This is a genomic window from Dorea hominis (genome assembly GCF_014287705.1).
Classification (GTDB): Bacteria; Bacillota; Clostridia; order Lachnospirales; family Lachnospiraceae; genus Dorea_D; species Dorea_D hominis.
The window spans coordinates 173,014-230,684 of record NZ_JACOOY010000003.1 but is presented as its reverse complement, the minus strand read 5'-3'; the positions used below and the strand labels follow the sequence as shown (position 1 = coordinate 230,684).

Here is a 57,671-nt window from a genome sequence, read left to right as displayed (position 1 = left end):
ATCATATCCAGTTCTTCCAGAAAGTCCAGCCTGAGATCATTACCCAGAGTAATCTTATAGGAAATATTTTTAGATTCCGCAAGGAATTTCCTTTCGCACAGGATGCTGTTCAAGATCGGGTGTTCGCAATACACACCTTTTTGAAGGCTCTGAATCCGGACACCTAAATGTTCCATAATCTCCTTAACCTCTTGATTTTCTCCTTCTTCCATCAAACCGGCTACTGTACAAATGAATTTATTTATATCGTGTAAGAATGCCCTGTTATCCTCATTGACCTTATTCATATACTGTAAATTAGCAATCTCCGCCCTGCTTTTCTGGTAAAGCCGGTCCATCTTCTTCACTTCTTCTGATTTCTCTACAAACCGGTCAAACACTGAGAAAATGAAGATATTCGTCAATAGCAGCAGCGAAGCTCCTACCGGAACCATAACCCTGTTCATTCCTTCAAAAGAAATATTTGAATAAAACACACATCCTAATATAATGATCGTAGCGGTTGGCAGCATGAGCAGCACAGTAAAAGTTTTATTCTCAATCGTCAGATAATCCCTTTTTCTCGTTACCTGATTAATGCATTTAATAAACAGAAATGTCATGGTACTCATCAGTAGTAGCGCTAATGTTTTTTCTATTTCCGTCCCAAAACCCTCAGATGCACCAGTCACGCCATACGCATTCGTAAGCGTTGCAAAGAGAAATTCAGGAATAATTGCCAGCACATAATAGCAGCATACTATAACCAGCTTCTTCCATATATTTCCCCGGAACACAACCATTGACACAATCATATACGTTACCGGAATCATTACCATATTAAATATTGAGGATTCCAAGTGGTTGATTCCGAGCATTATCAGCGCTACGACAAAATATACGAGAAATTTTCCCCAAAAGTTTTCTCTTCTGTATGGAAGCATGTTCTTTTCCAGATCTTCCAACAGATACATCTGAAGAAGGCAGATCAAAAAATCTCTTACTATCATACCATGCCGTTCCTTTCCCCAAGAAACATGATCAGAGCGTCAGCAAACTGACCTTTTCTCGACCTTGAAACATTCAATTGGATTCCCATCTGTAGCAGCGCCACATTCTTTTCCAATCCTTCCACTTTCGCCAGATTTACAATATAACTGTTATGTGCATACTCAAATCCCCTTCCGGCCAGACGTTCATATAAATCGCCTAAAGATTCCTTACAATGTATCTCATCTATCTCCCCCTGCCTAGCAACGTATATAGAGCAACCCCTTTTCGCCAGACAGATATATAAAATGTCTTCCGTATAGATACGAATTACTCTTCCCGCTGATGTAACCGTCACGGAAGAATCTCCACAGTGCAATTTTACTTTTGATAAAATCGCAGGGATTTCCCTTTTCAGACTTCTGTCATGCAAGTCTTTCATAATATACCGGAACGGCTGCCCAATATTGATGCTGTCTGAAGTCGGCTCAAAGTATCCGGAGCAGAACACCAATATCGCTGCCCTATTGTATTCCCTCAGCTTCAGTACCGATTTATTCCCATCCAATCCGGGCATACGCATATCCATAAAGACCAAATCATGCAAAATATCAGCATTTTTCAGTAGTTCCTTTCCTGACTCGTATTCATAAAACCGTATCTCGCTCTTAGGAAGAATCCCTTCCGTTTCTATAACCTTCTCTATTTTTTCCCTGTAATTTTTATCATCATCGCAAATTGCTATTTTATACATCTATGTCCTCCTAAGTTAGTTTTTCCTAACCCTTTTTCATAAAAAATCCATCCTGCAGAATCTGAATCCTATGAACATTTACTCTTCCTATAGTTCGGGTTCCAAATCTGCAAAGATGGGATCAGCAAAAAATTCCTGTATTGTGACATCCAATCCATCGCATATCTTTTTTATTGTAACTACGCCAGCATTCTTACTCTGACCATACAAGATATTCTTTAATGTCGAAGGAGGAACGCCAGAACATACCGCCGCCTCATTCACTGTGATATCTTTCTGATTAATCAGATCGTTTAAACGATATATGACCGCTGTTTTTATATCCACGGTATCGACCACCTTTTTTTCTTCTATTTTATATAAATCGGCTTTAAAAGGTCGCCCATATATAGTCTTTTTGATCTATGTACGATATTTTTTTAACAGTTTTTCTTATTCTAGCAGAAATCCGCTAAATTTCTATATTTTATTAGATACATGAAACCCTGTGAGAACATTTCTGATCCTACGCAGGGTTTTCCACTTTGTTATAAAATTTTTATATTTTGCAGTATGCTGGATCGGAGTTATCATTCAACTTTCCTTCTGCTGCCGATTGTAAAAACATATTTTTACGAATAAATATTCAGCAGTTCTTCCGGAGAAAGCAATGTAATCCAAAAGGAAAGAAAATCCTTTTTATTCCTTGTCACAATCGCATCACACTGATTCGCCTTCGTACAAGTTGCAAGTAGGCAGTCTTCAAAATCAGATACTCTCTGCAAATAAGCAGGCAGCACATCTTCGTTCGTCACTGTCAGCACTTTTGCTATGTCCAAAACGGAGCCAAGTGCCTTTCTATAAATTTATACCGTTCTTACATCCCGATCAGCTCCTCTCTCCAGCTCATCTTTTCCCTGCTTTTCTTGGATTTTTCTCTTATTGATTTCCAGTCGTTCATGAATAGATGGCTTCTTTGCCTTCGTAGTTGCTTTATTCTTTTCTGTTTGCATACTCGAAACTACCTTTTTCACAGCTTTGTCATTATCCCCTTTTGTCACATTCGCTGCTCTTGACGCTTCTACTCTGCTGTCCTGCTTTTCTGCAACCTGCCGTTCCTGCTTTTCCTGCACATTTTTTTCTTCCAGACTGCAAAAGCTCTGCAAATATGGCAGCACATGGTTCTGCATATCGGTCAGATCTTCCATACACTTCTGAAACTCTTCATTTCCCTTGTTTTTCAGATAACCAATCCAGTTTTCATCCGTAAGTTTCAGTTCATTTTGGAGTTTCAGCTGACTTAAAATACCGCCATTTCCTGTTCCAATATCTATTTTCCCTTTGAAATGTTGCAGCATTTTATCGCCTTTTTCCGCATAATATATAGTAAAAAACATCTGGGCTGTTACCATCGGCTCATCCGTCCTCGGATTACGGTCTGCGTACCATTCCTTATCCTTCTGTGCAGTACGGGAATCCAGATCTGAGAGCTTCTGACAGCGTGGTTCCATCAGCTCTCGCTTTTCACAGTAATTCACATACACCATTGGCTCTGTTTCTTTGGATATATCTGGTTCGTAGGATTTCAGCCGTTCCAGCAAAACACCTGCCCACACGGACTGCTCACAGTCTTCTTCAATCACATCCTTCAGAAAGGAAATATAAGAACCAACATTTCCACTTTGCAGATCCAGCATGACTTCCTGTATGGTATCCTGCCCTGGCTCTACATGGTCCCGATAGTCATACGGATCGAAGTCTTCCGCAATCTCATCCAATGCTGCTGCCAGTTCTTCTGTTGTCATTTTTTTCGGATACATTGCCTCACGCACATCCTGAATCGGGATATATTTATAATCAGGCAATGCTTTATGAATCTTCTCCAAACCTTCACGCACCACCGGCTGATCTTTTAAAAACCGCACATTATCCAAGAAGTCGCCGTGTATCGTTGTTCCCATTACAATCAACAGTTCTGTTTCATCAAACAAGCTATCCTCCGGATCACGATAAATAATCCCCATTCCACTGCCTTTATAAGCGTTTTCCGGATCTTCTCTGTACTTCTCATAGATTGCTGCGATTTCTTTCACATCTGTGCTTTTCTCATAAGCTCCCATATCATGAATTTCATCACATTCTGCAGCATAATATTCCAGATAAGCTTCTTTCTTAGGCGGCATATTATTGAGTACATTATCAATCATGTTATAATTGGCCTCTTCCAGTTCCTCCACCTTTGCCAATGGCTTATATTCGCCCTGGCTTTTCTGAATCTCTGCCATTACAGCTTCATCCATTTCTTCTACTTTTTCCATCAACTGATCATAATCCCCACGGATGCGTTCTCCCGTCCAGCCTTCGTCTTCCAAAAGTTCCTCCGCCGCTTCTTCAATAGAAATTTCATCATTCTCATAAATGCCACCATCCATCAAGCGGAAATCTTCATCGTAAAAGGAATAATCATATCCTTCTTCTGTTCTCTGAATAGCAAAATATCGTTCTCCTACCTCATATGCCAGTTCACTAAGAACCTGTTCTTCCAGATTCAGGAAAGAATCCAGCTGTTCAAAACTGATACTGTCTACAAAATGAGCAGTTACCTTTTTCCCGTCATTCAGAACTATGATATCACTGACAGACAGGGAATGCCCACGGAAGTCTTCCGGTCTGTCAATGTTGAACTTTTCAAAAATATCATCCAGTGACATATTTCCTGATAATTCACCAACATAGACCAGCTTATAATCTTCTTTTTTTATCTGCATACCATGACTTTCAATAAAACTCATATTCATAAATGCATAGTTTTCTCCCGGTAAATCATCCCGAATCTGATAAATTCCAAATGTCCTTCTTGTTCCTAACAACAGATTTGCTTCTTTCAAAGATTGAATCTGTGGATATTTCTGCATTTCCCATTCCAGGTTACGGAAACGCTCCAGTTCTGTCATAGACATCTGATAATGCTCCGGTCCTCGTTCAATTTCCATGCGTTCTGTGACATACATAGGTGATGAAAAATTAGTGATCAGATAGATATCTGCTCCTGCATCGTATAATTTCAGTGCTTCTTCCTGCTCAATGACACTCATAGGCTCCTGAAATGCTCCTAAATTTTCTTCTGCATAATCTAGGTTGTTATCTTTTATCCGTTCCCACATCTGCGATTCCATTCCAAACAAACCGTCATGTGCCTGTATCATTTCTTTACTCGCATATTCACCTTTACTGCCAGCACTGCCAAGACGATAAATCTTAGAACCCATTCTGTGATAATCCAAAGCTGCTTCTTTTCTAAGTGGCACCATATCTTCTTCCATATATCCATAGTCACGTAGTTCCAGCTTACCTATGGTTGGATCTGGCAGTTCCTGAATATCCATTCTTGCGTCATCCAGCAAATCCTCTACACCTTCTGAATCTGCCTGGCTCACTGCATCTGCCAGATTTCTTACCAAAGCCCTAACTTTCTCTTTCTCGCCGATCAGATTCGCATATTCAAAAAGCTGTTCTTTTACATCTGTTGATATTTCTATACCTCTACTCTCTGCCTGATTGATCTGTTCCTGCGTATATTCCTGCATTTTCTGCGTTTCTCTACCTATTATCCTGTTTCTTGCCATATAAGTTCCTCCTGTATTCTGAAAAATGGCATAACCCACAGAACATACTTTCTGTCAGATTATGCCATCTTCCTTGTTTTCTTATTCCAGACCAAAGTCCCGTTTTCTGTTATCCTTGCCAGTTTCACTTTCCCGCTGACTCTTTTCTTTATAAATCTGCAGTTTTTCATGGATAGAACCACGTGCCGGTCTTTCTTCTTTCTCATCTGATTCAGATACCTCTGCTTCTGCATCTTCCCGTTCATCCATATTGAGCAATGCATTTAGCTCTGACAGTCGCTCCAGTTTCTGGTTCAACTCCTCTTCTTTTGGAAATGGCTTTCCCACTTCTTCTTTCGCATTTGCCATCTGTTCATACACTGTTTCCAATCTTTGTTGTGCTTCTGAAAGCTTCTCTGGATAACTGTCCAACAGATTGTTGATACGGGTAATATTTCCAAGTGCATCTGCTCCAAGATGAACTTTCGAGACAGCCTCATGTTTGACAGATAATATAAATTCTTTACTCCATCCATCAAACTGAATCCTCATATTGAATCCCTGATAGTTTCCGATATCCATCGCAGCATCTACAGTTTTAATATCTTTACATACCGCCAGAAGTGCTGCTCCTGCCTCTTTCTTTTCTGTGAACACTTTGCCACCAATCTCCATAGTAAACTGCTCTGGATCTGTGCTTTTATGCTCAGAATAATGAGCGATGTCTGCCTTGTAGCTGTCAATGATTTCTGTCAGTTTTGCAATCTGTTGTGGAAAATTCCTTGCAATATCATCTTCCAGGCGATACTGGTTATTCATGTGGTTGGCTTTTAAAAGTTTTAATTTTGCCACATCAACATCCAATGCCATCTTCTCTTTTACTGCTGGATTTCCGGTTGCAAGAGCTTTGACCTCTGCATAGGAAAGTGCCGCTTCGTCCACATCTTCACAGCTTCGCACAGGTGCTTTACTGGTCATAATCTGAGAAATGAATTTCTGCTTGTTCTCAATCAACTGCCACATGTAGCTGTCAAATGTGGATTCTGTTACATATCGGAAGATATGAACCTTTTTATTATGATTTCCCTGGCGGATAATACGCCCTTCTCTCTGTTCCAAGTCAGATGGTTTCCAACCAATATCCAGATGATGCAACGCAATCAGACGATCCTGCACATTGGTCCCGGCACCCATCTTTGCTGTTGAGCCAATCAAAAAACGAACCTGCCCGGATTTCACTTTTCCAAACAGCTCCGTCTTCTTTGCTTCTGTATTTGCATCATGAATAAAAGCAATCTCTTTTTCCGGTACACCTTTTTCCATCAATTTCTGCTTCAAGTCATCATAAACATTGAAGCTGCCATCGCCTTTCGGGGTACTCAAGTCACAGAAAATCAATTGTGCAGATTTCTGTGCTGCCGTGCCTTTCCAGATCTCATAACTTTTCTCTGCACAGACTGATATTTTGCTTTCTGGATTATCTGGCAATAATTCGTTCACCAAACGCTGATCCAATGCCAATTTTCTTCCATCATTGGTAATTTTCAGCATATTATCAACCGAAGCATCTACCCCTCCGTTTCTGACAACTTCTGCACGTTCCCCCAGACTTTCTACGATTTCTTTCTGCTGTTCCGTTGGTTTCAGCACCACTGTTTCATATTCCGCCTCTGGCACAGGAAGCTTTAACTGATCGGAAGTCTTGATATCTGCAATCTCCTTAAACATATTCATCAGTTCCGGAATATTATAAAATCTTGCAAATCTTGACTTTGCACGGTAGCCTGTTCCTTCTGGTGCAAGCTCAATGCTCGTGACTACCTCGCCAAAGGTGGAGGCCCAGGAATCAAACAGTCCAAGTCCCATATTTTGTAATTTGCTGTTCTGCAGATACCTCTGCATAACATATAATTCCGTCATGCTGTTGCTAATCGGTGTGCCCGTAGCAAAGGTAATGCCTTTTCCTCCGGTAATCTCATCTAGATACTGACATTTATTAAACATATCCGCCGACTTCTGTGCTTCATTCTGTGCAATCCCGGCTACATTTCTCATTTTTGTATAAAGAAATGCGTTTTTATAACTGTGTGCTTCATCTACATATAAATGATCCACTCCCAGTTCTTCAAACGTAACTACCTGATCTTTTTTCTCTTTCTGATTCAGTTTCTCCAGCCTTGTCTGCAATGTTTTTCTTGTCTTTTCAATCTGTTTGACGGTATAACGTCCACCATCCTGTTCATACCTTGCACTCTGGATTGCCATTTCCAGATCATCAATCTGCCTCTGAAGCATGGCTTCCTGTTTCTCATCAGAGATTGGAATACGCTCAAACTGGGAATGACCAATAATAACAGCATCGTAATTTCCCATAGCGATTCTGGCACAGAACTTCTTTCGATTTGCCGGTTCAAAATCCTTTTTCGTTGCTACCAGAATGTTCGCCCCTGGATATAACTGCAGGAATTCTGCTCCCCACTGCTCCGTCAAATGGTTTGGAACTACAAAGAGGTTTTTCTGAGATAATCCCAGACGTTTGCTCTCCATTGCCGCCGCTACCATTTCGTAAGTCTTCCCAGCTCCTACTACATGTGCCAGAAGCACATTATCACCGTATAGCTGATGTGCGACTGCATTTTTCTGATGCGATCGAAGTTCTATTTCCGGATTCATTCCTGGGAAAGTCAGATGACTTCCATCGTATTCACGGGGACGGATACTATTAAAACGTTCATTGTACACGCTTACCAGTCTTTCTCTCCTCTGCTGATCCTTAAAAATCCAATCTTGGAATGCAGCCTTCAAAGCATCCTGCTTTTGTGATGCCAACATAGTTTCTTTTTTATTCAAAACTCGCACTTCATCCCCATTGTCATTTACGACTTTATCATAGATTCTAACATCTTTTAGATTCAAGGTATCTTCCAGAATCCGGTAGGCATTTGCTCTCTCCGTTCCATACGTTGCATAGGCAAACGCATTTCTTGGACTGTCGGCGTTCTTTCCTGTAATCCTCCACTCACCATTTATCTCAGAGAATTTTACCTGTATTTCCTTCTGCGCAAGATACCTCGGCGTATGAAGCAGTTCCACCATAAACTCCTGATAATCCGAAGGTTCAATCCAGGTGGCTCCAATACGCACTTCAATCTCCGATGCTTCCAGATCTCTCGGCTGAACTGCCTCCAATGCACGGACATTCGGTGTGAATTCTGGATGATTCTCTGCAAAAGTTCTCGCTGTATTTAATTTATCCCTAACATTTCCGGACAGATATTCATCTCCACTTTCCCACTGGTCTGTCAGTGGATTTTTGAAGATAACTCCAACCAGCTCTTCTGTGATTTTCTCTTCGGTCTTTCCGGTCAACTGTGCCATATATGGGAGATCTACTTTAGCCTTTTCATTTAGGGACAGAGCAAGTGCTTCTGTAGCTGTCTCCACACTTGTCACAGCGACCGCCTTTTTAATGGTTCGTTTGGTAAACATGTCCGCTTTCCGCTTCAATGTTCCATCTTCATTCAAGTCTTCCAGGGAACACAGCAGACAATAAGAAGAGTCATCAGAAAATGCACGTTTGTTAGCATTACTTCCAATAACTCCATACTTTGCTGTGTAGGTATCATACACCTGATTCAGTTTTTTCTGCTGTTTCTGGATTTCTTCGTCTGTGACAAATTCTTCCATCTGCATGGCGATCAGTTCACGAACGGTATCACGGATTGCAACCATGCCTTTTACACGTTCTGCAGTGGCTGCAGGCATTTTCACCTGATTCATCAAAGAATTGACACGGTAATATACCTGATCATCTACCACCGTATAGCTGTAATTTCGAACATTCGGATCTGCCGGAATACTCTCTGGCATCTCATCCAGTTCTGCCTCTATATCTACTGCCGCTACCATGCTTCCCTTGATGTGTTTTACAGCTTCTTGTAACTGTAATTCCAGATCAGCTCCTTCCATTGGAGCACAGGTTGTTTCCATACCATACGGACCGGACACTTCTTTCATCTCACCAAGAATCAATCCCGGATGCTGAACAAAATACTTGTTAATGGTAATCCCATTTGCATCACTCTCCAAATTCACCCAGTCTGGCATCTCTTTTGTGAAACTCTCACGCTTCTGGAAAAACAAAATATCAGCACTGACTTCTGTTCCTGCATTTGCCTTAAAAGCTGTGTTCGGCAGTCGGATTGCCCCCAACAAGTCTGCACGCTCTGCCAAATATTTCCGGACTTCCGGTGATGCCTTGTCCATAGTTCCCTTTGTTGTGATCAACGCAGCTACACCACCTGGACGTAACTGATCTATAGTCTTGGCAAGAAAGTAATCATGAATCATAAAATTGTAGCGGTCATACTGACGGTCATTGACCTTATATGCACCGAATGGCACATTTCCGATTGCCACGTCAAAGAAATCATTGGGATAATCCGTCTTCTCAAAGCCTTTGATCTGGATATTGGCATCTGGATAGAGAAGTTTAGCAATTCTGCCACTGATGCTGTCCAGTTCCACTCCATAGAGTTTGGACTGGTTTAGATTCTCTGGAAGCTTTCCAAAGAAGTTCCCGACTCCCATAGATGGCTCCAGGATATTTCCCTTTGTAAATCCCAGATTCTCCAACACCTGATACATACTTTCAATCACAATCGGCTGTGTATAATGAGCATTTAATGTGGAAGCTCTGGCTGCAGCATATTCTTCCGGTGTAAGGACGGTCTTTAATTCCAGATATTCTGTCTCCCATGCAGATTTTGTCTCATCAAATGCATCTGCAAGACCTCCCCAGCCAACGTACCTGGATAAGATTTCCTGTTCTTCCGGTGTTGCATTGCGATTCTCATCCTCACATTTCTTTAACAACTGGATAGCCATGATATTGGCACGGAACTTTTCTTTTGCTGTACCCTGTCCAAGCTCATCATCTGTGATGCGGAAGTTCGTTGCTGGAATCGTTTCTGATATTCCGTTAATCTCTTCCAAAGATTCTTTTTCTTCCGATACCTCAACTTCTCCAGATAATTCTTTTTCTTTTTTATCATAATCTGTCCACACACGTTGAGAAATAGCAGTAAAATACAAGGACTCTTCCTCCATAATTTCTTCCCTAATTTCCCGTAATTCATCTAAAGTATCCGCATTTACAGTTTTATTGTGATAATGATAATAAAGTACTTCTTGTCCGAGTTTTACATCCAGACGTTCCAATTCTTGTGTTGACATTCGATTCCAAATATCATCTTTTTCCGTATGAATCGTGAAATCTTCTCCATCATCATGATATTCTAATGTGTATTGAAGTCGATTCGCTTCTCCCTTAACTTTGCAATCAAAATCGTGGATTTTTGTTCTGGTACCAGACATATATTCTGAATCAACTAATCGCAAATCAGTTATATCTTCCGCTGTCAAAGTATCCTGCTCCAGCTGTTCTCCTAACATCTGCTGTGCTTCTTCCAAATCTGCCAGTCTTTGTGCTTCCTGTCGTTCTTCGTACTTTTCCATTTCTTCCGGTGACAAATAATCATCTGTGCGGATTAACTGGCGAACACGTTCTGCAACCTTGTTCCACTTTAATAAAACTTCTACCTCTGGACTGCCAATTTTCCCTTTTGCAAGTTTTAATCCTTTTGCATCATGGGATGCGTCGGAAGCATCTGCTCCTGGTATTCCGGGTGAGGAACCACCTGTTCCATACTCATTTTTCAGGAACTCAGCTGCATCTTTCATATCATGATGTTCCATGAAATACTCATAGATTCGGTTACGTCCTCCTGCAGTAATGCCGCCTCTTCTTAACACTGCGTCAATTTCATCCTGTGTGATAAAGGATAGTGCCGGACGTTCGACCGTAAATTTCTGGTCTACCCAGGAACGCTCCCTCTGAAGATCCTGAAAGCGTTGGAAATATTCCGGATTATGCTGAATCTCCCAGCGGTGATAATCTCCCGGATTCTCATCCATATATTTCTGCAGCCATTCAAAACGATAGACAATCGCATCTGCTTCCTCTTGATCTGTCCATGCTCCACTCACTACATCCTGCCAGTCTGAATATGATTGTTTCTTTTCCCAGTTTCTGCAAGTATCCCGAAAATGAAGTGCAAGAAGATTGGTCATTTCTTCCTGCTCCTGTTCAATGGCATTATTGGAAATCAAATTATCCACGTAATTTCCATCCTCATACATATCCCGAATTCTGTTCGCTGCTTCTTCCCACGTAACCATGCGGTCAAAGTTTCTTCTGGCAGAGTCCCCTCGCCGGATACGGATACCATCATTGTCATACCAGATACTGATTTTCTGACCATCTATGGTAAATCCTTTGCCACCAGTTCCATATTCATCTTTCAGAAAACTCCGCATTTCTTCATTATCCAGACCTTCAATCAGTCTTGCTGTAATATGAAACAGTGTATTTTTCTGTCCGCTTCCCGTGCGGAGAATATCATTTACCACTTCATCGGAAATAAGAAAAGCGGCTGGCTGTTCCAATGCAGCTGCCGCTTTCCTTATTTCTCCTAACTGTTCCTCTTCTGTTGGGAACAGACTTAACTGTAAATAATCTCCTGAATCACCAGCTCCTCTGCCTGTGCCTTGATCTGGTTCATGTGTCTGGTCCATGCCATCCCGTCTGCCATTTTGTCCGGTGCCGGATCTTTCTCCAGAAGTTCGTTCATCAGGTCGTCTACTCTCTGTCTTGCCTGGCTGTCGATCTCCATCAGATGACTGTCCAGACGGTTCTGCAGTGTCAGAATGTTGAACCTGGCTACCTTGTGATTTCTCAGATACTCTTTCCGCATCATTCCGTACTTGCCGATGGTTCCTCTCGTCTCTTCCAGGCTGATATCTGGAATCTGATACTCTCCGTTCTGGCTGTAACTGATCTCTCTCATAGTCTGTTTCCTCCTTTTTTTCTTCTCTATCTTCTGTGTTATCTGTGTTACTTTCACGAATTAACGTGTTAAATTCATTATAAGCTACTTCTTTTTCTTTTGCAACCGTTTTCAGGTCATTTTCCAGATCATTCAGAACATATCGTCCAATCTGCATCAGAACTGGTCTGCTGATCTCGTTGACTGCACTTCCCAGATGTCCTAATACTTTCAGCTGATTGAAGTCCGTAATATGTCGAAAATCCTCTGCATCCAGATATTCCTGTACATCCAGTCCACACCTGTTTAGTAATACATACCAGACACTATTGGTCATCAGTTCCCGGAATTCTACTTCCTGATTCTGTTCGTCCAGTTCTTCCAAAAATGTCCCTGTCACATCCAGTCTCAGTTCTTCCAATGCATCTGGAAGCCATTCCTGCATACTCTCCTTCGCTGCCTGATGCAGACTTTCAGCAAGCCCTCCTTCTGTATCTTCCAGTGATAACTGCTCCTGCAGATAATCTGCAACCAGTTGTTCACCTTCCACCGGAAGATTCCATAACTGTGGATCTTTTCCCAGATTCCGCACTTTATAAGTGTCCTGCACATCAAATACATACCGAAGTTTTGTTTTTGGTCCGGAAGTATTGTCAATCAAGGCAATCCCCTTGGATCCCTTTTTGATCCAGCGGTACATCTTCTGATTCCAGATTTCCATGGATGCTACGGCAGTTGCTTCCGGTCGCTGTGCATAAATTAAAAGCTGTTCTGGAAAAGTGTATTTGTACAGTCTGGATGAAGTGTTTAGGAACCGCATCCATTCCTGCGGACTGGTAGCTACATCTTTTGCCACCTCTTCCGTCAGATGTTCCATTGCATATAATTTATTTGCCATGTGCTACTCCTTTTCATAAAATCAGGGACTGCTTAGTACAGTCCCCTTAAAATCATCGTTGTTTCTCTTTATAATGCTGCGGCAAGATCTTTTGACTTATTCTTTGGCACTTTGTCTGCCTCTTTTGCCTTGATCTCTGCCTTGGCTTTTTCCAGTCTTCCATGGATTCCACCTTTTACTTCCACTTTTTCGGCTGCTTTTTCTTTCTCCAAACGAGCTTCCCTACGCTCAGCATTTTCCATTACTGCGGTCTTTTTATCACAGAACTGAACCTTATCCGAAAGCTGTTCCTGTCTTTCCACCTGTGTCTCATTGACTTCCTGTACCATCGCATTTAATTCCGGAACCTGAAAAATGCCGTTATCAGGAAGAATCAGCACTTCATGAATGGAAGATGGGATGACAAAGTAATCACTTCCCAGGCATTCCCCAATCTGTTTACGAATATCTTCCTGCAGTAACAGGGAAGCTCCATTCATCTTAGCTTTGTTTGTCAGACAGAACATTGGGTTTTCCATGGCTTCCATATCCATTTTTTCATTCAGCAGGTTTTCTGGTTCTTCACCAAAAATCATAGATTTGATAATCTCATTCATATCCATAAGTGTGACACCACGTTTTCGGTCTGCCACCATCGCATTCGCTTGAATCTGTTCGGCAGATACTCCCCACTCGTTCATCAGAGAAACAGTTACCGGAATACTGCTGATCCCTTCTCCATTTTCCTCCAGATTTACTGCATAATAAGCTGCAAAATCTCCGTGTTCTGTGACTACTTTATCTGCAAGAAGATCGGTATTCCATTCCTTATCACAAATTCGCACCTGTAATTTGTCTTTCATCTTTTCATAATCCAGAATATCTGGAACTCCCATATCAAAAAATTCTGCTTTTCCCTGTGCCTCAATACGCATATCAGCTACATCACCAACACAAGAATCTACATCTTTTCCATGGATATATTCCTGGTAGAGGGAATCCAGATAGACTGTCGGTACGATTCTCTGATCTCCGTTTGGAATCGTAATCCCTGTCAGTTTCAAACCGTTGTTTTTTTCTACTTCCTGAAGTTTAATTTCTGCGTCCTTATAAGACTCTGGCAGATACTCCTTTACATTGTCTTTGACATATTCATAAAATTCTTTTCTGTTCATCATACGCTTTTACCCCTTTCTGATCATGTGATGGTTCATTCTTTTTCTGCTGACCATCTGCTCAGCTTTCTTCTGATAAGCCATCATTCTCTTTACTGTTTTCTCCTGGTTTTTTCGTGCTTCCTGTCTTTTTTCCATTGTTTTCATCATAGTTTTCTGTTCCTTTCTGTGTTTTTTTGTATGAAAAAGGGAGCCTCACATAGAAGCTCCCAATCATAACCATTGGTTTTAGTTTCCTTATTTGCTTTTCCTTTTCCTGCTGAAATAAAGTCCTGCCATACCTCCTGTGGAGATTACCAGAAGCAGGATCGGCAGCCATATATTCGTGCTGTCACCTGTTTTCGGTGCGTTTGATACCTTTGTCTCTTCATGGGACTGTGGTGTATCCGGTGTGTTCGGTGTTTCTGGAACTTCCGGTTTCTCATTTGTCAGATTAAAGGTAACTTCTACAACCGGTGTACTGTCATCTGCATAAGCAAATGTCACTTCATGCTGGGTCTGATCCAGTGTGTATCCGTCCAGTGTCTTTGTTTCCACCAGATAATACTTGATAGCGGTATCATATTTGCCGTTCTTAAATGTGGCAATCTCATACAGCTTACTCTCTGCATGACCGGCAGCATCTGTCTTTAAGGTTTCCAGAACCTTTCCTTTGCTGTCACGAAGTTCAAATTCTACCCCTTTTAGCGGTTCTCCTGATGATTTATCTGTCTTATTGAGAATCACTTTTCCCTTGGCAGTATCATCTTTCATAGCCACTTTCTGGATTTCTCCGGTATCTTTCACCTCAAATGTCACATCGGCTGTCAGGAGATATCCTTTCGGTGCTTGCTCTTCACGTAAGGTATATTTACCGATTGGCAGTTTTTCGATATAATGTGCTTCCTCTGTAGAAGTCCAGCTCTCTACTACCTGATCGTCCTTATCGAGAATCGTCAGTTTCGCACCCGGAATCTCAGTTTCTCCTGTGATATCCGTCTTACTGATCTGCACTTTTGTCACATCATCTTTCATTTCATGCTTCTGAATTTCTGCTGTATTTTCTACTGTAAAGGTAATACTTTCTGCAGTGACATATCCATCTGCCGGTTTTGTCTCTGTCATGGTGTATTCCTTACCAACAACCAGTTCTTTAATCACATGGGATTCTTCCGTAGAAGTCCATTCATCCACTGTATTGCCATCTGAATCCATCACTTTCAGGTGTGCACCTGGAAGTTCTTTGCCTGTTGTCAGGTCTGTTTTGGTCAGCTCCACTGTGGTTGGCTGATTTTCAAAAGTAAAGTCGTAGCTTACTTCTGCCTGGTCTTCTCCGGCATATTCAAAGGTAAATTCCTGTACTTCTTCTGTTGTAACAAATCCGTCCGGCGCAAAGATCTCTTTCACATAGTATTTTCCGTCTACCGGAAGATCTGCCGTAAAAGTAATCTGTCCTTTTTCATCCGTTACCCGCTGCTCGATCAGACTGTCTTTCTCAAGGAGTACCTCGCCCTTTGCATTTTTGATATCTTCACTGGTATAAAGACCGAAGACACCACCTGCAAGGACACGTTCTGTATCTTTTTCTTTCTTCAGAACCGTAACCTTTACTTTCTGACGGGCATTCTGCCATTTCTCATCATAAGTGATAACTGGTGTGTCCTGATCACGGTAGGAAAGATCAACATATCTCGGCTCTCCGTCCAGCACATAACCATGGGCAGTTTTTACTTCCTTCACATAGTACTTGCCAGCCGGTAGATCTCCCATCTGTGCAATACCATTGGAATCTGTGGTAATGGTTCCCACTTTTTCATCTGCTTTGAAATAATCTTCACTGACACCATCTGCCGCTTTGATATCTTCCGCAGCAAATACATCGAACGTCACATCTGAAAGGCTTCCGGTTACATATTCAAAGAGATGCTCCACAGTACCTTTTACCTGATCCAGAAGTGTTACCTTATCCAAAAACTCTCCATTTTTGTTGATGATTAGAAGTCCTGTTGGAACTTCATCTTTCATCTCTACTTTCTGAATCTCGGCAGTATCTTTCAGCGTGAACTTCACATCCGTTGCTTTCAGATATCCATAAGGTGCCATTTCCTCACGAAGAGTGTATTCCTCTCCAACTGTCAGTCGTTTGATCACATGTGGCTGATCTTTTACAGAAGTCCACTGATCCACAACATTTCCTTCTTTATCAAGAACGGTGAGTTTTGCCCCATCCAGTTCCACACCTGTTGTTACATCAGATTTTGTGATTTCAACTGTTGTCGGCTGGTTCTTTTTCACTGTTTTCAGTTTTACTGTCTTCACATCCTGTCCCTGGTAAGAAGCATCCAGATTCAGAACTTCATCAGAGGATACAAATCCCGCTGGTGCTTTTAACTCTTTCACATAATACTGTCCACGTGGCAGATCCAGCGTACATACTGCAAGACCATCATTATCAGAAGTCATTTTCTGTAAGAGTGTATCTGCTTTCACAATCACTTTTCCATCTGCCTTGATATCCTCTTTGTTATAGATACCAAAGACAGCCCCTGCTACGGTTGCACCATTCTCTGCATCCTGTTTTTCTACCTGGATTGCAACTTTCTGTCGGTCATCGCCAACAGTCACTTCCTGTTCAATCACAGGTGTATCCTGATCGGCATAGACAAATGAGACATCCGATCTGTCATGGTTCAGGACAAATCCTTCCGGTGCAGTCTTTTCTACCACATAGTAAGAACCAAGTGGCAGGTTATCAGCAACTACTTTTCCGTCTTCCCCGGTCGTTACCGTTGTTACCAGTGCATCTTTTGCATAGATCAGCTGTCTGTTTTCGTTTTCGTCTTTCTGATAATCCGGTGTATAGATATTTTCAGCTGCATAGACATTAAATTCTGCACCCTTCAGGTATCTTTCTTCATAAACAAAATCTTTCTTAAATCCGGTCAGCATCTCACCTTTTTTATAAATCGTCAGCTTTCCTTTTACCGGATGGTTCTCGTAATCTACCGTAATAATGGCATCTCCGCTCTCAGAATCCATCTGGTATGCTGTGTTTGCATCCACCGCAATCTCTACATAGTTCTTGTTGATTGTGTACCCTTCCGGTGCGTTGACTTCCTCAATCCGGTAATGTCCGATCTTCAGATTCTTCGGCATGATCAGATATCCCTGGCTGTCCGTAAAATAGGACTTGTGAGTGGTTGTCACTGGGTAAGTTGTTACCTGTTCCACATACTTTTTGTTGTCCAGGTCATATACCTTAAATTCTGTTCCGGCAATCAATACGGATTTCTTTGTTTCATCGTCTTTTTTCACGATTTTCAGTTTTGCCTTAAACTCTTCATCCAGAAGCACTCGCCAGATCTGCGGCTCATTTGGATGGTGCTCTGTGATATTCACTTCAAAATCATCGACTGGCTTATAATTGTGCGGTGTTGTAGTTTCACGCACGATATAGCTTCCAAATGGTAATGGAATACTACAGGCATACCCTTTTTCATCTGTGAAAATCTCAGTTGCTCCATTTTCTCCGCTCACTACTGGTTTGGCAGAATCAAAATCATAGCTTCCATCTGCTTTCTTTATAAGGGAAGATTTCAGATAAACTGTAAATCCAGCTCCGGATAACAGATCTGCATCGGTCTTTCCATTGTTGGCTGCTTTGATGATCTGGAATGGCTGCTTGATGACCTGCTCACTGGAAGTGCACTCTCTTTTCACTTCTGCTGTCATATCTCCTTCATAACTGCACACAAGATCATGCTCTTCTGTATCTGCCAGGTATCCGGTCGGCGGTGTGATCTCTTTGATATAATATTTGCCAAGATATAAGCCATTTACAGAAGACTGTCCTTTGTCATCTGTTGTAAGAGAAGCTACCTGTTCTCCTGCTTTATAAATAGTTCCAGTTGCTCCATCCGGATGCACGATATCTTCACGGGCATACAGACCATAAACTGCACCTTTCAGTGTGGCATCTCCCTGTGGTACTGCTTTTCCTGTTTCTTTATCAACTTTGAATAAATTGATCTTTGCTGTCACACGGTCATTGCTGAAGGTATGGGCAAATGATACGGTTGCTTCTTTATCATTGGTGTAAGAAAACTTGAACGTATACACATCTTCTGTATTTCTTACATAGCCTTCCGGCGCCTGATCTTCTTTTACAGAATAGGAATATCCAATCGGAAGATCTGCTGTAAATTTTGCAGTTCCGTCTGCGCCAGTAGTTACTTTCTCAATCAGCGTTCCTTTTTTCACAACAACGCTTCCGTCTGCATTTCTGATATCATCGGATGCATACAGAGCAAAAATACCGCCTTTCAGTGGTTTCTTGGTGTCTTTATCCTGTTTTACTACGGAAACATCTGCTTTCTGTCTCTCGTTGTTAAAAGTCACATCTGCAAATACAACTTCTTTGTTCTGACCAGCATAAGTTAGAGTCACTGACTTTTCTTCGCTGCCGTTATAGAAAGAGTCCGGTGCTTTTGTTTCTTTTACCACGTAGGTTCCAAGATGCAGGTTTTTCAGTGTGACAGAACCATTCTCACCTGTTGTCAGGTTTTCTTTTACAAGGTCACCTTTGCTGTACACTTTTGTGCCATAAGCTGTTACGATATCTGCCCCGGCATACACGTTATACACTGCATTTTTCTGTCTGCGGTTTTCATACTGAAATACCGTTCCATTTTCACTGACATCTGCTCCGGTCAGAACCTGTCCTTCTTTGTAAATGGTAAGCTCTGCCAGCTGTTCCTTATTTTCCACGGTTACAGCTGAGGTCTTACTTGCTACCAGTTTTACATTTGTTGCCGTTGCATTTACTACATATCCCTGTGGTGCTGTGATCTCTTTCAGATAAACAGTATCCTGTGTCTTGATGATCGTAACAGAAGATTTTCCATTCTTATCTGTTGCCGGCATCTGAGTGATCAGCTTTGTACAAGCCTCATCGCTGTATACACCGAATACTGCACCTGCAAGATTGACATCCGCTGTATCGTCTTTCTTTACGATTTCGATCGTAGCCTGTTCAATCCAGGACACCTTTAAGCTTACATATTTTTCATCAGCAACACCTTCTCCAAATACAAATGCCAGATCCTGAACACTTGCATTCGTAGTCAATTTATATGCTGAATAATCTTTTGTAATACTTCCCTTCATCTTTGTAGAAAAAGTAGCACTTACATCTTTTGTCTGTGTCAGAGGCGCTGAAAGATAAAACGTGGTTCCTCCTCCAATTGTTACGCTTGCACCTGCCGCACTTACATTTCCAGTAGATACATTATGGAGCTTTACTCCCTTTGGTAAGTCCATTGTAATTTTCTGCTGGGAAGATGCGTTGAACTGAATGTTCTCCGTTCTCTGAACATTTCCATCTACATAAGCTTTTACATTCGGTTTGGAAAATGACATCGCTACATCTGGTATTTCCGGCTTATTCACACAATAATTATAAAGCTCTTTTGCCAAAGCCTCGCCTGTAGCATTTGTTCCATAGAATGCATCACTGCTTCCATTGGCATAAGATGCAGCCATGTGAATAATGATGAATCTTTTTCCTTCTGAGAAATCCGTGTGTTTATTCGCAAAAAAGCTTTCGCTCCCTGCGGCATCTGTACCGTAATAACACACTTTTGCTAACGCCTGATTGTCCCCAATCTTTGTGATTGTATAATTTCCAGATCCTGGTCCAGGTTTTGCTGGCTGTACACAATACGCAGTTGCTCTGACGCTTCCGTAGCTGATATAGTACGGCTCTGTCAGATAGGTTCCAAGATTATAATCTGCATATCTATACAGAGGTCCTTTTTCGATTGTTACCTGCTGTGTACTTCTTGCTGAATAAGCCGAAACTGCTTCAAATGTTGCAATCTCTCCTTCTTCCATAGAATCAAGATCCACACCTTCGTCTCCTGCCTGTTCCAAAACATCATGAAGCTCTAACCCTGATTCTTCATCATAGGTATCCTGATTCTGTGCCTGCTCTACCAAATCATCAAATTCATCAGCGCCAATATCGGTAATCTCCGAGTCTGATTCTGACTCCTCCGCTTCTTCTGTCTGCTGTTCACTGCCAGCTGTTTCGGACTCAGTCACTGCTTCACTCCCTGCCGCCTCTGTCTGTACTTCTGTTTCTTTATCACGCACAATCAGTTTTCGGCTGATCTGGTACTTCGGATGCTCCTGATTTACCGGTTCCACATAATAGACCGCTTTGTAAGTGTCCACATGATCTGTCGTAAAATCCTCATTCTTGTCATTCTTTGCTTCCTCAAATGTGACTTTGACCTTGTTATCATCCTTGATTTCCAGTCCCGTGTAATCTGATTTCACATCAAAAACACTGCCTGTTTCAATTTCATAATCTTTGGCAGTCACCACCTCATCTTCATCCAGAAGGTCTTTCACTTCCTCATAAAGTGGAGGTTTTTCCTCTGGCTGGATCTCCGCTGCATATGCAGTCATCGGAGATAACACTGTACTAAGCATTGTCATGCCTGCCAGCAAGCCAGATACTACTTTTCTAAAATTACCTTTTTTCTTCATGCTAAGGTCCTCTCTTTCATAATATTTGTATTAAAACAGACAGTCCTTAGACTGCCTGCAATACACTGCTTATCGTTGCGGAAAACTCAGATTGAACTGCACATTTCCCTCGCCGGGATCAACCATTTCCACAGTTGCTTCATACTGTCTCCCTGTTTTTCTGGATACCAGATCCTTATAATGGATTTTTCCTTTAGACAGGAACTTCTTTGCTGTCGTCTTATCCATCTTTTTCCCCTGGCTTGCAAGGAATTTATCATTCTTCCACAAGGTAAAAGCACAATTCCGGTCAGAACAGTAAAAGTTTACTTTTCCTTCTCGGACATCAGCTCCACAACGGGGACATTTGCCAATGACTTCTCCTTTTGCTTTTCCCTGAAACTGATTTTTCTTCTCTTCTGAAATCCCCTGATATCTGGCAACCAGTTCCTGCATCAGCTCTGTAATCCCATTTAGGAATTCATCTGCTGTCTCTGTATTCTGGGCAATGTGATTCAATGCCATTTCCCACTCTGCTGTCATCTTCGGAGATTTAATCTCATCCGGCAGAACCGTAATCAGTACATTGCCATCATCTGTCGGTACCAGATTTTTCTTTTCTCTTTTCACAAAGCCAGACTGAATCAGTTTTTCAATGATTGCTGCCCTTGTTGCCGGAGTACCAAGTCCTTTCTTCTCTGTATCTTCGGTCAGTTCTTCATTTCCTGCACGTTCCATAGCAGAAAGCAGGGTATCTTCTGAAAGCTTTTGTCAAGGGGGTGCGTGGATATTTTTCATATTATTTACGCAGATTCTCTCTCTGCTTCTGCCTGAATAATGCGTTTCAATCTGTCCTCAGCAGTCAAACCGCTACTATGATCAAAAAACACTTTGACTTTATAATTTGTTTTGCCTTGCTTAATCACAAAAACTCCATCCGGTTTGTTTTTCTCCGAATGGTTATTTTGGGTGGGTAGTGTACTGTTCACAATATTTGTCATACGATATTCCTCCTAATTAAATGAAAAAAGCCCGACAAGGAAAGGTCTGACAACGAAGTTCCGACAACGGACATCAAAAAACCTTTTTTCTTTATCGGGCGATACTATCTTTTTACTATTTCCTTTTTCTTTATAATATTGGTTGTCATGGTTGTCAGAGAGGGAAAAGTGCCGCAATATCAAGGCTTTCGGGATTTTTGCCCGACAACCAGACCGACAACCGGCTCGACAACCGAAGCGACAACGGGCTTTTATTTTTGCTTCAACCATTCTTCTGGAAGTCCTAACTGTTCCATTTCCTCTGTCGGGATTTCTTGAAAACCATCCATGCTGTTGTCAGGCTCGTTGTCGTTCCTAATACGCTCCCAGCCTTTTTGTCGGCGGTAAGGCTCTGGAAAATACCTCGGATTGCTGAACGCCATCCAGCCTGTGACAGCGTTATTCATAATGTCATTGATCTCTCGCAGTTCCCATTGTTTCGGTTCGTCATAATCATGCCCCAGTGCTTCCTTATAAAGCTGTTTGGAACAGACCATGCTGCCGGAATAGCGTTCCAGATAGTCTAAAATCTGTCCTGCCTTTGTGTCCTCCGGCATAAAATCCTTTTGGTGGGCTTTCAGATAATCGTTCATAGCCGGACTGAATCTCAGACGGAAATTGCCGCTTCTGTAAATCTCCATAGCTTCTGCCCACATCTGATTGATATACTCTCTGGAAGCCTGTTCATCCGCCAAAATATGAACCTCAGCCCTTTCAGGATAGACCATAACCGGAACGAAGCGGCGGTTGCCTGTTCGGTCAAGGGGAAGAAAGTCAAGGGTATTAGAAGAACCTCCAAACACACATTGTCGTTTTCTGTCTGCCGGATGTGTTTCATACGGTATCTTATAGGTTTCCTTTTGGCGGCTCAGAAAGGACTTGATTTCTTCAATGCTCTTAGCGTTAGCGGTTGCAATCATTTCCGACATTTCAATAATCCAATGCCCCTGCATTTTGCGGTACACATTTTCATCATCCAGCTTTTTCAAGTCATCAGAGAACCAGTCATCATTGACCGCAAGCAAACGGAAGAAAGAGGACTTTCCAGCTCCCTGACCGCCCACAAGACAGAGCATAACCTCAAATTTGCACCCCGGCTTAAAGGCTCGTGAGATAGCACCCAACAGAAACAACTTCAATGCTTCATAGGTGTAATCATCTGTATCAGAACCGAGAAAGCGGTGCAGACAGAAGCGTATGCGTTCTGTTCCGTCCCATTGCAGGGCATTAAGAAAATCACAGACAGGGTGGTAACGGTTTTCGTTGGCAATAACCGCAACTGCGTCTATGATTTTCTTCTCTACGGTCAATCCATAGTTTTCTTCAAAATATAGGAGCAGATATTTCACATCCACATCCGTCAATGTCGGGCTGTCACGATACCAACCGAGGGGCTTCACAATGTCGATTCTTTCGGTCAGAAGATTTTTTCGGATAGCCCCTTTCAAAAGTGGATCATATTGCAGAACACGCTTATAATTTGCGGCAGTATTATAAACCTTACCTTTCTCGCTCTGCTCTAAGCTGTTTCGGATTTCTTCTACTGTGCATGGTTCTGTCTGCTGACAGTTCTGCAATTCGCTGTTCAAGTTTTAACACCTCCTTTCTCTGTTCTGCCACAAGTGCTTTTCGTTCCTCCAATGAACCATACAGAAGAATATCAAGCAGATATTCGATATAGTTCTTCTTATGCAGTGCTTCTGCAAACAGGGGATTCCATTCCTCATCCGGCTGTTTAGGAGCGTATTTCTTTTCCCATTCTCTAAGAAGATGAAAATAATCCGTCAGCACCTTGTAGCAATGATTTTCTCCTTTTTGATACTTCTGTTCCGGTGTCGGCTCACGAATACGAGGGCGGACACTGGGCTTTTGTCGGCTGTCATAGTTAAGACCAAAATCTTCAGCAAGTTTGACAGCAGCTTCCCTCAGCCCGATACCGAATAGCTTCGCTGTGAGATCAACAGCGTCTCCGGTTGCTCCGCAGCCAAAACAGTAATAGCGTTCATCCAGCTTCATACTGGGGGACTTATCTGAGTGAAACGGACAGCACGCCATACCTGTGCGACCCACTTTCAAGCCATAGGCTTCTGCGGCTTGTCGGGCAGTAACATTTTCTTTTACAACTTCAAATACATTCATGTGACTCCTTTCCTGAAACGAAAAAAGCACCTGTCATTTTCAAAACGAAAACAGCAAGTGCCTTAGAGTTCCATATTTAATTTTAGGTGCAAAAAAGCAGGAGACCTTTTCAGATTTCCTGCTTAGCAAAGCTGTGAAGATTTAATTGTGGTTGGGTTGCCAGTTATACAAACTGGAAATTTTCTTTTTAGAATGAATTATTTAATTTCTACAATAGCACCATATTTCGTATGCGGAAGATATTGTACCTTTAAATAAGTATTTTTATCAATATACCTTGAAAATACTGTGATTTCGATTTCATCATCTTTAACTTTATCATATAGAAAAATACTTCTTCTTTCAGAAGATATATCTGCACCACCATGAGATTGTTCAGTTACATATCCTTCTGCATAACTATACTGTTTGTTTATGATGTAAGGCATATCTAAAACAAAATCTTTCAAATATAAGATTAAAAGAATAGCTACTATAACAAGAATGGTATTAGCCAATCGAAGAAATATTATATCATTTTTTCCAGTATATTCTTTTTTTATCGCTTCTTTATCAAAAAATATCGAATAGATAAGTTTTCTTTTTTTAATTAGATAGATAATGCAAGCAATTAACGCTATAACAAATAATGAAACTCTTATAAACAATCTAAATATAGCAAAATCCATAATATCATCCCCTTAAACTTCAAGTTTGTTGCTTACATTATACTTCATCAACCTAAAGAATGGAAGATTTTTTCTTGCCTCCCAAAGCAAAAGCACCTGTCATTTTCAAAACGAAGACAGCAAGTGTCTTAGAGTTCCACATTCTATTTTGAGTGCAAAAAAGCAGGAGAACTTTTCAGATTTCCTGCTTAGTAAAGCTGTGAAGATTTAATTGTAGTCAGTTTTTCTTATACCATCCGAAATTTATACTTTAATGTTCTCTCATAACAAAAATCAATTTTGTCCTCCAACAAAAATACCGTTTGGGGGATTATCCCATATAAAATTATCCTCAGCCACTTCGCTCTCCAATGCAATTTCAATTTTATATATCCCCACATTTTGAGCATTTTCATCATCCTCACTATACATATAAAAATTCATACAATACCGTTCCTTCTCTGTCAATATGAGATACATACCATCCAATTCCGTTTTCCTTTTACCATAGTTGCTTTCACTTGATGATGCACAATCGCCCTCAAAACTTTGGATACTGCCCTCAATATAATCGAAAAAATCAGAGATTTCAGTGTCTAAATTCTCAATGTTCTTTTTGCTTTCTTCGGAAAATAGAGATTTGAGTTTCTCTGAATCCTGTTGCTTACATGCCTCGATAATTTGTTGACACATCTTATCCGTTTCATTTTGTTCAGAGCTAAACCAGTCATTGAAATATTTGTTAGAGCAGCCTGTTAAACCGAGTATAATAATCACACTGGAAAGCAACAATACTTTTTTCATATAATTACATCCTTTACTGAATAATTGCAAAATCACTTATTGGATTAAGGTCATTACAAAAAATTTCTTACTATCATTATACTTCATCAACCTAAAGAATGGAAGATATTTTCTTACTCCCTAAAGCAAAAGCACCTGTCATTTTCAAAGTGAAAACAGCAAGTGCTTTAGAGTTCCATATCCTGTTTTTTGCTTTTTGCCTGATCCGTCCGGCTGACTTCACGCTCTGCAATTTCTTTCTTTTTGCGGCTCAACTGCTCTATAATAGAATTTTTGGCTTTCTTCTTGATTTGCTCCGTTCCGGCTTTTTTGACCTCCGGTTTCATCAGCGTGGTTTGGATTTTCTGAATGGTTGATTTCATAGCGTTTGTGATTCTGGCAATCACGCCATCCAATCGTTTCACTGCATACTCAACTTCTTTCTTTGAAGCCTTACGCTCAGGGGAGAGAACCCACGCTTTAGACTGCTCCACCAGCTTAATATCCTCCTTGTGCGTTTCCAGTTTTACAGTATCAGCAACGACCTCAACCGCCTTGTCATAGGCAATATCGGCAACCTCGTCCACCAGAGCTTCCACATCTTCAATCTTCATCGTGAGTTCTTCCAACTTTTGCTCCTGTGCTGCCAGTTGCTCCTTTTGCTTGAAAAGAATATAGTCCTGTTTTTCCAGATAAGCACGACCACCATATTCCGGTTCTTCTTCCAGTTGTAAGCCATGCTTTTTCGCCACATCAAACAACAGCACTCGGCAGGCTGAATCGAAAGTCATCTTGCGGTTATTTTTTCTTCCGACAGGCTTCTCCGGTTCTGGCAGTTCAAACCCCAGTGCTTCCAAAGCCTTTTCCTGTTGTGGGGCAATCTCCCCATATTGATTTTCACAGTCGAACACATGACGCTCGTGAATATGAGGGGTGCTTTCATCCAAGTGCAGTGCCCAATTCAGGATATGGACATGAGAGCCGAAACGCTCATTTACGATTTCCATAAATTCTGTGACGATCTCAATGAGCAGTTCTGGTGGAACATGATTATCAAGCGTTCCAATCTGATAGACCGTTTCCTCTGGGCAGGTCTTTTTGCTTTTGAGCAAATCTCCGGTTTCCTTATTTCTTTCAGGGTGTCGGTTCTTCACATTTCTTTCGTTCTGTCCGGTCACAAAATCACGATACCGCTGACGATAAAAAAGCTGTTCCACATCTTCAAAAGTGGCAGACAGCTCATTTTCCTTTTCGGGATTTTTGAAATTGCGGAAGCCATTGTAACAGTCCCAATAGAGATTTTGTTTGGCTCGTTCTTCGTCAATGTGTTCGCTGTTGGCAATGTCAAAACTGCGGTCATTGTGCTTCGGATTATAAACGCCATTCTTTCCGGCTCGTCCATTGTGCCTTGTTAATTTCACATGAGTTCCTCCTTCTTTTTGATTTCCCCGACAGGGGAGAAGGGCAGCGAAGCTGATTCCTTGCGGCTTTCTGCGTCAAGTAATACCCAGTACTAAGTGGCGAAACGCCACTTAACTGGGCAAGGCTGCCGCCCTTGACCTGCACAGGGGTATTGCATTCCCTGTACCCATGCACAAAGGGTTGCACCCTCTGTACTCCCGCCCGAACAAACTGACTTCGCCCCGTCTCAAGCTCTGTCAGTTCCTTCGGTTTTACAAAACAGTCCACCGGACTATTTTGCAAAAAGAAAAACCGACGCATGATTGCTTTACGCTCAATACATCGGTTTCTTCATCTGACCTTGACGGTCATATTCAGTTGTCTAACATCGTACTGTTATAAAATCTATGTCATTTACGATTTTTCTTATGCTGATTTGCCCAGTAAGATTTTACAGGGATTCTTCTTCTTTTTATGTCCTCCATAAATTCTTCTTTGTCAATATTACTATCAATGGTAAATAATTTTTCTCCATTTACATATACACGCATAGAACCTTTCTTTCTCTCGCAATAGGTAATATCTTCAAAGTGAAAAGTTCTCTTTCTGCCAAAAGTTGAACGCCATGTGATTTCATCTCCGTTCACTTCCAGTTTCCACATAATCATATTCAATGAGCCGATTAAAGAAACAATAAAGAAAATGCTAAAAACGAGTGGTGGAAACAAATCATCTTGTTGAATAGCACTGGCTACCGTAGCTCCCCCAAAAAGAAACACCGCCAATACAAAAAACATAGTAAGTACTTTTTCGGTTTTTATTATATAATGCGTCCTTATTATTCCCTTTTTCTGTTCTTCCTCTCGTTCTTTAGCTCTCTTTTGTTGAAGATTTACAATATATGTCAAAAGAAGAAGTACAACTAAATAGGGACCTATTTGTGTAATTATATTCAAACACATTCGTAAAAAACCATTCATTTTTTGCCCTCCATAGTTCCAGATATGTAAAAATGATTGTTTAAATTCGAGTATTTAAAACCTCACTTTTTCATATCTCATTATACTTCATCAACTTAAAGAATGGAAGAAAAAATTTTGTATACAGAGTTCCTGTTCAAGCCTTGTAACGCACATTTCTGCAAAATCCATAGTCCCCGATACTTTCCTTGCAGACGATAGGCAACGGTCAAAACATCAGGTCTGCACCTGACATTTTAACCGCATATCAGCCCTGATTATCACATTATCCCTGCTGACTGTTCAGCCCATGCTTTTTCGCATATTCGCTGGCTTTCTGTCTGCGTTCCTCACTGTAAGGCGGCAGGAAACGGATAGACAAACGGGATTTTGCCAGCTCATAAGAAATACCGCCTTGAACATTGGATTTTTCCAGTCTGCAAAGGTCAGGGTACTTCTTAGCAAAAGCAGCCAACCTCTTTTTCAATCCGGCGTTGTGGGTGTAGATATTTGCCTTGTCCTCGCCCTCATTAAAGAGAACGATTGTTTCTTTCTCAATCTTCGTAAGTCTCGCCATAGCAGCCCTCCCTATGGTTTTTCAACACACGCAGCTTGCAGTAAAAGCAGCGATACCACCTTTCAACACCCTCAGCACTCAGCTTGACGGAAAGCATATAAAACAGCTTCTTCGTCGCCGGATCGGGTGCAAGGGCAGCCACCATACGCAAACGCTCGACAGTTGCTTTCAGGTTCGGACAGCCAAAGGCATAAATGGCTTTCATTTCATTCCGGTTCATCTTCATTGTGTTTTCCTCCTTAAAGTTTGATAAATGAAAATCGACAGACACTTCATAAGAAAATACCTGTCGCTTCGTTTACGATATAGATTTGTTGGTTTTGGACTTGATAAAATCAGCAGTAAATCATTTCCTGTCTGATGATTTCTTCGGCTCGGTTACGGATAGAGTTCATGGACTGTACCCACAACATCTGATTGTCTGCTTTCATGGTTTCGGTCACACCCTCGGCTTGTTTCATCTGCTCAATGACAAGGCTGCACCTTTCCGCTACCTGTTCGTTCAGGTCAGCAAGGTAAGTATGCAGTTTGCCGGATAAACAGAGGGCAGAGAACCTTGCAGGGCGGTACTGCTCCAAATATGTCCTGTGCAGTCTGCCCCACATACCGATAGGGCGGTGTTCCTCCGGCAGCTTCAAGTCCGGCACATAGTAATCGCCCACAAGAACATAGTCCAGACCGTTGCTTTCATCATGGATTCGTGGTTTCAATTCTGTCATGCTATTTTTTCTCCTCTCACTTTTTGCCGATTTGATTTGGTTACGGCGTTCTGTTCAGCACACACATTGCTATCAGAACTTTTTTCTTCTGCTATACGCTCATGCTCCGCAAATTCTTTTGATTTCTCACGAATTTTTTTCATATACTTACGATTGGATTCTCGTTTTCTGCGAAGTCGATCTGCTTCTTTTTCAGCAGCAATCCTTTCTTCCTCTGTTGGTTCATGCTGCTCCACAGGTACTTGAAATTGCCCGACATAGTTAAGATATATCTCCACCTCTGTGGTGCGGTCTGCACCTTTTCCCTGTGGCTCGTGAACCAGTATTTTGTCTATAAATTCATTTATCATGGCAGGAGTAAGCTCTGTAATGTTCTCATACTTTTTAACCAGCTTTAGAAAACGCTCCACATTATTTTGACCGCCTATAATCCGTTGCATATCAGCGGTGTCAGTTTCAATAATCTTGTTTAGCTCGTTCTGCTCATTTTCATAATCAGTAAGCATACTCTGAAAAAGCCTGTCCGGTAATCTTCCAATCACATTATCCTCATAGATTTTCCTGATAAGCATATCCAATTCGTGAAGTCGCTTCTGATTTCTTTCAATGCGTTTTTTTACAGTTTCAGAAACAGCAATATCTTTCATCGCCGATTCTTCTTGCAAAGAATAGACAAACTCCTGCTCATTCAAAGAAACATAGTGGCAAGTTTCCTGTATGGTTTTTAGAATGATGCTTTTAAGTGCTTTTGTTGAAATATGGTGGCAAGTACAATGCCGGTCATATTTCTGACGCCCCAGATTATATGTGGAACATTCATAACAATCTGCCGGATTGGAATAACTTGTCCTTTTTTCTCCTTTAGCAGTATAATATATTCTTTCTCGCCCTTTTCGTTCCCTGTGATTATACATCGGCGCACCACAGTCAGCACAGTAAATCTTTCCGGTCAGAACATTAGGTTCGCCCATAGGATCTGCTTTTCTTACATTCTGTCTTAACTTTTGAGCAAGCAGCCATGTTTCTTCATCGACAATAGGCTCTTGTGTATCATCAAAAACCACCCAATCTTCCTTATTTGTCCTTTTCACTTTTTTGTCCTTATAGGAATTTTTGAATGTCCTGAAGTTGACAGTCTTTCCGATATACTCTGGTCGGGCAATCAGAGTAGTAACCTGATTGCCTCGCCACATATACGGATTTTCTTTGTCATAGTTGCTTGCATGATTTCCAAGTCCCTTTTTTCCAAGATAATAAGAGGGTCTTTCAATTTTTTCTTCTGAAAGTTCTCTTGCTATCTGATAAGGTCCTTTTCCCTCAATAGTCATACGATAAATTCTGCGGACTACTTCAGCAGCTTCTTCATCAATAATCCAATGGTCGTGGTTTTCGGGGTCTTTCAAATAGCCGTATGGTGGGATATTACTTGTATGCGCATTGCCGGAAGAACCTCTGGATTTCAGTACAGCTTTAATTTTCTTACTTGTGTCCCTGACAAACCACTCATTCATGATATTCAGAAAAGGGGCAAACTCACTGGTTTCTTGACGGTCACTGTCAATACCATTATTGATTGCTATAAATCGAACTTCCTTTTCTCTAAACAGAATATCAGTGAAAAAACCTACTTGCAGATGATCTCTGCCGATTCTGGACATATCCTTGCAGATACAGACAGTGATTTCTCCGTTTTTAACACCTTCAACAAGTCTGTTCCATGAAGGTCTGTCAAAAGTCGCTCCACTCCAACCATCATCGGTAAAATGAACAAGATTCGTAAAGCCATGTTTTATAGCATAATCTTCAAGCATTCGCTTTTGATGAACTATACTGTTACTCTCTCCAGCATTATCGTCATCACGAGACAGTCTTTCATACAAAGCAGTAATGCCATTGCTTTTATCTTTTTTTCTTCTCATGCTGAACTCCTTTCTTCAATTCCTATCCACTCCTTACGCTCACAAAATATCACATCTGTGTACTGTTTCGGTGGCTGTGTAAAATGCTCCGATACAAAAGAATCACAAGGACCGTAATGCTTGCCAGCCCAGATATCCAGCTCCGGCTCTTCTTTCTCAATCTTTACGCCAAAGAACTGTTTCAATTTATTTTCGATTGCCTTGAATCCTTCCTGCTTTGTTTTCTTTGCCGTGAGATAAAACGTATGATAATTACAGGTAATCTGGCATTTATGGCTTTCATAAATATAAGGATCTGCGGTTGCTGTCAGTACCCTGGCACTGATCAGATACAAAATCTTGCAGTTTCGTTCTTTCAGTTTACCTATATCTGCCTTTGCTACTTCCATGGTCGGGATAATTGCATGGTGATCAGATACTTTCTTTGAATTTAATACCTTACTCACGTCCGGCTGATATTCCAGCCCTTCGGCATAGGGCATTTTCCCAAGCAACATCTGAATCAGAGTTTCTGTGCTTTCTCCCATCTCATCTGTCAGATACTGGCTGTCTGTTCTCGGATAAGTAACAAGCTTCTGCTCATACATCTCCTGCACGGCATCCAGCGTCTGCTGTGCGGTATAACCAAACATTCGGTTGGCTTCCCTCTGTAAGGTTGTCAGATCATAGAGCTTCGGTGGACGAACTGTTTTCTCCTTCACATCGTCCTTCTCTACTTCACACATACGCTCCGCACAATCCGCAGCCACTTTATCTGCATCCTCTTTTTTCTGAAAATGCTCCGTGACTGCATCCATATCATCAAACTTGATATGAGCCATATAATATTTTTCTTTGGTAAATTCCTTGATCTTCTGATTTCGATCCACGATCATGGCAAGTGTTGGTGTCTGTACTCTTCCAACTTTCAGATTCTGGTTATACAGAACAGAAAAAAGACGGCTCGCATTGATTCCCACCAGCCAGTCTGCCTTTGCCCTGCAAAGTGCTGACTGGTAGAGACTGTCATAACACGAACCGTCTTTTAATGACGCAAATCCATCTTTAATTGCCTGTTCTTCCATAGATGAGATCCAGAGCCGCTTCATCGGCTTTCTGCATCCTGCCTGCTCATACACCAAACGAAAGATTAACTCACCTTCACGTCCTGCATCAGTAGCACAGATCACCTCATCTACTTTGGAATCTCTCATCAGTTTCTTTAAGATTCCGAACTGCTTCTTTGTGCCCTCCAAAATCTTGTGTTTCCAACATTCCGGCACAATCGGCAGATCCTCATATCTCCATTTTTTATATTTTTCATCGTATTCCGATGCATCGCATAATCCCACCAGATGTCCTACGCACCAGGAAACGATATAACCGTTTCCCTCCACGTAGCCATCTTTTCTTGTTCTGGCTCCAAGCACGGAAGCCAGTGCCATCGCAACCGATGGCTTTTCTGCAATCACTAATGCTTTCATTCTATTTCTTCCTCGCTTTTCATTTCTATATCTGACTGTATTTCATTTCCCCAGACATCCCACCCCGGTGTTGCCTGTCGTGCAAACAATTCTATTCTTGGTACATCACCAATAAGCTCAACAATTCTATCCCTTGCCTCATCTGGTTTCTTGCTGTGTTTTTCAATATGAGATAATATAATCTGACGCACATAGGCTGACTTGCGTCGAATCGTTCCTCTAGTAGCAAGCAAACATATTTCAGCATTACTTCTTGTCCAGTGACCTAACCCCAGAAACAAAGTATCTGCTTTTTTATTCTGCTTTACCCACACAAACGCTACTGTCTTATACTGAAATCCCCATGCTTGAATCACGCTTAACCCTTCTCTCAGCTGCGGAAAAGTGACCCAGAGAAATAAAGCACAATTTTTATCCGCTAAGTTCCCTACTGGAAGATTGCAAATTTCCTGTAAACTCATGGTCGGGTAATGATCTGAAGCAATTCCCTGACCCGCTTTCCTTTTATACTGCCAAGGTGGATCGGCGTATATAATCTGATATTTCTTATTCTGCACTCAATCATCGCCCTTCCTCCTCTTCTTCATCTTCCAGCACATTATCGTCAAAATCTTCATCTCTCAGGATTTCCGGTTCTGTACTTTCTTCCTGCTCATCTGCATCATCTACTTCCCGTTTTTCTGACTCTGAATCTTCGGATTCATCTTCATCCTCTTCCATCTCATCCTCGTCATCATATTCATGTTTTGGTTTATAGACTTTGAAGTAATATCCTCCTGCCGCAGCTCCGACTGCAACCAGTGCAATCAAAAGATACATTCCAAATGGACTTTTATCTTCAGGCATCTGAATATCATCCTCTACCTTATCTTTCTCGGCTGACTCTGTCGTTTCCGGTTTTTCTTCCTCTGCTTTTTTCTCTGGTTCTGCATAAACCGTATCCACTTCCGGAAGTGTCACCGAATCAGAAAGTGTGAAATTCATCAGATCTTTTTCACTGACTTCTGTAAGAAAATACACATTATCCTGAGATTTTGAATTATCAATGATCAGATAGAAAATCTTACCACTCTTAGTTGAAATGGTATAAAACTCTTTTGTGCCTTCCGTAGCTGTTTTGGTAACAGAATCTGCTGTCTCGCCTTCTTTATTAAGCTGTTCCTCAATACCTGTTACTGTCCGATCATCCACGGTTCCTTTTGCATCTGTCGGCTCAGAAGCCTGTGCATCCTGTGGAAGTGGTGAAGTCGTTGTTTTCTCAGTCCCAGTTGCATCTGCACTGGTCGTAGTTGCCATTGCACCATTACTGTCACTGGAAGTTTTCTGTTTCTCTGCCTGCTTCTTTGCCCATTCATAATAAGGATTCTGCAGTACATACTTTTCCGAAGTATTTCCGGCACCGTCTGTTACCGTAATCTCAATCTGTTTTGTAGTAAAATCTTTCTGTGTCAATTGCACTCTCAGCATTCCATCCTTCAAGTCTGTATAAGTGGTGCCATTGACTGTTACTGCAGTAATCCCGGATACTGTATCATTCCCCTGAATCGTCAGCACACCATCTGTCAGGGAAGCAGAGAGTGTCGGCTTTTCCGTGTCATAACACTTAATAGAGCGATTCTGCTCATAGACCTTCCCCTCACCATCTGTCACACGCACGTACACTGTCTGGTTTCCAGTAATCGTGATACTTCCGCTTCCAGTTACATCCTGCCAGCTTCCATCTTTTCCTGCTTTTGCTTCAATTTTTGCTATCGAGAAACCTTCCGGCATATGGCTGGCATCTACCGTAACAGCAATGATTGTTTCTCCCTGTTTCCAGCCATCCGGTTTCTCAATCGTGATTGCAGGTGTGGTATTCTCAGCTGCATAAGCAGTCTGTGTCTGGAGCAAAGGTGTTGTCAGGCAAAGAAATGTCGTTGCTGCAAGCAATCCTTTTTTCACGCTATTTTTAGATTTCTTCTGTTTCATCTTCTCTAAATTCATCATCAGACCTTGTTTCCTCCTTCTGTATTTCTACCCTGCCGGGCAGTTCATTTTTCATTCTCTTTTTGAAAGCTTCCAGCTCTGGAATGCTCATATCCATCGCACGGATAATTTTTACAATTTCCAGATTTTCCGCTTCTGTTTTTGCAATCTCCGCAGCCTTGAATCGCTTTAAGTCTGCTTCATATCTGGCTTTGGATGCTTCCATTTTTTCCTTGGCTTTCTCATAATCTGCCGTTGCTTTTTCAAGACTTTTCATCTCTTCTCCTTTCCGGACGGCTGATGCAGCCGCCCTTTTTTCTTACCATCGTCCAAATCCATAGAAATGGCTCTGCCAGTATGGGGAATTGATGGACGTATACTGCACCGGATGTCCACAATGGATCATCTGACCATTGCCTACATAGATTCCGATATGCGTTACCGGCTCCCCTGCGTCGTAAGTTCCAGTAAAGAAAATCAGATCTCCCGGCTGCGCCTCCGACTGGGCTACTGGTGTACAAATGTTGTACAGTCCCTGTGCTGTTAGTCTTCCTGTATTCCTTACACCAGAGTTTGTCAGACAGTAGCTTACAAATCCAGAACAATCGAATCCACTTGGGGAATATCCACCCCATACATATGGTGTTCCAAGATATCTTGCTGCTTCATTTAACAAACGCTGTGCTGCTTCACTGGTATATTCATTGCCGCCAAAGCCTGCTCCTTCTCCAGTTTCCAGATAAAAGATCGGGTTTAACCGCTCTCCATTTTTCAGAAGTTCAATATGAAGATGGCTTCCTGTGGAATTACCAGTATTTCCTACAAGACCTATCTCATCACCTTTCGTGACGGATGCTCCTGCAGATACACTCCGGCTGCTTAAATGTGCATACCGCAGTTCATAACCTTTTCTGTCTTTGATAATGACGTAATTTCCATAGCTGTCGTTATAAGCAGAAGTTGTAACTGTTCCGGTCAGTCCTGCCATCACTTTTGTTCCCTCCGGTGCTCCGATATCCATACCATTATGAAGCTGATTTGCTCCTGATATTGGATGAATCCTGTATCCATAATAGCTGGTCACACTGGAATACCAGTTAAAATCAACCGGTGTCGCAAACATCTGCAAGTTGCCTTTTGTATCGTTGTAGGCACTGAACAGTTCTTTCTGGAAAAATCCCAGCCTGTCCTGACAGATTGACATCAGGTTTCCACTATTTAAGGTGACATTCAGCACATCTACATCCCTTGTCCTAGTCACTTCCACTTCCTGACTTCCGTTATCATCTGCCAGATAGCATTCCCATGTCTGATGTCCATGTGCAGATGCCGCCGCATGATTATCATAGTAGACGTCAAACTGTACCCCGTATCTTGCGAAAGCTCCGGTATCTTCTACCGTATATTCGACACCATTCATTACCACCTTTGTTCCCATTGGAACAAACGGATTGGAAGCATCTACCGCTAAGGTGTGATTGGCTGTTGGATATGCTCCACTGGCAGTTGGTCCTCCGCTCCAAATACCACAGCAGATTGGACAATTACAATATCCGCTTGTTACAACCTGTCCCAAAGATTCTCCAACTCTTACTGTTGCTGTCTCTGTCACAGTCTCATTGACCGCTTCTGTAGTCAGATGATATTGCTCTGCAAACAAAGCATCCAGCTCCGGCTTGACCTGTTCAAACGTAAACTCTTCATACTTTGCTGACAGATAACTGATCAGGATAAAGGGATCATGCTCAATAGGTCCAATGTTATATCGGTATTCCTCATGTCCCGGTTCTTCAGATTCCATGTTGTTGATCCGCTCCTGCAGATTAGCTTCTAGCTGTGTGTAATACAGTTCCGCTTCCCGGATTGCCTGATCCGATGACAGATAACTGGTTCCGGTATAAGTGATCACATTTTGTAAAAACACTGCAGAGCATGACGTGACATTCGTTATGATCAGAAACATCAATCCGATCAGAACTGCTACACTGATATACACCTTCCGGTTTTCTTTAAAGAAGTTGGTGACTTTGCCGCCAATCTTCTTGATATAATCAATTGTACTTTTTGTAGCTGTTCCTACTGTCTGTTCACTTCGCTTCGCTTTGGCATAATCCCGTTTGATCTGTTGCTTCTGAATCTGTTTTTTCAGTTTCTTCTGCTCCTGACGGGTTGCCGCCTGTGTCTGTTTCTCTTCCTGTCTTTCAAGTCTGCTTCTTTTTCTGGATGCCCTCTGTTTCCTGCGTCTGGCACTTCTCTGTTCCAGCCGGTAAACACCTTCGCCGCTTTCTTCTAACTTATGGGCACCTTCTACCGCCGCATTATCGTCTTCATTTTTGCTGATCTCACGGTGCAATGCTACGGAAGTTGCACTTCCTGCTTTCTTGACAACAGAAGCTTTTTCTGTTTTCATAGATTCCCCTTCACCAAACTTCAAACGGGATTTTTTCTTTCCAGGAGATTCTCCTTCATTTGCCTGATAGACCTGTGCTTTCTTGGAATGCTGCTTTGCTTCCTTTTTCTTTCTTGCCTCTTCATAAGAAAACTTTTTGGCTTTTTCTTTCTGTTTCTGATGGCGGAAATTGACTCCATCCGTATCCATCTGGTTCAATTTCTCCATATCTTTGTCATTTTTCACAGAAGCACCAGTTTCCTCATAAGCAAACTTCAAACGTTGTTTTTGTTTTGGCTTTTTGCTGCCACCGGTCTGATTTCTCCGGCTGTCTCCCCTGTTTTCTGATAGATCAGCACGTTTATCTTTCAGTCTCCCTAACTGTCCGACTTCGGATTTTTCTGCAAGTCTGGATTCTTTTCCGACTTCAGCACGGATTCTTTTTCTATTTTGCTGTTTACTACTCTGTCCAAAATCCTCACTTTGCTTCTCTGTCCGTATCAGTTCCGGTGCATCTCTGGATTTTTGCACAGAGGGACGAATATTTTTCCCACTCCGTTCAGACTGGCGGGGAGACTTATCCACAAGGTATTCTTCTTTTTCCCCCTGTTTTCTTCCCATCTGCACATCACTGGCACGGTTACTGACACGAACAGAAGATTTATCTGTCAGGTTTTCTTCCACCAGACCATCCTTGGTCATCTTTTGGACTTTCTTGTCCCTGACTTTCATTCTCTGTTCTGCCACTACTTACTCCTCCTTCTTCGGATACCCTTTCCCTGCCTGTAATAAGCAGAGAAAAGCGATGCCGAAAACAGCACCGCCACTAAAAGTTAATACATATGAAATTGCTCGTAACATTGTTTTCTCCTTTGATTTAACCTGCTTCGGAAGTCTCCTCTAAGCGGGTTGTCATGATTTTATAGAGGGAATTCTTCGGGAATCTGTCTACAAATGGGATAATGACATTTCCATAGAACAAAAGTCCTTCCCCCTCATTACTGTTGGTTACATAGGACAGCTGGGTTGGTGAGATATTCAGCTGTTTTGCCAGAATCTGCCTGTCTCCGGATGCCTGATTGAGCATATAAATAAAATCTGAATTTTCAAATATATTCTCTATCTCCCTGGAAGACAATAAATCCTTGATATTCTGGGTTATTCCAGTTGGAATACCACCCCATTTACGAAATCTCTTCCATATCTCCACACTATAAGCTGCGGTCTGCTCTTCCTTCAAAAGAAGATGGAACTCATCCACATAATATCTGGTGGACTTATGGGCAGAACGGTTCATCGTTACCCTGTTCCAGACCTGATCCTGGATTACAAGCATCCCGATTTTTTTCAGCTGCTTACCAAGTTCCTTGATGTCAAAGCATACAATGCGGTTATTGATATCCACGTTTGTCTGATGATTAAACACATTCAAAGAACCTGTAACATAAATCTCCAATGATGTGGCCAGTCGCTGTGCTTCCGGCTCTTCCTGTTTTCTCAGAAGATTATATAAATCCTCCAGGATTGGCATCTTCTCAGGTACTGGATCGGCAAGGTATTCCTGATATACTAACCGCACACAACGGTCAATAATGGTCTTTTCTACCGGCTCCAATCCATTCTTTCCTCCAACAATCAGTTCACACAAAGACAGAATAAAATCTGCTTTTAATGACAGTGGATTGTCTTCCTCGGAATAATTCAGATTCAGATCCATCGGATTGATATACTGGTCAGATACCGGTGAAACCCGAACCACCTGCCCATGCAGTGCCTGCACAAGTGCCGAATATTCGGCTTCTGGATCACAGACAATGATATCGTCTTCCGTGATCAGGAAACAGTTGGTAATCTCCCTTTTTGCAGAGAACGATTTACCGGAACCCGGTGTACCAAGAATCAGTCCATTCGGGTTCTTCAAACGTTTCCGATCAACCATGATCATGTTGTTGGATAATGCATTCAATCCATAATAAAGAGCTTCCCCTTCCTGAAACAGTTCCTGTGTCGTAAATGGCACGAAGATCGCTGTTGAAGATGTGGTAAGTCCTCTCTGGATTTCAATCCGATTGACTCCCAGTGGAATACAGGACATAAGTGCAGCTTCCTGCTGATAATCCAGCTGTTTTAAAGAACAGTTATATTTCTGTGCGATTCCCTGCACCTGGAAAATATTGTTATCCAACTTCTGACGCTTCTTTGCGGTATTCATTACCAGAACCGTTACAAGGAACATCCTCTCATTTCTGGACTGCAGATCTTCCAACAGGTTCTTCGCCTCTTCTCCATAAGTCACAAGGTCCGATGGAAGCACGTCCATATCATAACCGGAACGTACTGCCCGCTTTTGCTCTTCAATCTTCATCTTATCCAAATCTGAAATCTTGCTCTTGATCATTTTGATTGCTGAACTCTGATCAATGGACTGGATATGAATGTTGACATTGATGCTGTCATCCACATCCAGAAAGTCTGCTAGCATCCGGTCTGTCAGCTCCGGTGCAAGAATCTGCAGGTAACTCACACTTCCCATCGTTCTTCCCATCAAAAATGTCTGATTCTTGGAAAAGTTAAAGGAAGTCGGTGCAATAAAATCTTTGGTCTTTAATCCTGTTTCCGGAAGCATCTTATACTGGAACTTAAATGGTTCGATCCGATCCTGGTTGAACACATGATACAGAATCTCCAGCCTTTCCAGACCATTTAGTGAATGTGCCTGTGCACCCAGAATCTTAAAATTATTTAAGATATCTGTTTCAATTCTTTCAAGCCTCGGTCTTGCCACCTTCAGGCTTTCTGCTTCGATTCCAAAAGTGATATACTTTGTCTTCACCAGACCATTATTTCCTTTGGAAAGCTGATTTTTCAGCATAGTACGGTACTCTTCACGAATGGCATTGAAGTCATCGTTCTGATCCGGAATATCAATACTTTTCTCAAATTCTGCCACATCCACCTGCTGATTGATAAAGGACAGCTGCACACTGATGGAAGAATCAAAGTAATTTAAGAAATCACAGTAATTTTCAAATATCGTGGTCTTATCCTCATTTAAAGCAAGCTGATAGTTGATGTCATAAAACTGAATCGTCTTGGAGAAAAAGGTCTTTGTCACCTGGCAGATACCATCCTGCAGCATCCGAATATACGGAATACTCTGCTGTGCAGTTGTAGGAATATTTTTCTGTTTCCTACGATCCCGTTCCTGCTTCTTTCTACGCTTTTCCTGTTCTCTTTCTTTTCTGCTTTTTTTGTTTCTTCTTTCCTGACGGTTTCTTTTTTCCGCCAGGGACAGACGCTCCTGCTGAGCCTCCTGCTTTGTCTTTTTTGCCATCCGGCACACCCTCCTTTTTCACAAGGGTGGAAATCTCCTGATAAAAATTTTCTGTCTTATATGGTCTTACTGCCGGACAGATAAACTTCTGTCGAATGATATTTGCCACCACTTTTTCAAAGGGAAGACCGTCTTTTTCATACATTGCCATGAAGAAAAACGGAAGCATGATCGTTACCATCAGGATGGCTGCGATACTGGAACCGATTGGTTTTCTCATGACCAGATAAAACGGAATTCCCACAACTGCGGCAAGTGAAAAGAAAATCAGCTGCCGCTTTGTCAGATTTAACGCTACTTTTGTTTTGACCTTGGTAAGGTCTTTTGGTACTGGTACATACGCCATGGTATGCGCTCCTTTCCTGCCCGTTAATGGGCATTGAATATTGATTTGCTAAGGCTTCCGGTCTTGAATAATGAAAATGCAAGAATCACGGTATAAGCCGCTACTGAAAACATTGCTGCATGAAGGTCACTGGATATGGTCATTGCATTTACTAAAACTGCATAAATTCCCACACAGACCATCATGAAGAATCCCTGAAATGCCAGTGCGAACAAGCCTTTTAAATAGTTGTTTCCGATATTGCCCCATTCCTTATTGGTCATGGTGGCAAACGGAATTGGTGCTATGGAAGTATAAAGGTAAATTTCTATCATTCTTCCGTACAAAATTACCGTAATGATAATTGACAGAATGTGCATGGTAACACTGATCAACATCGTTTCCATGGATAGCAGGAACAAATCCCCTAACTCCATATCCTCCAGGGCATCCACAATCCGTGAAATTGCTTCTGTTGCATCCACCGCAGTGTTTCCTGATATCACCCCGGCGGCATTGTTGACCACATGTTGGCCAACGTCAAAGACCGCCATCGTGATATTGAACGTATTTGTCACCAGATAAATGGCTACATACGCTTTGAAGATCCAGAGGAAAATGTTATAAGTCTCAAATTCATGGAAATTGTTTTTTTGTGTTACCATCGTGATCAATTCATAGCACAGGACAAAGGTGATGATCAGTCCCGCAATGGGGACAATCACCGTTTGGGATATATTCTGAATCAGATTAAAAATCCCTGCATTCCATCCCTGCGGTGTCTGTCCCACCTGCCCGGCTATGGTTCCCACCTGCTCATTGACAGACGTGAACATGTTATCCAAACTTGACTTAATAAGCCCGATCAGGATATCCTTTATCGCTTCCGTAATTCTCTCAATGATGGTGTTCATCTACCACTCCTCTTAAGAGAACAATGTTGCCAGCTGTGGAATCAGGGTAGTTCCCAGCAGCATGATTCCGGCACCAGCCATCAGCTGTTTGATGCCCTGGCTCTTAGCACCGGGATTGTCATTTCCATATCCTTCCAGAAGGTTTACGACACCCCACACGCCAAGACCTGCGCCGATTGCGACTACAAGAGTTTTTAAAGTTGTAATTGCACTGCTAAAAAATGCCATATACATTCACCAAAACTGACTTTTTTCAGGTGTTTACGGGAATGAAAAAACACCGACTAAAAAGCCGGCGCACCCAATGTCAGTTATTCCTTTCCTCATTATTTTTCGTTCATTCCCAAGGTTACTCCGACAGTTCTACGTGAATCACTTCCACCTCTTCTTCGGGTTTCGGTGTGTACTGCGGATTTAACTCTTTCTCTACTTTGTATCGGTTTTTCTCGTTTTCATCTGCAAGATACCGATAATTTTTGTGTTTCGTGATATCATATTTGTCCGAAAAGAATGGTCTGGCACCACGAATCTGCAGGATACATTTTCCTCCATCCATGACTGCAATCTCATCTTCCGTCATCAGCTGTTTGCCAGTTTTCTGATAATTCAATCCAAAAGACTTCTGATTACTCCTCGTCTCCGAAGTGTTATACAGGTCAATGGTTTCCTTACCAAGAAGCTCACTCATTTCCTTTAAAGTAGTTTTCTCTTTTCCTCCAAGAAATAGTGTGGTATCACAGTTACCCAGAATAGTATCCGCACTATCCTTATACATTGCCTTTAGCTGACTCTGTGACTGCAAAATAATAGAAGCAGAGATTTCCCTGCTTCGGATGGTTGCGATTAGCTTGTCAAACTGTGGAATCTGCCCGATGTTGGCAAACTCATCAGCGATGACACGCACATGAACTGGCAGTCTTCCACCATACTCATCATCTGCCTTGTCGCAAAGCAGATTGAAAAGCTGTGACTGTAACATGGCAATCACAAAATTAAAGGTTGTATCTGTATCGGACATAATCAAAAACAAGGCTGTCTTCCTGTCCCCGATCTTATCCAGTTCCATTTCATCATAAGACATGATCTCACGAAGTTCTGCTATATCAAATGGTGCCAGCCTCGCACCACAGGAAATAAGAATACTTTTGGCAGTTTTGCCAGCCGCCATTTTGTATTTTTTATACTGTCTGACTGCAAAGTGCTGCGGATCTCTTTCTTCCAGTTCCTGGAACATCATATCCACTGGATTCTGGTAAGTTTCATCCTCTTCACGGGTTTCGCTTTCATTCAAAAGATCCAGAAGGGTATTCAGATTCTTTTCCTCTTCATCTCCTTCATACCAGATAAAAGCAATCAATGCCGTGTACAACAGCTTCTCTGCTTTTACCCAAAAATCTTCGGAAGCTTTTTCCCCTTCGCCTTTGGTATTAACAATGATTGTTGTGACCAGCTTCAGGATATCTTTTTCAGACCGTATATAAGCAAATGGATTGTAATGAAGCGATTTGGAAAAGTTGATAGTATTCAGAACCTTAATCACATATGGTTCGTGAACCACTTTTCCTGATTTATCTTTCATAATATTTCCATTCTTATCTTTCTTAGGTGGTCCCTTTGCTAACATCTTCCCGCACTCCTCGATCAGAGTGCCTTTCGGATCTGTAATGACCATGGAACAGTTCATCTGCATGACTGACGGCTTAACGAAAAATCGAGTTTTTCCGGAACCACTGCCGCCAATGACCACTATATTTTTATTTCTTGCATACTTTGGCTGTTTAGGTCTACTTTCCATAGTCAATGCTTCTGTTGCTGTCAATGGAATATTCATCCAGGGATCTTCCGACATATAAGGCTTGATATCCTCTGCGATTCCCCATCTGGCTGAACCATACTCGATGCCTTTCCGTAATTTCTTTGCGTCCGCCTGTTTCTGCCAGACCAACACTTTCAGAACGACTGCAACAACAATACCTGCTAGCAGATCTTTCCAGTTATTGCTTAACACAAAACCTGCAAAAATCCGGTCTGCGTGTTCCATTGCATATAATAGTTTGTTCCCCATATCTTCTCCCGGACTGTTCCGGTAAAGAAAAAATGCCCGGTCTGCATAGAAAGCAGCCAGAGCATAAGGGATATTTGTAAGAACCAGTTTCTTTTTATCCAGGGCGGACAGCTTACCCCCGATTTTAATCTTCCACTTCTGCATCAGAGTTTTGCCGCTTTTCTTTTTCATCGACTCTGCTCCTGATGCCGGTTCTTTACTTTGTCCTTCGTCTTCTTTGGCATCATTGCCCGGTAAGCTGCAAGACGCTTATGAATGGAAGGCTTATTCGCTTTTTGAATCTGTTTCTGGGAAAACTCACGGAAAGCAGCATTGAGGGCATCCTGATCACGTCCCTTGAAAAATACCAGATAAACCGGAGGATCTTTGCTCTTGTCTTTTTTCAGAGCATAATTGATCCCGTATTTTCTGGCATACCGTTCAAAGGACTTGATATTTTTGTCCGTGATCTCGATATTGACCATCCCGGCATTCTGTTTTGCCAGCTCTTTTACCGTGACCTTTCCCTGTTTCGGCTGATTTTTCTGTGCTTTCTTCTCTACTGATTTCTGCTTCTGATGTCGCAGATACGCAACAAGAACCTTTTTCAACAGGTCTGCTGTAATCTTAGTAGCCCGAATACAGAACGTGACCGTTTTCTGAGTTACCTCTTCCTGCATGACTTTTCCCTCCTTTCAGCGATTCAACTGCTGTCCAGATCTGTAATCATGGCAATCACCCCCTTTAATGAAAAAAGACAGATTAACCGGTAATCAGGTTCTGCACCTGTACGAGTTTTTCTGTCCCTTCTTCTTTTCTCTTATCTTCTCCACCACAATAGATGGGAACACACATTTCAAGTATTCTACTGTAAATACGCTGATGGGCAGTATCCAAATCTGTGGATTTCATTTCATTCAGTCCCAGATTCGTTGTTACGATCATCGGAAGCATTTTACAATATCGGCTGTCTATCACATTATAGACCTGCTCCAGGGCAAACTCGGAATTTCGTTCTATTCCCAAGTCATCAATAATCAGCAGCGGATAATCCACAAGATTTTGTATAATCTGGTTCCTATCTGCCTGATAGCTGGTCATTTCATTTAAGATTCTGGAAAAATTTGTCATCATGACACGTTCTCCCTGTTCCAAAAGTGCATTTGCAATACAGCCTGCAAAGAAACTTTTCCCGGTTCCAACTGGTCCCATCAAAAGCAATCCTACATTTTTTCTCTTCATATCTGTCCAGTTTTCTACATACTGCCTGGCAATTAGTATCTTCTGGTTGCTTCCGTTGTCATTTTCAAATTTCCATTCCCAGAATCTTCTTTCCCGAAGTCCGACGGATTTTCTCTGATAAAGCTGCCGCTGTGCTTCTTCCCACTGCATCTTCTCATCTAGTTCCTGCCTGGCTTTTACCTCGCATTCGCACAAACAGGACACTACATGCTCAAATCCCATCAGACTGACTTTCATCTGTTTTCTTTTTCCACAGGTGCCACAATGAAGACATCCCTCTTCGTCCAGATAATCTGCTGTTACTTTATTTTCCATCACAGGCTTTCTCCTTCCTGAAATTCATATTTATCCATTCCTGTCCTGGTTCCATCCCTTTCTGCCCAAAGACAGATTGTTGCAAAATGGTTCTGATACTCTTTTCCACTGGATTTCATATAAACAGAAAGATGATCAATCCGTTTCTGGTAATCCCATGGAAATAGCGTCATCAGCTCCTGCAGTTCAGCTTCCGACAGAACAACATTTTTAAATCTACCATACTGACTGAATTTTTCTTCCAAAGTGGGAGTATTGCCCTTACTCTTATCAGTATGATTCTTTTCAGTCTTATTTATCTTAGTATTACTTCCATCCAGATTCTTGCAGTCCGGACTTCTATTTTTTTGCGTTCCGGACTTCCAGTTTCTTGCAATCCGGATTTCCAATTCCTTGCAGTCCGGATTTCCAGTTTCTGGCGTTCCAGAAGCAAAGTATCTTACGGGCTTTCCTCTAATCCGTTTCACAAAATTTTTCACGTATATGACAGAGGGACGATTATTCCCCTGCCGATACCGTTCAATCAATCCAATCCCATGCACACTGTCAAGCTCATAAAGAAGCTTTGTCACTGTCGTATGCGACATTCGCAATAGTTCCTGCAATTCTGCGATCGTGTAAATGATATAGACATAACCATCACTATCAATCCATCCATTTTTCTTGGATAGGCTGATTCGATCAAGCAGAATTCCGTAAAGGAGCTTTGCGTCTGTGGACAGGCTTGCAAACTCTTTTTCTGTGAACAGAGCTTTTGGTATCCGAAAAAAAGAAAACTGGTCAGATTCTTCTGCTCTGAAATATTCAAAATCTGCCATAGCTTATTTCCTATTCTTCCTCATTATTAAAATCACACCCTGCTGCACTGCCTGTTCCATGACACATCTCATTAAACACAAAGTTGAAGCACATCATTAACTCACTCAGATAATAATTCCTTGCCTCTTTATTGCAGGCATACATATCCTCGATATAAACCTCCTCGTTTCCATTCATTCGTGCGATTGTTTCCAGAACTTTCATAAACTTCTTATTAGAGCAGCACTCATACTGCTCATTTACATATTTCTGAATTTCCAGCACACGTTCAGGCTTTCCTTCATAAACAGATAACACGCCAAATGCCAGATCCATGCCAAACTCATAGCCATCGGCTTCTACGGCATCAATATCAAGATTACCTTCTTCATCGTAATAGCCACGCTCTTCCATAGGAGTCAGTGGTGTCTCATATTCATCCAGATATCCCATATCTGCAATTGTTCCCAGAATATCTCTGGATGCTGCCACCATCTTATCCATGATAATTTCTCTTTCTTCCATCTGCATATTTGCCATAATTCTGTCTAATGTCATCATTGATTCTTCCTCCATCTCATTTTCATAAATATCATTGATATAAAAGTGGTTCGCCTTTCCATCGTTTTGAACAATACGCACCAGCTTTCCAATCTTAACAAGTTCCTGTACTGCCTGATCTACGCCATATCGAGTCGTATTCAGATCTTTCTTCATTTCGCTTTTTGGATAGATAACAAACAGATCCCCGTTATGATCTACCCAGCCATTCTGCACCGCAAATTTCAAACGATCCAGAAATAAGCTGTATAAAATTTTTGCTGTATTTGACAGATTTTTGTATTTTTCCATCTGGAACAGCACCTTCGGCACCTGCAGACAATCTACCGGCATATACTCCATCTTACTCATTGATTGTTTCCTCCTTCTGTTTGTACAGCACTTCGGCTGAATTAATATTGATTTCCAACATCCCTACAAATACCTGATAGTACAGAAGGCATATCTGTTCATCCTCTCTTGCCAGATACAATCCTTCCAGTTCATCGGACGGATGTTTCATTCCATATACTGCCTGACAAATATCATGGATTTTCTCACATTCCACACTTCTAAGATGCTGCTCCAAGGTGTGGTTAAATCTCTGCCAGTCCTCCAGTTTCTGATTTACTGACATCATGCACTGGAACAGTTCCGCTGCTTCACATGCTGCTGACAGCACTACATTTTTGTTATTGATACTTCCATCGGCATTTTTCATATGCCCTACCATATACGCCTGATCTACTGAAACCATCTTTTATCCTCCTCTATCTAAACGGAATTTCTTCTTCCATGCCCTCTGGGATCTCTAAGAACCCTTCCGCATCTTCTGGAAACGGTGGTCTGTCAACCATTTTTGCACCTGCGAATTCAATCCGGTTTGCATACACTTCGGTGGTATAAATCTTTTTCCCGGTATCCTTATCTTCATAATTACCTGTGACAATCTCGCCTTCCACCATGACCTTCGTGCCCTGCATCAGATAATCTCTGGCAAATTCTGCTTTCTTTGCAAAAGCCTTTACCGGAATGAAACTGACTTCATCGGAATAATTTCTTCTGACTGCCAGAACAAACTTGGCAATCTTATGAAGTCCTTTTTCATTCTCCACTTCGTTGTATCCGGGATTTCTTACCAATCGCCCGGAAATAACTGTTGTATTCATTGGCTTAACCCTCCTATGCTTTCATTGATTTGTAACAGATGCCGATACATGGTCCACATTTTCCATAGGCACATCCGTAACATTCATCTTTTTCCAACTCTTCTTGCTTCATTTCATCGGCAAACATTCCTAACAGTGTTGTATAAATCTTTTTCATTGCAAGGAACTTTTCTTCTGCTTTTTCCATCTTCTCTTTATAAAATGGGATCAGTTCACGAAGAACTGGATGGAAACGTTCATTTTCATCATCCCAGGCACAGGTTTTCATCATACAACGTGGCTGTTTCTCATAATTGCCCAGATAATACGGGCAGAACGTACAGCCTCTTTCTTTAACAATTTCCACCGGAATTACTGGCATCTGACTTTTGATTTCCTTAGTTACATGCTTACTTTCAATTCGCTCTCTCATATTAAAAATCCTCCAAGAATATATATTTGCAAAAGGGACTTCCCCTGAATTGCCTGGTTTTAAGCACAAAAAAAGAGGCAGACTTACGATTTTTGTTTTCGCAAGCCTGCCTCTTATCAATCTAATATTCTATTTTCCAATGGCATACCGTATAAACACGTATATCGCTCTAATCACATACACTGGAATCATGATACTTCCAATCAATGCTCCAATGATGACACTTAATGCAGCCATCCCAAGTGTTGCTGTGGTATCCATTCCTCTCGGAATCAGAATCAACCGCATTTTATGTATTCCAAATGGAAGTCCAGCAATAAATACCCACCAGAACCAATCCGTCTGTCCACTGACCTTCATAATTGTTTTTGTCATCCAAAACCAGAATACCATAAATGCCAGTGGCAGAATCGATTTTTTAATTACATCTTCAATCGTCATCTTTTTTCTCCCTCTGTCTGATTCCTTCCGCCACCTCCCGATTAAGGTTTGCCAATATTTCTCTAACCACAGGAGAATCCAATCGAAAGGTTTCCAGATCTTTCTCCGTAAGCTCCCTTCCGTTCGCATCATATCTTCGTACAATTTTCAAAGCCATACTTTCACTTCCTTCCTGCTGATAATCCTAATGTTTTCAACAAATGTTTAAACTTCTCTCTTTTTATCCGTTTAACACGTATCTTTTCTATCTTTTTCAGATAGACTTGTATTCTCCTTGCCATATCTTCATTGCTCATTCTTTACCCTCTCTTTCTGCCCACGATGCCAGAAGCATAAATATAATTTCTTCCATCTGAGTCTTTGTATATGTATCTGGAAAATATTGTTTCAATTTCTTCGCCGGAATCTGCACCTGAACTTTTTCAGTACTTTCATTCATGCAAATCTGGTCAATTTCTGAATACGTCAACATCCGCTCTTTTGAAATCTGCTTCAATTCCTTTGCCTGCTTCATGGAAGGTACCATATTGTGATTACTCATATACTGAAATAATATCTGCTGCTCTTCAGTTCTCAAATAAGAAAGTTCAACAGCTGTGTTAAAGGGAAGCTTCTTCTCGTCTGCCAATTCTAATAGCTCTGCTACTAACTCTGTCAGATGAATATATCGAAGAATCTGTCTGGAACTATCTCCTGTATTCTGACTGACTTCTTCTGCCGCCAACTTCTTGCCAACTTGGCAAGAAGTTAAATCAGATCGTTTTCCCTGACGCTTTAACGCCTCATATTTCATTTTATAAGCAAATGCCTTTTCGCTGATCAGCAGCTCTTCTCGTTGAATGTTGGAATCTACCATAATCACCGTCGCTTCATCATCTGTAAGATCTTTGATGATAACCGGCATTTTCTCTAGTCCAGCAAGTTCACATGCTCGTTTTCGCCGATGACCAGCTACCAGCTCATAACCACCAGACTCTCTCAACCGCACAATACCAGGAACCAACACGCCATATTGTGTAATGCTTTCTGATAATTCTTCCATTTTCTTATCATCTTTTACTTGAAACGGGTGATTTGGAAATGGATGAAGGCTTCCTATTTTTATCTCGCAAATTCCATTGTTTGTTTCTTCGTTTGTTCCAAACAACGCATCAAGTGGCTGTAAGGAAATGGGAGTTGCTCTTTTTTTAGATGGCATCTTTCAGCACCTCCTCCGTCACTCTCCGATAAGCTTCTGTAGCTTTGCCTTTCGGATCATAAGAGAAAATACTCTGTCCTTCTCTGACTGCTTCCTTCATTCTTACAGAAAATGGAATATAATTATCAAAGATATGAATTTGACTTCCATATACATTTCTGAGAAGTTCCATATTATTTCTGGCATCATTTGTATGCGCATCGACCATCGTGAACAGAATCCCACCGACTTGCAACTTCGGATTAATCTGCTTACGAACCTTACCGATCGTTTTTAACAACTGCTGCAAGCCTTTGATTGGCAGGTAGGACGCTTCAACTGGAATGAGGACTTCATCTGATGCAGCCAGCGCATTGATCGTAATCATTCCCAATGATGGCATACAGTCAATAATGACTGCATCATATTGATCCTTGATACCATATAAAATCTGTTTCAATACATATTCCCTGCTCATTGCATTTACCAACTGTACTTCCGTACCTGCCAGTCCAATGTTAGAACAGATAATGTCTATTCCCTCTGCCTGATGTCTGATATAACAGTCTGAAGGAATATCTTCATCTTTCATTACTGCATCCATAAGAGCTGTAAGTGTTTCATTACTGTCATCACAATCACGATATCCAAATCCTGCGGATACATCAGACTGTGGATCGGCATCTACAATCAACACTTTCATATTCTTTTGTGCTAATCCTACTGCTAAATTAGCTGTACATGCGGATTTTCCCGTTCCCCCTTTTTGGTTTACAATAGAAATAATTCTAGCCATTTTTCATCACCTTTCATCGTCGTCAATCAAAAAGAGGACTGAATTAGACAACCGGAATCTATATTCCGTGCGAGCTAATTCAGTCCTATAATTACAATAATTCTGTTGTTTTTACTCTTGTCTTACACAAATCCATTTCCAGTCTGGATCTGTAATAATTCATATTCTGGAATGACAGCGCTGCCTTATTTTTCCCTTTTTCAGGGAGTTAAAAATAAGGACTAAATTAGTGCAACCCCTTGTATTTACTGGAGTTTTCTAACTTGTCCTTATTATAACTCGACCATGACAGCTAAAATGAGGAAGTAACACATCAGGTTCATCACTGTGCAAAAACTGCTCATCATTGCAATCACGGATAATTCTTCGGATTGCTTTGTTGAGTGTGGCTTGGTGCTGTGCCTGACCAAAACGATTGATGAAAATAAAATCTGTATATCCGTCAATCGTGACCTCGCAATGAAGTCCTAAATCTTCCTGCTTCTGTTTCTCCTGTTCAAATGCTTCTCTCACAAAACCGAGCATTGGAACCTGCCTCATACTAGCCGGAGTCTTCGTTGTATTTACATTGAAATAACAGCCGCTTTTACTTCCCTCAGTTCTGTGGTCATAATATACAAGAGTATGATTAACATCAATCATTCCACTTTCCATATCAATATCACACCATCTCAATCCAGTTACTTCCCCCACACGAAGTCCAGTTCCTATCATTACTGCAAAGACCGGATACCAGTGTTCATATACAGGGTGGGTTTTCATGAAATTCAGAAATAGCTCCTGCTCAAGTTTCGTCAACGCTCTACGCTTTTCCGACTGAAAACAATGTGCTTTTTTCAATTCTCTCAACACATTATCTGACGGGTTATTTCTGATAAAGTCATCATCGACAGCAATCTGTAAAACCTGATGAAGAACCGTATGTATATTATCAATTGTTGAAGGCTTCAAATTTCTTTCATCAACAAGATAATTGTAGTATTTCTTAATATCTGATTTCTTCAGCGTTGATATTCTTTTACTTCCAATCACTGGTCGCACAAAGGTATTGTACATATATTTGTAATTTTCAAAGGTATTATTCTTCAGCCCTCTTTTCATATTTGCCCAAAGGTCAAATAATTCATCAATGGTTGTGTATCGTGCTTCGGTCTTAATACCATCACATTTATCTTTCTGAATACGCTTTTCTTTTTCTCTCAGGTCATCTAAAGTTCTTGCGTAAACAAATCTTCTTTTCATCTGGCTGTCCTGCCAGCTAAATTGATAAGTACCGTCTTTTCTCTGAACCTCTCCGGTTTTCAGAACAACCCTTGATTTATCTTTTCTTTTTGTCGCCATTGTGTCCTCCTAAATTCTAAACTGCTTATCTATATATTTGTCCAGTCGTTCCCTCACAATATGGATTTTATTGCCTATCCATATTGCAAAGGGACAACCTGCTTGATTAGATAACTCACGCAACTTCGTTCTTCCTATACCGGAATATGCTGCGGCTTCTTCGATTGTCAGCCACTTTCTTTCCCATATCGGTTCTTCAGCATTGCTTATGAGTTTTTCCTGATATGTTCTTACTTCGGCAAGTAAGCGTTCATCATCATTCAAGGAAAGTAAGTTTTTCAATGTATTCATCAAAAATCCTCCTCTTAATCATTCGACGATTTCCTATATGAAGAACAAATGGGCATTCTTCTTGGCTTGTTAGTTTTCTCAGTCTTTCTCTACCTATGCCAGAATATTCAACTGCTTCATCAATCGTCAAATTAGACTTATGCCATATCGGCACATCATATTTTTTTCGGATAATCTTTTCTGTATCTGCCATTACGGAAGCACCTCCTTGTTTTTTTCTGCCCTTATGATAATTAAAAAATGACGATGAGCCTATTATGCGAACCGACCCATCGCACATTTTACAAATCAGCTATATCGAATACGCATTATCAAGATATTCGTCCAGTTTTCTTCTTTTAATCAGTCGCTTACTTCCATTCCAAAGAACAAAAGGGCAAAACTCCGAGTCGGACATTTCTCTTAATTTTCTTGAGCCAATACCACAATAAGCTGCGGCTTCTTCTACTGTAAGATTGGACTTCTTCCAGATAGGAATAATGATTTTATTTTCTGTCATTGCTTCCCCTCTTTTCTTTCTTTGATGAATATCTGTCGGTAACAACATAATCCCAACCATCTGCATCACACTTATCACATCTGTCTTTTCGCTTTGCAAATGGGTCAAGTCGCCTTACAATATAGTCCGGATTGTGGATGTAATCATTCAGGCACTTCGGGCATAGACAACGAATATTTTCTTTCCCCTCCGGCTTGTAAACCCAAAGTCCAAAAGTCTTTTTCAAAGTTGCGTTTATCTGCCTGAAAAGTTTATCGTCATCTACCGTACCTATGTATTCACGCAAATCCTCTCTATTGACTGTCCGTATCTGCTCCAGAAGAACCATTGACGGTTTCTTCAGTCCAAACTCCTCGCCAAGAATAATGTGCGATGGCAAATATCTTTTCTTGATTACACTTGTAACCGCTGCAACAATAATCGTTGGAGCACTGCTTTTAACGACAGCTTCCCACTCGTGACCTTTTTTACATCTCCATATCACTTTCTTATGAGAACCAATAGAAACCTCTGTCGGTTTTATCTTATTCTTTTTTGACCACTGCTTTGCCAGTAACGGCTCTAATGTCGCCAAATCGTTAATACCTGCAATCACTCTCGCACCGGAACATATCGGACATTTTTCTCCATTAGAACGAGCCTTAACGCTTGTTTGCCATTCGTGTCCGCAAGTACCTTTCCACCATACTTTTTTATTTGAACCAAAGGTAATATCATCAGGTGTAAGCGGTAAATTCTTCTCCGACCATTCCGTAATAAGCTCTGGGTGTACTTCTGCTAAACTGTTGTTCATAGCCAAACCTCAACCTCCTTGTGCTTAGAGTATATGAAGTTTTGGCTTTATCTTGTAGTTTGCGAATATCCGTATAAATAGAAAAAGCCCTTTGAGAAAAGGATTTCTCCTCTCCCAAAGGGTAGTTTAACTTTTACTTAGAATTATCTTTTTTAATAACTAAGTTATAATTGCTATCATAATACAGTCCAAGTTCTCTACACATTCTATCGTTCACATTATCTAACGCTTTCTTATATTCTGCATACGTTGGAGACAGAACCATTAAATTAGGAATGAATATATCGTTATATCCTTTATTTTGTAACTCTTTCTGCATTTTTCTCTGTGCAATAAATGCTGGATGGTATTTCATTATACCGTTTTTCATTTTAGCACCTTTCCATACTTTTTCTTTTAGTCTTTCATATTCACTTTCACTCATATCACGATAATAGGCTATCATCTCATCTGCGGTTCTGGTTTCTTGTGCAATCCCACCTATCATCTTCGCACCTATTCCCATAATAAAAGGAACTTTCAATGTCGTTTCATCGCAATATTCTAATATATTATGTAGTGCCTGCTTCTGTTCCAGAGTCTTCAACCTTACATTAAGAAATGGTTTGAAATGACTTTTAAAATAATCTCCCCATTCTTTTCCCGGTAGCAAAGACTCAATTGCATTTTCAACGGTTTGATAATCAAGTGCCTCATTTGCTTTGTCTGCGTCACCATCATCTATAAATTGCTTCAAAGCTTCAAGTTCTGAGTCTTTTAAAACTTTTTCCTGCACTTTTTCTTGATAAATACGAAGAAGAATACTTTTGTCGCCAGTTTCCAAAAGGCTCTGTATGTCTTTAATACTAATACCGAGTTTTCTATATACTGAAATCTTTTTTAAAGTTTCAACATCTTGTGCAGTATAGTTACGATAACCATTGTTATCTTTATCCACTGACAGCAATCCTTTTTCTTCATAATACTTAACTGCACGCTTTGTCATTCCAACCTCATTTATAATTTCATTTAATAACATCCGATGCACCTCCTTATGATTTATGTTGATAGTATAAGCGTATACGCTGCGTGCAGGTCAAGAGTTTTTCGTCTTTCTTCTAAAAATGGGCAATCCCGATTTCAGGACTGCCCATTCATTCTGCCAATTATGCGATTTTTTCTTGCTTGCACCGATTTCTGCATCAATTGATGTAAGTTTGATGTAAATCGCTGTTTTTTTAGTTTTTTATCAAATGAAGTACGTCCCGTCTATTCGGTAAAACGGTACATCTTTACATCATCTTAATAGAGCTTTGCACCTGCTGGAATATGGTCATCAACCATCAGAAGATGGAGCTTTTCTTCGCCTTCTTCTTCGTGGATAGCACTGAGGAGCATACCGCAAGAGTCAATGCCCATCATCGCTCTCGGTGGAAGATTTGTGATAGCGATAAGCGTCTTTCCAACCAGTTCTTCAGGCTCATAATAAGCGTGAATACCGCTTAAAATGGTTCTGTCTGTGCCTGTTCCGTCATCAAGCGTAAACTGTAACAGTTTCTTTGACTTCGGTACTGCAACACACTCTTTAACCTTTACTGCACGGAAATCTGACTTACTGAATGTATCAAAATCAACAAATTCCTCAAATAAAGGCTCTACCTTTACCTTAGAAAAATCAATCTTTTCAGACTCAGTTTTTACATTTTTTTCAGGTGCTTCAGAAGCTGTATTATTTACATCATTTTTCTTATTTACACCATCTAAGGACTTCATTGTCGGGAACAATAATACGTCACGGATTGCTTCTGCTCCTGTAAGCAGCATACACATACGATCGATACCAAATCCAATACCACCTGTAGGCGGCATACCGATCTCCAGTGCGTTCAGGAAGTCTTCATCTGTTGTGTTTGCTTCCTCGTCACCCTGTGCAAGCAGTTCTTCCTGTGCTTTGAAACGCTCTCTCTGGTCGATTGGATCATTTAACTCAGAGTACGCATTTGCCATCTCCCATCCATTCATGAAGAACTCAAAACGTTCTACATAATTCGGGTCTTCCGGTTTCTTCTTTGTAAGTGGAGAAATCTCGATCGGATGATCCATAACAAATGTTGGCTGTAACAGGTATTTCTCAGCATACTCCTCAAAGAAGAGGCTTAAGATATCACCTTTCTTATGTCTTGCTTCGTATTCGATATGATGCTCGTCAGCTAACTTCTTCGCATCTTCTTCTGTCTCAACTTCATTCCAGTCGATACCTGCATATTTCTTAACAGCATCGATCATTGTAATTCTTTCAAACGGCTTACCAAGGTCGATCTCGATTCCTTTGTAAACAATCTTAGTTGTTCCGAGAACTTCCTGTGCAACATGACGATACAGGTTCTCTGTCAGATCCATCATTCCATTGTAATCTGTATATGCCTGGTATAACTCCATCAGCGTAAATTCCGGGTTATGTCTTGTGTCCAGGCCTTCATTACGGAATACACGTCCAATCTCATAAACTCTCTCCATACCACCGACAATCAGTCTCTTTAAGTACAGCTCCAGAGAAATACGAAGTTTCAGGTCTTCGTTCAGTGCATTGAAATGTGTCTCGAACGGTCTTGCTGCTGCACCACCGGCATTCTGTACCAGCATTGGTGTCTCAACTTCAAGGAATCCCTGGCCATTCAGATAATTTCTGATAGATGCGATAATTTTGGATCTCTTGATAAATGTGTCACGTACTTCCGGATTCATGATCAAATCCACATATCTCTGACGGTAACGTGTATCTGTATTGGTCAGTCCATGGAATTTTTCCGGAAGGATCTGAAGACTCTTAGATAACAGTTTTACAGCAGAGGCATGAATAGAAATCTCTCCTGTTTTTGTTTTGAAGACTTCACCTTCCAGTCCTACGATATCTCCGATATCCATCTTCTTGAAATCTTTGTATTCTTCTTCTCCAATGCTGTCTCTTGCAACATAAGACTGAATGTTTCCACTCTGATCCAGAATGTTACAGAAAGAAGCTTTTCCCATAACACGTTTCTGCATGATACGTCCCGCAAGTGTTACGTGTTTTCCTTCCATCTCTTCATAATTGTCTTTCACATCAGCAGCGTGACATGTCACATCATACTTTGTAATCTCAAATGGATTCTTTCCATTAGCCTGTAAATCGGCGAGTTTCTCTCTGCGGACTTTCTTTAACTGATTTAAATCCGGTTCCTGTGTCTTCTTCTGCTCTCCCATTCTTTTCTCCTTCCCTTTTATGCGACTAAACCCCTCAGTCTCTGAGGGGTTGGATTGTCATCTTCTAAATTAGTTTGAGCGACTGATATCCAGTACACGGTACTGCATAATTCCTGCCTGTGTCTCTACTTCTACGACATCGTTCACTGTCTTACCGATCAGAGCATGTCCTACCGGTGACTCATTGGAAATCTTACCTTCCAGACTGTTAGCCTCTGTAGAACCTACAATCTTGAATTCCATCTCTTCATCAAATGTAATATCAAATACTTTTACAGTACATCCAACGTTGATTTTATCATAATCTACTTCATCTTCTACAACAACTTCTGCATTCTTTAAAATGCCTTCCAACTCTTCGATTCTTGCTTCTATGTCTCTCTGCTCATCTTTTGCTGCATCATACTCTGCATTCTCAGACAGGTCTCCCTGCTCTCTTGCCTCTTTGATTTTTCCGGCAACTTCTTTACGTTTTACAACTTTCAGATTTTCAAGCTCGTCTTCCAGCGCCTTCAATCCTGCATAAGTAAGTAATCTCTTCTTTGCTTCCATTATGCTTTTACTCCTTTTCTTTTATACTTGCAACTTTGGTATACATATTCATAAATCTGTTATTTTTATTCATTATTCTGCCTATTCAGGCACAAATAAAGACACTTTCACAATTTCATTATTATATAGAAAGTTCCTGTTAATGTCAATATTTTTCTTTTCTAATTATATGCTCTTTATATTCAAATTAAAACAGGAATAAACATCCAGCCATGTTTAATATATCTCGTCAATAGGCTGTTGATAATTAATTGTTTCTTTTCTTTTTTCCGTATCTATACTAAGCCTTTCCTTTTCGTTCTGTATATTTCTTTTTCCTATATCCGAACATCACTCTACTTTTTATTATCACAACATTTTTGAATGGTTAATATAACTTTTTTCATATCCAATGGCTTTGCGAGATGTGCGTTCATTCCCGCTTCCATACTTCTTCTCGCATCTTCCGCAAATGCGTTTGCTGTCATCGCAATGATCGGAATCGTCTTAGCATCTTCCCGGTCTAACACACGAATCACACGAGTTGCAGACAGTCCGTCCATTACCGGCATCATAATATCCATTAGGATTGCATCAAATGTTCCTTCCGGTTTTTCTATGAATAAATCTACCGCCTGTTGTCCATCTCTGACAATTGTAACGTCTGCTCCTGCTTCTTTCAATTGTAATTCTGCAATTTCCGCATTTAATTCATTATCTTCAGCGAGTA

52 protein-coding genes and 1 pseudogene (2 of these 53 only partly in view) are annotated in these 57,671 nt (G+C 41.2%); all 53 read right to left on the bottom strand.

What is annotated here, in order from left to right; genetic code table 11:
• Positions 1 to 989, bottom strand: partial view of a sensor histidine kinase gene (locus H8S07_RS03690; protein ID WP_055057315.1) — the 5' portion only. Its footprint begins 307 nt before the window's first position; only the first 989 of its 1,296 coding nucleotides appear in the window; its start codon is at positions 987 to 989; the stop codon falls past the left edge of the window.
• Positions 986 to 1,723, bottom strand: a complete 738-nt coding sequence (locus H8S07_RS03685) for a LytR/AlgR family response regulator transcription factor (RefSeq protein ID WP_173738629.1) — start codon at positions 1,721 to 1,723, stop codon at positions 986 to 988. The genes H8S07_RS03690 and H8S07_RS03685 overlap by 4 nt, the downstream gene beginning before the upstream one ends.
• An 87-nt stretch (positions 1,724 to 1,810) precedes the next feature.
• Positions 1,811 to 2,050, bottom strand: coding sequence for a helix-turn-helix domain-containing protein (locus H8S07_RS03680; RefSeq protein ID WP_054337273.1), 240 nt, complete (start codon positions 2,048 to 2,050; stop codon positions 1,811 to 1,813).
• Between the two features lie 284 nt (positions 2,051 to 2,334).
• Entirely contained in the window at positions 2,335 to 2,541 is a 207-nt protein-coding gene (locus H8S07_RS03675) for a PIN domain-containing protein (protein ID WP_055059678.1), read from the bottom strand.
• Between the two features lie 27 nt (positions 2,542 to 2,568).
• Positions 2,569 to 5,328, bottom strand: coding sequence for a YodL domain-containing protein (locus H8S07_RS03670; RefSeq protein ID WP_186855425.1), 2,760 nt, complete (start codon positions 5,326 to 5,328; stop codon positions 2,569 to 2,571).
• Positions 5,329 to 5,409: 81 nt separating this feature from the next.
• Positions 5,410 to 13,092, bottom strand: coding sequence for a DEAD/DEAH box helicase family protein (locus H8S07_RS03665; protein ID WP_186855424.1), 7,683 nt, complete (start codon positions 13,090 to 13,092; stop codon positions 5,410 to 5,412).
• 68 nt (positions 13,093 to 13,160) lie between these two features.
• The gene (locus H8S07_RS03660; protein ID WP_186855423.1) at positions 13,161 to 14,249 is read right to left on the bottom strand and encodes a DUF5688 family protein; all 1,089 of its coding nucleotides are present in this window, start codon (positions 14,247 to 14,249) and stop codon (positions 13,161 to 13,163) included.
• A gap of 6 nt (positions 14,250 to 14,255) precedes the next feature.
• Complete coding sequence (locus H8S07_RS03655) at positions 14,256 to 14,396, bottom strand: hypothetical protein (protein WP_172679303.1); 141 nt, start codon at positions 14,394 to 14,396, stop codon at positions 14,256 to 14,258.
• Between the two features lie 87 nt (positions 14,397 to 14,483).
• Positions 14,484 to 20,777, bottom strand: a complete 6,294-nt coding sequence (locus H8S07_RS03650) for a SpaA isopeptide-forming pilin-related protein (protein WP_186855422.1) — start codon at positions 20,775 to 20,777, stop codon at positions 14,484 to 14,486.
• Positions 20,778 to 20,846: 69 nt separating this feature from the next.
• The gene (locus H8S07_RS03645; RefSeq protein ID WP_242859953.1) at positions 20,847 to 21,494 is read right to left on the bottom strand and encodes a DNA topoisomerase; all 648 of its coding nucleotides are present in this window, start codon (positions 21,492 to 21,494) and stop codon (positions 20,847 to 20,849) included.
• Positions 21,495 to 21,559: 65 nt separating this feature from the next.
• On the bottom strand, positions 21,560 to 21,757 hold the full coding sequence (locus tag H8S07_RS03640; protein WP_003864557.1) for a hypothetical protein: 198 nt from the start codon (positions 21,755 to 21,757) through the stop codon (positions 21,560 to 21,562).
• A 251-nt stretch (positions 21,758 to 22,008) separates the two neighbouring features.
• Entirely contained in the window at positions 22,009 to 23,385 is a 1,377-nt protein-coding gene (locus H8S07_RS03635; RefSeq protein WP_009255106.1) for a virulence-associated E family protein, read from the bottom strand.
• Complete coding sequence (locus H8S07_RS03630; protein WP_003864559.1) at positions 23,297 to 23,935, bottom strand: CHC2 zinc finger domain-containing protein; 639 nt, start codon at positions 23,933 to 23,935, stop codon at positions 23,297 to 23,299. The genes H8S07_RS03635 and H8S07_RS03630 overlap by 89 nt, the downstream gene beginning before the upstream one ends.
• Before the next feature lie 197 nt (positions 23,936 to 24,132).
• Positions 24,133 to 24,603: a hypothetical protein gene (locus H8S07_RS03625; RefSeq protein ID WP_003864560.1), complete on the bottom strand. Its 471-nt coding sequence runs from the start codon at positions 24,601 to 24,603 to the stop codon at positions 24,133 to 24,135.
• Between the two features lie 273 nt (positions 24,604 to 24,876).
• Positions 24,877 to 25,386, bottom strand: coding sequence for a DUF5104 domain-containing protein (locus tag H8S07_RS03620; protein ID WP_009255107.1), 510 nt, complete (start codon positions 25,384 to 25,386; stop codon positions 24,877 to 24,879).
• A 167-nt stretch (positions 25,387 to 25,553) separates the two neighbouring features.
• Positions 25,554 to 26,786, bottom strand: coding sequence for a hypothetical protein (locus tag H8S07_RS03615; protein ID WP_009255108.1), 1,233 nt, complete (start codon positions 26,784 to 26,786; stop codon positions 25,554 to 25,556).
• A gap of 390 nt (positions 26,787 to 27,176) precedes the next feature.
• A complete protein-coding gene (locus H8S07_RS03610; RefSeq protein WP_117578212.1) occupies positions 27,177 to 27,746 on the bottom strand; it encodes a DUF6560 family protein in 570 nt (189 codons plus the stop codon).
• A 265-nt stretch (positions 27,747 to 28,011) separates the two neighbouring features.
• On the bottom strand, positions 28,012 to 28,302 hold the full coding sequence (locus H8S07_RS03605) for a molecular chaperone (RefSeq protein WP_117578210.1): 291 nt from the start codon (positions 28,300 to 28,302) through the stop codon (positions 28,012 to 28,014).
• Complete coding sequence (locus tag H8S07_RS03600; protein WP_117468933.1) at positions 28,280 to 28,528, bottom strand: ferredoxin; 249 nt, start codon at positions 28,526 to 28,528, stop codon at positions 28,280 to 28,282. Before H8S07_RS03600 ends, H8S07_RS03605 begins: the two co-directional genes overlap by 23 nt.
• Before the next feature lie 109 nt (positions 28,529 to 28,637).
• Entirely contained in the window at positions 28,638 to 29,021 is a 384-nt protein-coding gene (locus H8S07_RS03595) for a TnpV protein (RefSeq protein ID WP_117578208.1), read from the bottom strand.
• Entirely contained in the window at positions 29,018 to 30,940 is a 1,923-nt protein-coding gene (locus H8S07_RS03590) for a recombinase family protein (protein ID WP_117468932.1), read from the bottom strand. Before H8S07_RS03590 ends, H8S07_RS03595 begins: the two co-directional genes overlap by 4 nt.
• An 11-nt stretch (positions 30,941 to 30,951) precedes the next feature.
• Positions 30,952 to 32,403, bottom strand: a pseudogene (locus tag H8S07_RS03585) (DNA topoisomerase); the annotation flags it as partial.
• Positions 32,400 to 32,960 carry an MT-A70 family methyltransferase gene (locus H8S07_RS03580; protein ID WP_055060305.1) on the bottom strand — a complete coding sequence of 187 codons (561 nt, stop codon included), beginning with the start codon at positions 32,958 to 32,960 and terminating at the stop codon, positions 32,400 to 32,402. The pseudogene H8S07_RS03585 and the gene H8S07_RS03580, both read right to left, overlap by 4 nt.
• 4 nt (positions 32,961 to 32,964) lie before the next feature.
• A complete protein-coding gene (locus H8S07_RS03575) occupies positions 32,965 to 34,389 on the bottom strand; it encodes a CD1107 family mobile element protein (protein ID WP_330598500.1) in 1,425 nt (474 codons plus the stop codon).
• A complete protein-coding gene (locus tag H8S07_RS03570) occupies positions 34,352 to 34,645 on the bottom strand; it encodes a DUF4315 family protein (protein ID WP_028086445.1) in 294 nt (97 codons plus the stop codon). Before H8S07_RS03570 ends, H8S07_RS03575 begins: the two co-directional genes overlap by 38 nt.
• 42 nt (positions 34,646 to 34,687) lie before the next feature.
• On the bottom strand, positions 34,688 to 37,489 hold the full coding sequence (locus H8S07_RS14855; RefSeq protein WP_186855438.1) for a CD1108 family mobile element protein: 2,802 nt from the start codon (positions 37,487 to 37,489) through the stop codon (positions 34,688 to 34,690).
• Positions 37,490 to 37,507: 18 nt separating this feature from the next.
• Complete coding sequence (locus tag H8S07_RS03560) at positions 37,508 to 37,618, bottom strand: hypothetical protein (protein ID WP_008688066.1); 111 nt, start codon at positions 37,616 to 37,618, stop codon at positions 37,508 to 37,510.
• Between the two features lie 16 nt (positions 37,619 to 37,634).
• Positions 37,635 to 40,091 carry a VirB4-like conjugal transfer ATPase, CD1110 family gene (locus tag H8S07_RS03555; RefSeq protein WP_172679325.1) on the bottom strand — a complete coding sequence of 819 codons (2,457 nt, stop codon included), beginning with the start codon at positions 40,089 to 40,091 and terminating at the stop codon, positions 37,635 to 37,637.
• Positions 39,973 to 40,437, bottom strand: a complete 465-nt coding sequence (locus H8S07_RS03550) for a PrgI family protein (RefSeq protein WP_005344185.1) — start codon at positions 40,435 to 40,437, stop codon at positions 39,973 to 39,975. Before H8S07_RS03550 ends, H8S07_RS03555 begins: the two co-directional genes overlap by 119 nt.
• Positions 40,438 to 40,460: 23 nt before the next feature.
• A complete protein-coding gene (locus H8S07_RS03545; protein ID WP_015524554.1) occupies positions 40,461 to 41,330 on the bottom strand; it encodes a VirB6/TrbL-like conjugal transfer protein, CD1112 family in 870 nt (289 codons plus the stop codon).
• A gap of 12 nt (positions 41,331 to 41,342) precedes the next feature.
• Complete coding sequence (locus tag H8S07_RS03540; protein ID WP_017144663.1) at positions 41,343 to 41,558, bottom strand: Maff2 family mobile element protein; 216 nt, start codon at positions 41,556 to 41,558, stop codon at positions 41,343 to 41,345.
• 121 nt (positions 41,559 to 41,679) lie between these two features.
• Positions 41,680 to 43,539: a VirD4-like conjugal transfer protein, CD1115 family gene (locus tag H8S07_RS03535; protein WP_330598501.1), complete on the bottom strand. Its 1,860-nt coding sequence runs from the start codon at positions 43,537 to 43,539 to the stop codon at positions 41,680 to 41,682.
• A gap of 23 nt (positions 43,540 to 43,562) precedes the next feature.
• Complete coding sequence (locus H8S07_RS03530) at positions 43,563 to 44,054, bottom strand: PcfB family protein (RefSeq protein ID WP_008371518.1); 492 nt, start codon at positions 44,052 to 44,054, stop codon at positions 43,563 to 43,565.
• Positions 44,055 to 44,136: 82 nt separating this feature from the next.
• On the bottom strand, positions 44,137 to 44,931 hold the full coding sequence (locus H8S07_RS03525; RefSeq protein ID WP_055060298.1) for an ATP-binding protein: 795 nt from the start codon (positions 44,929 to 44,931) through the stop codon (positions 44,137 to 44,139).
• Positions 44,931 to 45,749: a replication initiator protein A gene (locus H8S07_RS03520; protein WP_055060297.1), complete on the bottom strand. Its 819-nt coding sequence runs from the start codon at positions 45,747 to 45,749 to the stop codon at positions 44,931 to 44,933. Before H8S07_RS03520 ends, H8S07_RS03525 begins: the two co-directional genes overlap by 1 nt.
• A 10-nt stretch (positions 45,750 to 45,759) precedes the next feature.
• Positions 45,760 to 46,641: a replication initiator protein A gene (locus H8S07_RS03515; RefSeq protein ID WP_186855419.1), complete on the bottom strand. Its 882-nt coding sequence runs from the start codon at positions 46,639 to 46,641 to the stop codon at positions 45,760 to 45,762.
• On the bottom strand, positions 46,634 to 47,026 hold the full coding sequence (locus H8S07_RS03510; protein ID WP_055060295.1) for a hypothetical protein: 393 nt from the start codon (positions 47,024 to 47,026) through the stop codon (positions 46,634 to 46,636). The genes H8S07_RS03515 and H8S07_RS03510 overlap by 8 nt, the downstream gene beginning before the upstream one ends.
• Positions 47,027 to 47,039: 13 nt before the next feature.
• Entirely contained in the window at positions 47,040 to 47,438 is a 399-nt protein-coding gene (locus tag H8S07_RS03505; RefSeq protein ID WP_055060294.1) for a single-stranded DNA-binding protein, read from the bottom strand.
• Positions 47,439 to 47,451: 13 nt separating this feature from the next.
• Positions 47,452 to 47,850, bottom strand: a complete 399-nt coding sequence (locus H8S07_RS03500; RefSeq protein WP_044921493.1) for a hypothetical protein — start codon at positions 47,848 to 47,850, stop codon at positions 47,452 to 47,454.
• A 129-nt stretch (positions 47,851 to 47,979) separates the two neighbouring features.
• Positions 47,980 to 48,291, bottom strand: coding sequence for a DUF6050 family protein (locus tag H8S07_RS03495; protein ID WP_055060293.1), 312 nt, complete (start codon positions 48,289 to 48,291; stop codon positions 47,980 to 47,982).
• Complete coding sequence (locus H8S07_RS03490) at positions 48,281 to 48,448, bottom strand: hypothetical protein (RefSeq protein ID WP_165853758.1); 168 nt, start codon at positions 48,446 to 48,448, stop codon at positions 48,281 to 48,283. The genes H8S07_RS03495 and H8S07_RS03490 overlap by 11 nt, the downstream gene beginning before the upstream one ends.
• 4 nt (positions 48,449 to 48,452) lie before the next feature.
• Positions 48,453 to 48,587 carry a hypothetical protein gene (locus tag H8S07_RS14610; protein WP_255494039.1) on the bottom strand — a complete coding sequence of 45 codons (135 nt, stop codon included), beginning with the start codon at positions 48,585 to 48,587 and terminating at the stop codon, positions 48,453 to 48,455.
• Entirely contained in the window at positions 48,584 to 49,489 is a 906-nt protein-coding gene (locus H8S07_RS03485) for a ParB/RepB/Spo0J family partition protein (RefSeq protein WP_055039907.1), read from the bottom strand. Before H8S07_RS03485 ends, H8S07_RS14610 begins: the two co-directional genes overlap by 4 nt.
• A complete protein-coding gene (locus H8S07_RS03480; protein ID WP_054337283.1) occupies positions 49,479 to 50,264 on the bottom strand; it encodes a ParA family protein in 786 nt (261 codons plus the stop codon). The genes H8S07_RS03485 and H8S07_RS03480 overlap by 11 nt, the downstream gene beginning before the upstream one ends.
• Before the next feature lie 258 nt (positions 50,265 to 50,522).
• The gene (locus H8S07_RS03475; protein ID WP_243175954.1) at positions 50,523 to 51,605 is read right to left on the bottom strand and encodes an integrase DNA-binding domain-containing protein; all 1,083 of its coding nucleotides are present in this window, start codon (positions 51,603 to 51,605) and stop codon (positions 50,523 to 50,525) included.
• 9 nt (positions 51,606 to 51,614) lie between these two features.
• Complete coding sequence (locus H8S07_RS14605) at positions 51,615 to 51,896, bottom strand: excisionase (protein ID WP_023920548.1); 282 nt, start codon at positions 51,894 to 51,896, stop codon at positions 51,615 to 51,617.
• Complete coding sequence (locus tag H8S07_RS03465; protein WP_002594705.1) at positions 51,862 to 52,089, bottom strand: excisionase; 228 nt, start codon at positions 52,087 to 52,089, stop codon at positions 51,862 to 51,864. The genes H8S07_RS14605 and H8S07_RS03465 overlap by 35 nt, the downstream gene beginning before the upstream one ends.
• 99 nt (positions 52,090 to 52,188) lie before the next feature.
• Positions 52,189 to 52,395 carry an excisionase gene (locus H8S07_RS03460; protein WP_002594704.1) on the bottom strand — a complete coding sequence of 69 codons (207 nt, stop codon included), beginning with the start codon at positions 52,393 to 52,395 and terminating at the stop codon, positions 52,189 to 52,191.
• Positions 52,382 to 53,188: a zinc-ribbon domain-containing protein gene (locus H8S07_RS14360; protein WP_243175953.1), complete on the bottom strand. Its 807-nt coding sequence runs from the start codon at positions 53,186 to 53,188 to the stop codon at positions 52,382 to 52,384. The genes H8S07_RS03460 and H8S07_RS14360 overlap by 14 nt, the downstream gene beginning before the upstream one ends.
• Positions 53,189 to 53,321: 133 nt before the next feature.
• Positions 53,322 to 54,206 (bottom strand): MerR family transcriptional regulator, encoded by an 885-nt coding sequence (locus H8S07_RS03445; RefSeq protein WP_117714600.1) that lies wholly within the window; start codon positions 54,204 to 54,206, stop codon positions 53,322 to 53,324.
• Between the two features lie 263 nt (positions 54,207 to 54,469).
• The gene (gene lysS / locus H8S07_RS03440; protein WP_186855418.1) at positions 54,470 to 56,410 is read right to left on the bottom strand and encodes a lysine--tRNA ligase; all 1,941 of its coding nucleotides are present in this window, start codon (positions 56,408 to 56,410) and stop codon (positions 54,470 to 54,472) included.
• 69 nt (positions 56,411 to 56,479) lie between these two features.
• A complete protein-coding gene (greA, locus tag H8S07_RS03435; RefSeq protein ID WP_021859512.1) occupies positions 56,480 to 56,962 on the bottom strand; it encodes a transcription elongation factor GreA in 483 nt (160 codons plus the stop codon).
• A 335-nt stretch (positions 56,963 to 57,297) separates the two neighbouring features.
• On the bottom strand, positions 57,298 to 57,671 hold the 3' end of the coding sequence (locus H8S07_RS03430) for an ATP-binding protein (protein ID WP_243060439.1). The gene runs 1,711 nt beyond the window's last position; 374 of the gene's 2,085 nt are visible here — the last part of the coding sequence; its start codon lies off the right edge, out of view; the stop codon is at positions 57,298 to 57,300.

Bases quoted from the DNA above. Each gene is read 5' to 3' on its own strand.
- H8S07_RS03570 (WP_028086445.1), bottom strand. From the start codon at position 34,645: ATGAAAAGTCTTGAAAAAGCAACGGCAGATTATGAGAAAGCCAAGGAA.
- H8S07_RS03665 (WP_186855424.1), bottom strand. From the start codon at position 13,092: ATGGCAAATAAATTATATGCAATGGAACATCTGACGGAAGAGGTGGCA.
- H8S07_RS03560 (WP_008688066.1), bottom strand. From the start codon at position 37,618: ATGTTACGAGCAATTTCATATGTATTAACTTTTAGTGGCGGTGCTGTT.
- H8S07_RS03575 (WP_330598500.1), bottom strand. From the start codon at position 34,389: ATGATGAATTTAGAGAAGATGAAACAGAAGAAATCTAAAAATAGCGTG.
- H8S07_RS03600 (WP_117468933.1), bottom strand. From the start codon at position 28,528: ATGAAGATGAACCGGAATGAAATGAAAGCCATTTATGCCTTTGGCTGT.
- H8S07_RS03515 (WP_186855419.1), bottom strand. From the start codon at position 46,641: ATGAGTAAGATGGAGTATATGCCGGTAGATTGTCTGCAGGTGCCGAAG.
- H8S07_RS03650 (WP_186855422.1), bottom strand. From the start codon at position 20,777: ATGAAGAAAAAAGGTAATTTTAGAAAAGTAGTATCTGGCTTGCTGGCA.
- H8S07_RS03465 (WP_002594705.1), bottom strand. From the start codon at position 52,089: ATGGCAGATACAGAAAAGATTATCCGAAAAAAATATGATGTGCCGATA.
- H8S07_RS03495 (WP_055060293.1), bottom strand. From the start codon at position 48,291: ATGACGATTGAAGATGTAATTAAAAAATCGATTCTGCCACTGGCATTT.
- H8S07_RS03685 (WP_173738629.1), bottom strand. From the start codon at position 1,723: ATGTATAAAATAGCAATTTGCGATGATGATAAAAATTACAGGGAAAAA.
- H8S07_RS03590 (WP_117468932.1), bottom strand. From the start codon at position 30,940: ATGAGAAGAAAAAAAGATAAAAGCAATGGCATTACTGCTTTGTATGAA.
- H8S07_RS03445 (WP_117714600.1), bottom strand. From the start codon at position 54,206: ATGTTATTAAATGAAATTATAAATGAGGTTGGAATGACAAAGCGTGCA.
- lysS (WP_186855418.1), bottom strand. From the start codon at position 56,410: ATGGGAGAGCAGAAGAAGACACAGGAACCGGATTTAAATCAGTTAAAG.
- H8S07_RS03670 (WP_186855425.1), bottom strand. From the start codon at position 5,328: ATGGCAAGAAACAGGATAATAGGTAGAGAAACGCAGAAAATGCAGGAA.
- H8S07_RS03660 (WP_186855423.1), bottom strand. From the start codon at position 14,249: ATGATGAACAGAAAAGAATTTTATGAATATGTCAAAGACAATGTAAAG.
- H8S07_RS03540 (WP_017144663.1), bottom strand. From the start codon at position 41,558: ATGGCATTTTTTAGCAGTGCAATTACAACTTTAAAAACTCTTGTAGTC.
- H8S07_RS03640 (WP_003864557.1), bottom strand. From the start codon at position 21,757: ATGACAAATATTGTGAACAGTACACTACCCACCCAAAATAACCATTCG.
- H8S07_RS03605 (WP_117578210.1), bottom strand. From the start codon at position 28,302: ATGGCGAGACTTACGAAGATTGAGAAAGAAACAATCGTTCTCTTTAAT.
- H8S07_RS03555 (WP_172679325.1), bottom strand. From the start codon at position 40,091: ATGGCAAAAAAGACAAAGCAGGAGGCTCAGCAGGAGCGTCTGTCCCTG.
- H8S07_RS03595 (WP_117578208.1), bottom strand. From the start codon at position 29,021: ATGACAGAATTGAAACCACGAATCCATGATGAAAGCAACGGTCTGGAC.
- H8S07_RS03485 (WP_055039907.1), bottom strand. From the start codon at position 49,489: ATGCCATCTAAAAAAAGAGCAACTCCCATTTCCTTACAGCCACTTGAT.
- H8S07_RS03520 (WP_055060297.1), bottom strand. From the start codon at position 45,749: ATGGCAGATTTTGAATATTTCAGAGCAGAAGAATCTGACCAGTTTTCT.
- H8S07_RS03625 (WP_003864560.1), bottom strand. From the start codon at position 24,603: ATGGATTTTGCTATATTTAGATTGTTTATAAGAGTTTCATTATTTGTT.
- H8S07_RS03460 (WP_002594704.1), bottom strand. From the start codon at position 52,395: ATGACAGAAAATAAAATCATTATTCCTATCTGGAAGAAGTCCAATCTT.
- H8S07_RS03545 (WP_015524554.1), bottom strand. From the start codon at position 41,330: ATGAACACCATCATTGAGAGAATTACGGAAGCGATAAAGGATATCCTG.
- H8S07_RS03510 (WP_055060295.1), bottom strand. From the start codon at position 47,026: ATGGTTTCAGTAGATCAGGCGTATATGGTAGGGCATATGAAAAATGCC.
- H8S07_RS03500 (WP_044921493.1), bottom strand. From the start codon at position 47,850: ATGAGAGAGCGAATTGAAAGTAAGCATGTAACTAAGGAAATCAAAAGT.
- H8S07_RS03480 (WP_054337283.1), bottom strand. From the start codon at position 50,264: ATGGCTAGAATTATTTCTATTGTAAACCAAAAAGGGGGAACGGGAAAA.
- H8S07_RS03610 (WP_117578212.1), bottom strand. From the start codon at position 27,746: ATGAATGGTTTTTTACGAATGTGTTTGAATATAATTACACAAATAGGT.
- H8S07_RS03630 (WP_003864559.1), bottom strand. From the start codon at position 23,935: ATGAATGTATTTGAAGTTGTAAAAGAAAATGTTACTGCCCGACAAGCC.
- H8S07_RS03505 (WP_055060294.1), bottom strand. From the start codon at position 47,438: ATGAATACAACAGTTATTTCCGGGCGATTGGTAAGAAATCCCGGATAC.
- H8S07_RS14605 (WP_023920548.1), bottom strand. From the start codon at position 51,896: ATGAATACATTGAAAAACTTACTTTCCTTGAATGATGATGAACGCTTA.
- H8S07_RS14855 (WP_186855438.1), bottom strand. From the start codon at position 37,489: ATGAAAGTCAGGGACAAGAAAGTCCAAAAGATGACCAAGGATGGTCTG.
- H8S07_RS03475 (WP_243175954.1), bottom strand. From the start codon at position 51,605: ATGGCGACAAAAAGAAAAGATAAATCAAGGGTTGTTCTGAAAACCGGA.
- H8S07_RS14610 (WP_255494039.1), bottom strand. From the start codon at position 48,587: ATGAGCAATGAAGATATGGCAAGGAGAATACAAGTCTATCTGAAAAAG.
- H8S07_RS03620 (WP_009255107.1), bottom strand. From the start codon at position 25,386: ATGAAAAAAGTATTGTTGCTTTCCAGTGTGATTATTATACTCGGTTTA.
- H8S07_RS03525 (WP_055060298.1), bottom strand. From the start codon at position 44,931: ATGGAAAATAAAGTAACAGCAGATTATCTGGACGAAGAGGGATGTCTT.
- greA (WP_021859512.1), bottom strand. From the start codon at position 56,962: ATGGAAGCAAAGAAGAGATTACTTACTTATGCAGGATTGAAGGCGCTG.
- H8S07_RS14360 (WP_243175953.1), bottom strand. From the start codon at position 53,188: ATGAACAACAGTTTAGCAGAAGTACACCCAGAGCTTATTACGGAATGG.
- H8S07_RS03550 (WP_005344185.1), bottom strand. From the start codon at position 40,437: ATGGCGTATGTACCAGTACCAAAAGACCTTACCAAGGTCAAAACAAAA.
- H8S07_RS03535 (WP_330598501.1), bottom strand. From the start codon at position 43,539: ATGCAGAAGTGGAAGATTAAAATCGGGGGTAAGCTGTCCGCCCTGGAT.
- H8S07_RS03645 (WP_242859953.1), bottom strand. From the start codon at position 21,494: ATGGAACGTGCAGGAAATGAAGAACTGACCGAAGATACAGAGAAGAAA.
- H8S07_RS03530 (WP_008371518.1), bottom strand. From the start codon at position 44,054: ATGCAGGAAGAGGTAACTCAGAAAACGGTCACGTTCTGTATTCGGGCT.
- H8S07_RS03490 (WP_165853758.1), bottom strand. From the start codon at position 48,448: ATGGCTTTGAAAATTGTACGAAGATATGATGCGAACGGAAGGGAGCTT.
- H8S07_RS03655 (WP_172679303.1), bottom strand. From the start codon at position 14,396: ATGATGAAAACAATGGAAAAAAGACAGGAAGCACGAAAAAACCAGGAG.